This is a genomic window from Chloracidobacterium sp. (assembly GCA_025057975.1).
GTDB lineage: Bacteria > Acidobacteriota > Blastocatellia > Chloracidobacteriales > Chloracidobacteriaceae > Chloracidobacterium.
The window spans coordinates 114,881-172,551 of the sequence record JANWUV010000003.1 but is presented as its reverse complement, the minus strand read 5'-3'; the positions used below and the strand labels follow the sequence as shown (position 1 = coordinate 172,551).

Annotated in this window: 48 protein-coding genes, 1 tRNA gene and 1 other RNA gene (2 of these 50 running past the window's edge); 27 read left to right on the top strand and 23 right to left on the bottom strand. The window is 61.0% G+C overall.

Going from position 1 to position 57,671, the window contains the following annotated elements:
- Positions 1–449, top strand: partial view of a class I SAM-dependent rRNA methyltransferase gene (locus NZ585_03770; protein ID MCS7079153.1) — the final stretch only. Its footprint begins 808 nt before the window's first position; the window shows 449 of its 1,257 coding nt (coding positions 809–1,257); the start codon falls outside the window, past its left edge; it ends in the stop codon at positions 447–449.
- Between the two features lie 50 nt (positions 450–499).
- On the opposite strand, the gene dnaN is transcribed toward NZ585_03770, so the two are convergent.
- Positions 500–1,642, bottom strand: a complete 1,143-nt coding sequence (gene dnaN / locus NZ585_03765) for a DNA polymerase III subunit beta (GenBank protein MCS7079152.1) — start codon at positions 1,640–1,642, stop codon at positions 500–502.
- A gap of 109 nt (positions 1,643–1,751) precedes the next feature.
- Here dnaN and nadC point away from each other — a divergent pair, with 109 nt between their 5' ends.
- Positions 1,752–2,609, top strand: a complete 858-nt coding sequence (gene nadC, locus NZ585_03760) for a carboxylating nicotinate-nucleotide diphosphorylase (GenBank protein ID MCS7079151.1) — start codon at positions 1,752–1,754, stop codon at positions 2,607–2,609.
- Here the strand turns inward: nadC and purQ are convergent.
- From purQ to NZ585_03745, 3 genes are all read right to left on the bottom strand, one after another.
- On the bottom strand, positions 2,587–3,324 hold the full coding sequence (gene purQ, locus NZ585_03755) for a phosphoribosylformylglycinamidine synthase subunit PurQ (protein ID MCS7079150.1): 738 nt from the start codon (positions 3,322–3,324) through the stop codon (positions 2,587–2,589). The two genes, nadC and purQ, sit on opposite strands and share 23 nt — an antisense overlap.
- 92 nt (positions 3,325–3,416) lie before the next feature.
- Positions 3,417–4,958, bottom strand: coding sequence for an NAD(P)/FAD-dependent oxidoreductase (locus NZ585_03750; protein ID MCS7079149.1), 1,542 nt, complete (start codon positions 4,956–4,958; stop codon positions 3,417–3,419).
- Entirely contained in the window at positions 4,955–5,491 is a 537-nt protein-coding gene (locus tag NZ585_03745; GenBank protein MCS7079148.1) for a hypothetical protein, read from the bottom strand. Before NZ585_03745 ends, NZ585_03750 begins: the two co-directional genes overlap by 4 nt.
- A 134-nt stretch (positions 5,492–5,625) precedes the next feature.
- Here NZ585_03745 and hemF point away from each other — a divergent pair, with 134 nt between their 5' ends.
- Together hemF and NZ585_03735 are read left to right on the top strand one after the other, a co-directional pair.
- Positions 5,626–6,567, top strand: coding sequence for an oxygen-dependent coproporphyrinogen oxidase (hemF, locus tag NZ585_03740; GenBank protein ID MCS7079147.1), 942 nt, complete (start codon positions 5,626–5,628; stop codon positions 6,565–6,567).
- 25 nt (positions 6,568–6,592) lie between these two features.
- Positions 6,593–7,879, top strand: a complete 1,287-nt coding sequence (locus NZ585_03735; GenBank protein ID MCS7079146.1) for an MFS transporter — start codon at positions 6,593–6,595, stop codon at positions 7,877–7,879.
- Here the strand turns inward: NZ585_03735 and NZ585_03730 are convergent.
- Positions 7,871–8,788 carry an alpha/beta hydrolase-fold protein gene (locus NZ585_03730; protein MCS7079145.1) on the bottom strand — a complete coding sequence of 306 codons (918 nt, stop codon included), beginning with the start codon at positions 8,786–8,788 and terminating at the stop codon, positions 7,871–7,873. The genes NZ585_03735 and NZ585_03730 overlap by 9 nt on opposite strands.
- A gap of 231 nt (positions 8,789–9,019) precedes the next feature.
- On the opposite strand from NZ585_03730, the gene NZ585_03725 reads away from it, so the two are divergent.
- A complete protein-coding gene (locus tag NZ585_03725) occupies positions 9,020–10,162 on the top strand; it encodes a hypothetical protein (GenBank protein ID MCS7079144.1) in 1,143 nt (380 codons plus the stop codon).
- 25 nt (positions 10,163–10,187) lie between these two features.
- On the opposite strand, the gene NZ585_03720 is transcribed toward NZ585_03725, so the two are convergent.
- Positions 10,188–11,558 (bottom strand): MFS transporter, encoded by a 1,371-nt coding sequence (locus NZ585_03720; protein MCS7079143.1) that lies wholly within the window; start codon positions 11,556–11,558, stop codon positions 10,188–10,190.
- A 303-nt stretch (positions 11,559–11,861) separates the two neighbouring features.
- Here NZ585_03720 and NZ585_03715 point away from each other — a divergent pair, with 303 nt between their 5' ends.
- Both NZ585_03715 and NZ585_03710 read left to right on the top strand, forming a co-directional pair.
- Complete coding sequence (locus NZ585_03715) at positions 11,862–12,803, top strand: Uma2 family endonuclease (GenBank protein MCS7079142.1); 942 nt, start codon at positions 11,862–11,864, stop codon at positions 12,801–12,803.
- Positions 12,804–13,121: 318 nt separating this feature from the next.
- A complete protein-coding gene (locus NZ585_03710; GenBank protein MCS7079141.1) occupies positions 13,122–13,928 on the top strand; it encodes a hypothetical protein in 807 nt (268 codons plus the stop codon).
- Between the two features lie 110 nt (positions 13,929–14,038).
- On the opposite strand, the gene NZ585_03705 is transcribed toward NZ585_03710, so the two are convergent.
- From NZ585_03705 to ruvA, 3 genes are all read right to left on the bottom strand, one after another.
- Entirely contained in the window at positions 14,039–15,628 is a 1,590-nt protein-coding gene (locus tag NZ585_03705) for an NAD(P)/FAD-dependent oxidoreductase (protein ID MCS7079140.1), read from the bottom strand.
- Positions 15,629–15,739: 111 nt separating this feature from the next.
- Entirely contained in the window at positions 15,740–16,240 is a 501-nt protein-coding gene (locus tag NZ585_03700; protein ID MCS7079139.1) for a hypothetical protein, read from the bottom strand.
- Between the two features lie 18 nt (positions 16,241–16,258).
- Positions 16,259–16,858 carry a Holliday junction branch migration protein RuvA gene (gene ruvA, locus NZ585_03695; GenBank protein ID MCS7079138.1) on the bottom strand — a complete coding sequence of 200 codons (600 nt, stop codon included), beginning with the start codon at positions 16,856–16,858 and terminating at the stop codon, positions 16,259–16,261.
- A gap of 213 nt (positions 16,859–17,071) precedes the next feature.
- Between ruvA and NZ585_03690 the strand changes: the two genes are divergently transcribed.
- From NZ585_03690 to NZ585_03680, 3 genes are all read left to right on the top strand, one after another.
- A complete protein-coding gene (locus NZ585_03690; protein ID MCS7079137.1) occupies positions 17,072–18,349 on the top strand; it encodes a ferredoxin:protochlorophyllide reductase (ATP-dependent) subunit N in 1,278 nt (425 codons plus the stop codon).
- A 74-nt stretch (positions 18,350–18,423) separates the two neighbouring features.
- Positions 18,424–20,049 carry a ferredoxin:protochlorophyllide reductase (ATP-dependent) subunit B gene (bchB, locus tag NZ585_03685; protein ID MCS7079136.1) on the top strand — a complete coding sequence of 542 codons (1,626 nt, stop codon included), beginning with the start codon at positions 18,424–18,426 and terminating at the stop codon, positions 20,047–20,049.
- A 58-nt stretch (positions 20,050–20,107) separates the two neighbouring features.
- The gene (locus NZ585_03680) at positions 20,108–21,163 is read left to right on the top strand and encodes a hypothetical protein (GenBank protein MCS7079135.1); all 1,056 of its coding nucleotides are present in this window, start codon (positions 20,108–20,110) and stop codon (positions 21,161–21,163) included.
- Between the two features lie 70 nt (positions 21,164–21,233).
- Here NZ585_03680 and NZ585_03675 read toward each other — a convergent pair whose 3' ends face one another.
- Positions 21,234–21,569, bottom strand: a complete 336-nt coding sequence (locus tag NZ585_03675) for a hypothetical protein (GenBank protein ID MCS7079134.1) — start codon at positions 21,567–21,569, stop codon at positions 21,234–21,236.
- A gap of 417 nt (positions 21,570–21,986) precedes the next feature.
- A complete protein-coding gene (locus tag NZ585_03670; GenBank protein ID MCS7079133.1) occupies positions 21,987–26,036 on the bottom strand; it encodes a carboxypeptidase regulatory-like domain-containing protein in 4,050 nt (1,349 codons plus the stop codon).
- Positions 26,037–26,198: 162 nt separating this feature from the next.
- Between NZ585_03670 and NZ585_03665 the strand changes: the two genes are divergently transcribed.
- Together NZ585_03665 and NZ585_03660 are read left to right on the top strand one after the other, a co-directional pair.
- Positions 26,199–26,864 (top strand): hypothetical protein, encoded by a 666-nt coding sequence (locus NZ585_03665; protein MCS7079132.1) that lies wholly within the window; start codon positions 26,199–26,201, stop codon positions 26,862–26,864.
- 110 nt (positions 26,865–26,974) lie between these two features.
- A complete protein-coding gene (locus NZ585_03660; protein MCS7079131.1) occupies positions 26,975–28,207 on the top strand; it encodes a patatin-like phospholipase family protein in 1,233 nt (410 codons plus the stop codon).
- A 10-nt stretch (positions 28,208–28,217) separates the two neighbouring features.
- Here the strand turns inward: NZ585_03660 and NZ585_03655 are convergent, their stop codons facing one another.
- Entirely contained in the window at positions 28,218–29,273 is a 1,056-nt protein-coding gene (locus tag NZ585_03655; protein ID MCS7079130.1) for a hypothetical protein, read from the bottom strand.
- 96 nt (positions 29,274–29,369) lie between these two features.
- On the opposite strand from NZ585_03655, the gene NZ585_03650 reads away from it, so the two are divergent.
- The gene (locus tag NZ585_03650; protein ID MCS7079129.1) at positions 29,370–29,567 is read left to right on the top strand and encodes a hypothetical protein; all 198 of its coding nucleotides are present in this window, start codon (positions 29,370–29,372) and stop codon (positions 29,565–29,567) included.
- A gap of 119 nt (positions 29,568–29,686) precedes the next feature.
- Here the strand turns inward: NZ585_03650 and NZ585_03645 are convergent, their stop codons facing one another.
- Positions 29,687–34,861 (bottom strand): S8 family serine peptidase, encoded by a 5,175-nt coding sequence (locus tag NZ585_03645; GenBank protein MCS7079128.1) that lies wholly within the window; start codon positions 34,859–34,861, stop codon positions 29,687–29,689.
- A complete protein-coding gene (locus NZ585_03640; GenBank protein MCS7079127.1) occupies positions 34,824–35,066 on the bottom strand; it encodes a hypothetical protein in 243 nt (80 codons plus the stop codon). Before NZ585_03640 ends, NZ585_03645 begins: the two co-directional genes overlap by 38 nt.
- Positions 35,067–35,148: 82 nt before the next feature.
- Between NZ585_03640 and fmt the strand changes: the two genes are divergently transcribed.
- Genes fmt through NZ585_03620 form a run of 4 tightly spaced genes read left to right on the top strand, consistent with a single transcriptional unit; the run spans position 35,149 to position 38,431 of the window.
- On the top strand, positions 35,149–36,132 hold the full coding sequence (fmt, locus tag NZ585_03635) for a methionyl-tRNA formyltransferase (protein ID MCS7079126.1): 984 nt from the start codon (positions 35,149–35,151) through the stop codon (positions 36,130–36,132).
- Positions 36,129–36,914, top strand: coding sequence for a DUF309 domain-containing protein (locus NZ585_03630; protein MCS7079125.1), 786 nt, complete (start codon positions 36,129–36,131; stop codon positions 36,912–36,914). Before fmt ends, NZ585_03630 begins: the two co-directional genes overlap by 4 nt.
- A gap of 6 nt (positions 36,915–36,920) precedes the next feature.
- Positions 36,921–37,271, top strand: coding sequence for a DMT family protein (locus tag NZ585_03625; protein MCS7079124.1), 351 nt, complete (start codon positions 36,921–36,923; stop codon positions 37,269–37,271).
- Complete coding sequence (locus NZ585_03620) at positions 37,268–38,431, top strand: hypothetical protein (GenBank protein MCS7079123.1); 1,164 nt, start codon at positions 37,268–37,270, stop codon at positions 38,429–38,431. Before NZ585_03625 ends, NZ585_03620 begins: the two co-directional genes overlap by 4 nt.
- 27 nt (positions 38,432–38,458) lie before the next feature.
- Here the strand turns inward: NZ585_03620 and NZ585_03615 are convergent, their stop codons facing one another.
- The gene (locus NZ585_03615; protein ID MCS7079122.1) at positions 38,459–39,493 is read right to left on the bottom strand and encodes an alcohol dehydrogenase catalytic domain-containing protein; all 1,035 of its coding nucleotides are present in this window, start codon (positions 39,491–39,493) and stop codon (positions 38,459–38,461) included.
- Between the two features lie 135 nt (positions 39,494–39,628).
- On the opposite strand from NZ585_03615, the gene NZ585_03610 reads away from it, so the two are divergent.
- From NZ585_03610 to NZ585_03595, 4 genes are all read left to right on the top strand, one after another.
- Positions 39,629–40,921: an NAD(P)/FAD-dependent oxidoreductase gene (locus tag NZ585_03610; GenBank protein ID MCS7079121.1), complete on the top strand. Its 1,293-nt coding sequence runs from the start codon at positions 39,629–39,631 to the stop codon at positions 40,919–40,921.
- Between the two features lie 33 nt (positions 40,922–40,954).
- Entirely contained in the window at positions 40,955–41,353 is a 399-nt protein-coding gene (gene mscL / locus NZ585_03605; protein MCS7079120.1) for a large-conductance mechanosensitive channel protein MscL, read from the top strand.
- Positions 41,354–41,843: 490 nt separating this feature from the next.
- Positions 41,844–43,247: a hypothetical protein gene (locus NZ585_03600; GenBank protein ID MCS7079119.1), complete on the top strand. Its 1,404-nt coding sequence runs from the start codon at positions 41,844–41,846 to the stop codon at positions 43,245–43,247.
- Between the two features lie 39 nt (positions 43,248–43,286).
- Positions 43,287–43,730 (top strand): hypothetical protein, encoded by a 444-nt coding sequence (locus NZ585_03595; GenBank protein MCS7079118.1) that lies wholly within the window; start codon positions 43,287–43,289, stop codon positions 43,728–43,730.
- A 284-nt stretch (positions 43,731–44,014) separates the two neighbouring features.
- On the opposite strand, the gene NZ585_03590 is transcribed toward NZ585_03595, so the two are convergent.
- A complete protein-coding gene (locus NZ585_03590; protein MCS7079117.1) occupies positions 44,015–44,503 on the bottom strand; it encodes a MerR family transcriptional regulator in 489 nt (162 codons plus the stop codon).
- Between the two features lie 142 nt (positions 44,504–44,645).
- Between NZ585_03590 and NZ585_03585 the strand changes: the two genes are divergently transcribed.
- The 5 genes from NZ585_03585 to groL all read left to right on the top strand — a co-directional run bounded on the left by NZ585_03585 (position 44,646) and on the right by groL (position 49,405).
- Positions 44,646–45,161, top strand: coding sequence for a hypothetical protein (locus NZ585_03585; protein MCS7079116.1), 516 nt, complete (start codon positions 44,646–44,648; stop codon positions 45,159–45,161).
- Positions 45,162–45,229: 68 nt separating this feature from the next.
- The gene (gene fabF, locus NZ585_03580; protein ID MCS7079115.1) at positions 45,230–46,483 is read left to right on the top strand and encodes a beta-ketoacyl-ACP synthase II; all 1,254 of its coding nucleotides are present in this window, start codon (positions 45,230–45,232) and stop codon (positions 46,481–46,483) included.
- A gap of 39 nt (positions 46,484–46,522) precedes the next feature.
- Entirely contained in the window at positions 46,523–47,203 is a 681-nt protein-coding gene (locus NZ585_03575) for a DUF1361 domain-containing protein (protein MCS7079114.1), read from the top strand.
- 128 nt (positions 47,204–47,331) lie between these two features.
- Positions 47,332–47,655: a co-chaperone GroES gene (gene groES, locus NZ585_03570; protein MCS7079113.1), complete on the top strand. Its 324-nt coding sequence runs from the start codon at positions 47,332–47,334 to the stop codon at positions 47,653–47,655.
- A gap of 121 nt (positions 47,656–47,776) precedes the next feature.
- Positions 47,777–49,405, top strand: coding sequence for a chaperonin GroEL (gene groL, locus NZ585_03565; protein ID MCS7079112.1), 1,629 nt, complete (start codon positions 47,777–47,779; stop codon positions 49,403–49,405).
- Between the two features lie 149 nt (positions 49,406–49,554).
- On the opposite strand, the gene ssrA is transcribed toward groL, so the two are convergent.
- The 7 genes from ssrA to NZ585_03530 form a co-directional block, all read right to left on the bottom strand.
- Positions 49,555–49,921: a transfer-messenger RNA gene (ssrA, locus tag NZ585_03560) on the bottom strand.
- Positions 49,922–50,034: 113 nt separating this feature from the next.
- Positions 50,035–51,456 carry a D-alanyl-D-alanine carboxypeptidase gene (locus NZ585_03555; GenBank protein MCS7079111.1) on the bottom strand — a complete coding sequence of 474 codons (1,422 nt, stop codon included), beginning with the start codon at positions 51,454–51,456 and terminating at the stop codon, positions 50,035–50,037.
- An 82-nt stretch (positions 51,457–51,538) separates the two neighbouring features.
- Complete coding sequence (gene tldD / locus NZ585_03550) at positions 51,539–52,981, bottom strand: metalloprotease TldD (GenBank protein ID MCS7079110.1); 1,443 nt, start codon at positions 52,979–52,981, stop codon at positions 51,539–51,541.
- Between the two features lie 27 nt (positions 52,982–53,008).
- Positions 53,009–55,639, bottom strand: a complete 2,631-nt coding sequence (alaS, locus tag NZ585_03545; protein MCS7079109.1) for an alanine--tRNA ligase — start codon at positions 55,637–55,639, stop codon at positions 53,009–53,011.
- Positions 55,640–55,804: 165 nt separating this feature from the next.
- Positions 55,805–56,131, bottom strand: coding sequence for a thioredoxin (trxA, locus tag NZ585_03540; GenBank protein ID MCS7079108.1), 327 nt, complete (start codon positions 56,129–56,131; stop codon positions 55,805–55,807).
- A gap of 176 nt (positions 56,132–56,307) precedes the next feature.
- Positions 56,308–57,264 carry an ABC transporter ATP-binding protein gene (locus NZ585_03535; GenBank protein ID MCS7079107.1) on the bottom strand — a complete coding sequence of 319 codons (957 nt, stop codon included), beginning with the start codon at positions 57,262–57,264 and terminating at the stop codon, positions 56,308–56,310.
- Between the two features lie 39 nt (positions 57,265–57,303).
- Positions 57,304–57,380: transfer RNA gene (locus NZ585_03530), tRNA-Glu, on the bottom strand.
- Positions 57,381–57,564: 184 nt separating this feature from the next.
- Here NZ585_03530 and smc point away from each other — a divergent pair.
- Positions 57,565–57,671, top strand: partial view of a chromosome segregation protein SMC gene (gene smc / locus NZ585_03525; protein MCS7079106.1) — the 5' end (the start) only. Its footprint extends 3,679 nt past the window's final position; 107 of the gene's 3,786 nt are visible here — the first part of the coding sequence; its start codon is at positions 57,565–57,567; its stop codon lies off the right edge, out of view.

Here is a 57,671-nt window from a genome sequence, read left to right as displayed (position 1 = left end):
TTGTCTCCGTGGACAGCTCCACCGGCGCGCTCCGGCTGGCGCAGGGCAACCACGCCCTCAACGGCTTCTCCACGGCGGCGGAGGATTTCCTTGAAGCCGACATGTTTGCGTACCTACGAACGCTGGAAGCCGGCGCGTTTGACGTGATTATCCTTGACCCGCCGGCGTTCGCACGCAAGAAGGACGATGTGTTGCGCGCCGGCCGCGCCTACAAGGACATCAACCGGCTGGCAATCACTAAGGTCGCGCCTGGCGGCTTGGTGTTGACCTGCTCCTGTTCGCACTTTGTGGACGAAGAACTGTTCGGGCGAATCGTCTTTCAAGCCGCCAGCGAGGCCGGGCGGAATGTGCGCATCCTGCATCGCCATCGTCAGGCGCTTGATCACCCGATTAGCATTTTTCACCCGGAAGGCGCCTACTTGAAAAGCCTGCTGCTAAGCGTGGACTGAGATGCCCGGCGCGCTTCCTCGGCCTTACAAAGGGCGACGCCCACTCAACCTTAAGCCCGCATCGGCATGACAATATAACGATAGTCGTAGCCGTCCCCGTCCACCGGACGTAGTTGGACCTGTGTGATTTCATCTTTGAACTCGAAGTATGTCTGTGAACTGTGCGCGACCGTGAGAAAATCCATCAGGTAGCCGATGTTGAAGGTGATCGTCATCGTCGGTCCGGGGTAGTCCACAGTGAGCGTCTCTGCGGCTTCGCCGGATTCGGGTGACTGCGCCGTAATCTCGACACGTCCCTCCGTCGTATGCAGCTTGACGGCATGCGTGGTTTCATCCGCTACGACGCCGACCCGCTTGAAGGCCGCCACCAACCGTTCCGTCTCAAACGTGATGACCTTGTCGTTGTTTTTAGGCATGACCATTTCGTAGTTGGGGAATTGCCCGGCCAGCAGCCGTGACGCAAAGGTACGCGCGCCGATGCGGAAAAACACGTGGTTGTCATCCTGCCCAAAGAAGACATCGGCTTCGGCGGCGTCCGTCGCCAGACGGGCGATTTCCCCCATGGTCTTTTTCGGCAAAAGGAAGGTAACAGGTTTGGCGCCTTTTCCTAACGCCACACTGTCCGGCTTCTCAATGAAGGACAACCGGTGGCCGTCAGTGGCGACAAGGCGCAGCCAACCGCGCTTGGCGTCGCTGGGCGTCGCACCGCCGACCACCATCTGAACACCGTTGAGCTGGTAGCGCGACTCTTCCTGCGAGGTGGCGAAGAGAACGCGCGGGATCATCGTGCGCAAAACACCAGCCGCGATGGAAAACGGCGTTTCAGGCGTTTCCGGCAGGGATGGGTAGTTCTCCGGCGCAGGGCTGAAGAGGCGAAACCGCGACCGGTCACAGGTCAGATTCATGTTACCGCTGCCGTCGCTCTTGAAATGGATGTCGGTGTCAGGCAGGTTGCGTACAATGTCGAATAACCGACGCGCCGGGAGGAGCGCCGTTCCACCGTGCTTGATGTTCGCCGCGCATGAGGTTTTGAGCGTCGCGTCGAGGTCAGTGCCGGCCAGCGTCAGTGTCCCCCCGGCTTCGCCGCTCAGTAGCACGTTCGACAGGATGGGGATCGTGGTCTTTTTCTCAACGACGTTGTTGAGAAACGTCAACTCCTTGAGTAAATCAGCCTTCGTAACGGAGAATTCCACAGCCCCTACCTCGCTTCCATTGATTTTTATGTGAGGTGCGCGATTATGCGCGTCTATACCGCAACAGCGCAACTGTTGGTTTATTCCGCCCGGACATGTCACCGACGCCATGCGACTAGACCCAATCGCGATTGAGAATCTCATTTCGCAATTCCTCGCCGAAGACATTGGGCGGGGCGATGTGACGACTGACGCCGTTTTGACCAGAGATATCCGCGCGCGTGGACGCTTCCTTGCTAAGCAGGAACTCGTCCTTGCTGGGATTGAAGTCGCGGAAATGGTTTTTCAGTGGTTCGACCCTGAACTTCAAATCCAGACCTTCTATCTGGACGGGGACGTTGTACCGGCCGGCAAGGAAATCGCCCGCGTGACTGGCCCGGCGCATATGCTGCTGGCTGGCGAGCGTGTGGCGCTTAATCTCCTGCAACGGATGTCGGGCATCGCCACGCTGACGCACGCTTTCGTTCAGGCAATTGAGGGCACCGGCGCCGTCATTGCCGACACCCGCAAAACTGCGCCGGGCCTGCGTCCGCTGGACAAGTACGCCGTTCACGTCGGCGGCGGTCACAACCATCGGTTTGGTCTCGACGACGGTGTACTTATCAAAGACAATCACATAGCGTTGGTCGGCGGTATCGGGCCGGCGCTGCGTCTAGCCAAGCAAAACGCTTCCCATCTGCATAAGATTGAGATTGAAGTCGGCGACCTAGCGCAGGCGAAGGAAGCCGTCGCCGGGGGAGCAGATGTCATTTTGCTCGACAATATGACGCCCGACCAGGTCCGCGAATGCGTGAAGCTCATCCGCGAACTTGAGCCGCCGGGTCGCCAAACGCTGGTAGAGGTTTCGGGCAACATCACGCTGGAGAATGTGCGCGCCTACGCCGAAGCCGGCGCCAATCTGATTTCCGTTGGCGCGTTGACTCACAGCGTCAAGGCTGCTGACATCAGCCTGAAACTGTCGCCGTAGTCGCCGCCCGCCGCCGCCGTTCGGCGTCGCGCAGCGTGAGCATCAAGGATTGAAAGAAGCGGAGACCGTCGTCGCCCCCAAGCGCTTCTTCACAAGCGCGCTCCGGGTGCGGCATCAAGCCCAGCACGTTGCCATCGGCGTTGAGGATGCCGGCGATGTTGTTGAGCGAGCCGTTGGGATTCGCCGCCGGCGTCGGCGCTCCATGAGCGTCCACGTAGCGAAACAGCACCCGGCCTTCGGCTTCAAGGCGGCGCAGATCTTCTGGTGTACAGAAGTAGTTTCCCTCGCCATGCGCAATAGGCAACGTAATGACTTCCTGGGGAGCGTAGGCGCGCGTAAATGGCGTGTCGGCGCGTTCCACCCGGACATGCACGAAGTCGCAGCAAAAACGCAGGCCGGCGTTGCGCAGCAGGACGCCTGGCAGTAAGCCCGCCTCGCATAAAATCTGGAAGCCGTTGCAAATCCCAACCACGTAGCCGCCGCGAGCGGCATGCTCGCGAACGGCTTGCATCACCGGCGAACAACTCGCAATCGCTCCGCAGCGCAGGTAGTCGCCGTAGGAAAATCCGCCGGGCAAAATCACCACATCGCAGTCGGCGACCGAGGTTTCGGCGTGCCAGACGAAGCGCACCGGCTGTCCGATGAGCTTGCTGATGACGTGGTAGGTGTCATGGTCACAATTGGAGCCGGGAAAGACGACGACGCCGAATTTCATAGGGCTTTCATAGGGCCGGACTTCCAGGAAAATGCTTAAAGCGTGTACGTTACCCGTTGCGCCGCGCCGATGCAAATCCGCCGGGCGAACCATTACCAGTCACGCAAGATGCGGGCGGCGCAGCTCAGTCCCGACGCCGCCACCGACGGGACCCCCTGCCCCGGAAAACAACTGTCGCCAGCACAGTACAGGCCGCGGATGAGCGAACCGCTCTGTGGCTTGAGCAGAATGTCGGACCCGCGCCGGAGCAGCGGGCCATATGTGCCGCGTACGCGCGCCAAGTACCGTTCATTCGTCAGCGGCGTCCCGACCGACACGACGTCAACCGTCTCAGCGGCGTCCGGAATGACCCGTTCCAGCATGCGGAGCATGTGCCGTGCAGCGGCTTCTTTGGCGGCGCGGTAGGCCGGCGTCCGGCGCACACCGCCGCCGTTCGCAGCGGGTTGCGTCAGCGCCGCCCAGTCGTCGTAGCGATCCACCATAAACGCATGGACATTGTGCCGGCCCGGCGGCGCAAGGCTAGGATCGTGCAACGACGGCAGCGAAACAAACAACATTCCGCGCGGTCGGTCATAGGCGTCCCAGTCGTTGACGACAATGTGGTGAACGACCGTGTCCGGCGGTAGACGCTCGGCCGCCACGCCCCCAAAGAGGCTCGTGAAGCTGTCTGCCTGGGCATAACGCAGCGATTGCTCCCGAAACACGACGCCCGCCAGCGGATGCTCACGAAACAGCCGTCCGTAGGTGTCCCAAAACGTTGCGTTGGAAACGATGGCGCGCGCCGTGATGACCTCGCCGGATTCAAGCTTGACGCCGCGCGCGCGCCCACGGTCAAGCAGCCCGGCTGTGACGCGGCTTCCGTAGCGCACCTGCCCACCGTGACGCTCAATGCCGGCCGCCAGCTTCTCTGCGATGACACTGCACCCACCCAGCGGATACCGGACGCCGTTGACGTGGCGGTCGCCAAAAACCAATGCGGCGTTGACAAGCGGTGTGGCGTCGGCCCCAGTCAGCGCCCAACAAAAAGCCTCAATGTCAATGAAGCGCCGCAGGCGGGCATCCCGAAGATAGCGCCGCGCCAGAGTACCGAGTGTGGTCAGAGCCGCCCGGCTCATTTGCAGCGCGTCCCACGGCGCTGTCGCCACACCGCGCACCAACCCGGCCACGTCGTCCAACGCAATGAGCGGCACGCGCGCCATTACGCGGTAGGCATCCTGCACCGCGTCGTAAAAGGCGCGAATCCCGGCTCGTTCCTGTGGAAAGTGGCGCGTCAACTCGTCGAGGAACTGCTCGCGGTCGTAGTGCGTCCGTATTTCGAGACCATCCGGCAGGTGGTAGTGAATCTGGACCTCATCGCGGCGCGTCTCGACCGTTTCGCCGACTTCAGCCAGCGCCTCGGCGACGAAGTTAACCGTGCCCTCCGTGCCCAAGCCGTACAGCAATGACGCGCCAACATCAAAGCGATAGCCAGCGCGGGTGAAGTACGACGCGCTGCCGCCCGGTACGGTGTGCTGTTCGAGAACTAGCACCCGAACGCCATGCCGCGCCAAGCGGGCCGCCGTCGCCAGACCGCCGATGCCAGAGCCGATGACGACCACCTCCGGCTCCCAGCCGTCCGACTGCACCGTGGTCATGGCTTGGCGAAGCGTAGACCGTTAACGACGCAAAAGAAGTCGCGGACCTCACTTTCCGGCGTCATAACGCGGGTCAGCGTCGGCCGGGCGGTGATGGACTGGCCCGGCGCTAGTTGTTTGAGGTTCTGCGCGGCCAGCGGGTAGGCGAGCTTTTCCACGATGATTTTTTCTTCCATATCAATCAGATAGACCCGCAACTCCACGCCGGTCAACGTGCGGTCGCCACGGTTTTCAAGCCGACAGATGTATTCGTACCGGTCACCTCGTTCGCCATTGACCACAAGACGATCAACGGGAATAAGCCGAACTCCCTCACGCTTGATGTAATCGTCAAATTCTGGATCGCCGGCGCGTAGCATGCCTTCGGTCATCTGCGCGGCGGCGCGTTCACGGCTGTACTTTTCCCACCAGACGACCAGACCGACGGCGGCGGTGACAACAACAAAAGTCACCGCCAAGATGATCAGTAACGTCCGGCGCGCGTTGGTCGGCGACTCGGAAGCGATAGTTGGTTGGATTTCCAGCTCAAGCATGGCGGTGGAGCAGAGCAACGTTGGGGGCGGTCAGGTGAATTTCGTCTGCCGTTGGTGTAGCGCGTAGTGTAGCTTGGCGAAAGAAGGCGGTGTACCTCACAGGAAAGGATTGAATCGGCATGATAGCCACGGAAATGAAAGCAAGTGAAGCCCAAAACCCAACTAATGCCACGATTCGGGAACGCGCCGAAGCGTTTTTCAGGACGCTTCAGGACGAAATCTGCGCCGCGCTTGAGCAGCTAGACGGTGCGGCGAAGTTTCGCGAGGACCTGTGGGAGCGCGAAGGAGGCGGCGGCGGGCGGACGCGCGTCATTGCAGACGGCCGCATCTTTGAAAAGGGCGGCGTGAATTTTTCGGCCGTCTATGGCCTGATGTCAGAAAAGCTGGCGGCGCGGATGATGCCTGGTGAAGACCGGACGTTTTACGCCACCGGCGTCTCGCTGGTCATTCACCCGCGTAATCCGATGGTTCCGACCGTCCATGCCAACTTTCGCTACCTTGAACAGGGAAGTAGCGCTTGGTTTGGCGGCGGCGCGGACTTGACACCCTACTACCCGTACCGCGAGGACGCCGTTCATTTTCACCAAACGCTCAAGGACGCTTGTGACCGGCATCATCCCGACTACTACCCGCGCTTCAAGCAGTGGTGCGACGAATATTTCTTCCTGCCGCACCGCAACGAGACGCGCGGCGTCAGCGGGATTTTCTTCGACTACCTCAAGGCGGATGAAAACACCGACATGGAGGCCATTTTCGCCTTTGTTCAGACCGCCGGGCGGGCGTTTCTACCGGCCTACGTGCCGATTGTCGAACGCCGTTGGAACGAGCCGTACGGTGAGGCGGAACGCGAGTTTCAACTGATTCGGCGCGGGCGATATGTGGAGTTCAACCTGGTTTACGACCGGGGGACGGTGTTCGGGCTGGAAACACGCGGGCGGACGGAATCCATCCTGATGTCGCTGCCGCCGTTGGCGAAGTGGGTTTACGACTACCGGCCGGCACCGGGCACCCGTGAAGCCGAGGCGATGACGTTTTTCACCCCGCAGGACTGGTTGGGGCTGACGCAGACGCCTTGAAATCGTGGAAACGGCGGAACGGCGGATGACGCTGCGGCTCTACCTCGACGAAGCCGCAGTACGCATGTTTTTGCTTGGCTTCGCCGCCGGTCTGCCGTTGCTGTTGGCGCTCGGCACGTTGAGTTTCCGGTTGCGTGAGGCGGGCGTGGAGTTGTCCGCCATTGGGTACGCCGGCTGGGTCGGACTGGTCTATGGCTTCAAGTGGTCTTGGTCGCCGCTGGTGGATCGGCTACCGCTGCCGGGCTTGACGACGACGCTCGGACAACGTCGCGGATGGCTTTTGGCGGCGCAACTGGCGGTTGCGGGCGGTCTTGTCGGTTTGGCATTGACCGATCCCCGGCAGGCGCTCGGACGAACGGTTGGGCTGGCGCTTTTCGTCGCCTTCGCCTCCGCCACGCAGGACATTGCTCTGGACGCCTACCGCATTGAATCGGCGGAGGCGACACGCCAAGGCGTATTGGCGGCGACCTATCAGACAGGCTACCGGTTGGCGATGATGTGGAGCAGCGCCGGGACGCTCTGGATTGCGGCGCGCGTCGGCGGCGAGGGCTATTGGCACGCGGGGTGGCGGGCGGCGTATCTGGTGATGGCGGCTTCTATGCTGATCGGCGTCGTCACCGTCTTTTTTGCGCCTGAGCCGGCGGTTGTCCGTCCGCCGGTCGAGCGGCGCGTCCTCGCGTGGCTGCGGACGGCGCTGCTTGAGCCGTTCGCCGACTTCGTACGCCGTTACCGGTGGCGGGCGGCGCTGACGCTGGCGCTCATTGCCACGTACCGCTTGAGCGATACGGTCCTAGCCGTGATGGTCAATCCGTTCTATGTGGACGCCGGATACCGAAAGGAGCAAATTGCAGCGATTAGCAACGTCTACGGCGTTGTGATGACACTGGTTGGGTCGTTTTTGGGCGGGGCGCTGGTCGTCAGGTGGGGGCTGCCGCCGACCCTGTGGCTTGGAGCGTTGTTGAGCGCGGCGACCAACCTGCTTTTCGCCGGCTTGAGTCTGACGGGACCACAGGCAGGAGCGCTGGTCGTAGTCGTTTCGGCGGAGTATCTCAGCACGGGCATCGCCTCGGCGGCTTTCATCGCCTACCTGTCGTCGCTGACGAACGTTGGTTATTCGGCGACGCAGTACGCCCTGCTGAGTTCAGTGATGTTGCTGTTGCCGAAGTGGGCGGCGGGTTTTGCGGGCGCTGTTGCGGCGGCGGTGGGCTACACGCAGTTTTTCATCGGGACGGCGCTGCTCGGACTGCCCGCCGTCGGTTTGGCGGCGTACGCCGCTCGGCTGGAAACTCGGCTGGAAAACCGTTCACCGTGATTTGGCGTCTGCTCTATCCGTTGGGGGCGGCGCTTTCCGGCGCTTGGACGACTTGCGCGCCGTCCCTCGGCCGCTGGGCGGGTAAAGCCGACGCAGAATTGTCCCAACGCGCTTGCCCCAATCGCCTTCCGTATGCTTGCCGCCGCGCACTTCGCGGTAAAACAAGTCCACGTCAAGCGTCCAGCCGTATTCCAGCAGGATGTCGCGCATCCGGCGCAGGTGCATCACGCCTGCGCCCATTTCGCGCGTCCCCATATCCAGCCAGATGCGCACGTCGGGCTTGCGTTTCAGGTGACGCACCAGCCGAAACGCCACGCCGTGATCCCACCACAGCGAGGGAGACAGCGCGGCGATGCACCCAAAATACTCCGAATAGTGCAGCCCCAGCAGCAGGGCGGCCAGTCCGCCTAGCGAGGAGCCGCCGATGCCGGTGCGTTCGCGGCCGGGCTCGGTCTGGTAAGTAGCGTCTATGAATGGTTTAAGCTCTTCGACAATAAAGCGTCCGTAAAGGGGCAGTAAGCCACCCTGCTTGACGCCCGAGTCGCGCGTCGGGGTGTATTCGTCTATCCGGTGAACGCCCGTATTCCAGACGCCGACAATGATCAGCGGCGCAATTTTCTTTTCGAGCATCAGCCGTTCCGCCGTCCGCGCCATTTTCCAGTCGTGGCCGCGAATGTAGGCCGTATCGCCGTCGAACAGGTTCTGTCCATCCTGCATGTAGAGGACGGGGTAGCGTACGGTCGGGTCATCGCCGTGGCCCGGGGGCAGGTAAACGATGACGTGCCGCTTGTGCGTCAAGTACCGCGAGGCGACGTTGGGATGGATTTGAAAGCGCCCGGCGTAGCTGTCGGCGTCCTTGGGGATGGAAGGTGCAAACGCCGCCTGACTCGGCGTGGGGCGCTGGGACATGACAAGCGGGCGTCGGCCGGCCGCCGCAGCGGGTCGAGGCCGTTCCAACGATTAGCAAGAGGTCGTACGCCGCAGACTATGCTGATTGTCCAAGGGCGACGCAAGCCGTCCCTGAAAGCCGCGCGTCGGCGATTGAAAAACTGAAAGGTATGGACGCCGACTTGCGGCGGTGTTGGTTTCGGCCATAATCACCGCCACACCTTGATTCATCAACGGGAGAACGACGACCCGATGAAGCGCAGTAATGGATTGTTCTTGGCGGCGGCGCTTGTGCTGCTAGCCGGGCTGTCGCCGCTCACCGGCTGTCAGGGTGGTTCGGCGGCGGGCGACCCCGATAAAACCGGCGCGGCGGCGATGCCGCCGGAGTTTGTCAAGCTGCTTGGGCAGGATGACGGCTTTGCGCTGGCGCTGTTGTTCGGCGCGGACGTCCAGGGCAACCTCAAAGACTGTGGTTGTCCAAAGCACCCGCAGGGTGGGCTGGCGTGGCGGATGGGATACGCCGAAGGTTTGAAGAAGTTGGTCCCGGACGTTGCAATTGTCCAGCTTGACGCCGGACGAATGTTCGCCAACTCGGTCGGCTACATCCAGCCCTACGACCGTGTGCGCAACGAATGGATGCTGCGCGCATACGGCGAGGCCGGTTTTGCAGCGGCGAACATTAGCTACTACGACGTACAGATGCTGGCCGAGTTGCTGCACAAGTCGGAGTTTGAGAACAAGCGCCAAAAGTTTCCGTTTCTGGCGCGGCTGGTTTCGGCCAACGTGCGGCCGACCAAGCCTGACTTGGTCGCTCCGCCGCGCTACCTTGTCGAAACCGTCACGGGCAAGCGGTTGCCCAAGCCGATTCGCTTAGGGATTACCGGCGTCACGATGGCGAATCCGAATCCCGGCGCGGAAACCCTCAACTTCACAATTGACGACCCGGCCGAAGCGCTCAAACTTGTTCTGCCGGAACTGCGCGCCAAGTCGGACTTTGTGATTGTGATGTCGTACGGGCCGGAAGCCCAGACCGACAAGGTGACAAAAGTGCCCGGCATTGACCTCGTGGTGGTGGCGAACAACCTCGGCGCGATGATTCTGCAAGTGCAGAAGGTCAACGACGTGTCGGTAGTGCAGGCTTTCTCGCAGACGAAGATGTTGGGCGACCTGCGGTTTTACTACGGAACGGATGGTAAGCTCAACCAGATGCGGCTTTCCATGCCCAGCCTCGATAAGGTCATCCCGACCGACCGGCGGTGGGAGCAAATGGTAGCGGACGCGCAGAAGGCAATTGACGAGGCGATGAAGGCGACGGTGGATGCGCCGCCGGCAGAGCCGGCCGGGCCGCCCAGCAGCGCCGCGCCGCCCAACAGCACCACGCCGTCTAGTAAGTAGGCCATGATGAAGCTCCAGCCGCCCGTTACCGGCGGCCGGCGTCCGCGTGCGATCCGGCTTCCGGCGCCGACAAACCCAGTCCGTAGAGCACCGCCGCCGCCGCCAACGCGACCGGCATCAGCAGCAACGCGACGGAAAGCGTCTGTGTCGTTGGCGAAAGGCCGCAGAGCGCGGCGATGGAGGACACCAGCGCCGGCGGCGGTTGTCCCGCTTCGGCCAGCTTGCGCAGGTACGTGGAAATCCATCCCACCAATGACAGCGAAATGCCGTCGCCGAGGACATGGATGGCGACGACTAGAAATCCGGTCGCCGTGGTGCGCAGGTTCGGCGCGACGAGATTGACGACCAGCGTATTTGCCGGCCCGTTGCCGAGATAGACGAGAAAAAGGGTGAGGAACGTACAGACCTGATACACGCGCGGCGACGCGGCGACCAACGCGATGAGCATGGGGATGGCCGCCACGCCGCCGCTGACGGCGCAAACGAAAAAATATCCCCGCACACCGCGCAGCCGCCGATTGAGCGCATCGCCCAGAAAGCCGCCGACGAGACTGCCCAGTGTGCCGCCGACGACGGCGCAGACGCCCAACACCAAGTTGGCTTCTTTCTCGCTAAGTCCTTTGTCGGTTTTCATCCATTCCGGCGCCCAGAACACCAGCGCGCCCAGCGCAAAGGTGATCGCCGCGTATCCGGCGCACGTCAGCAAGTAGCCGCGATTGACCAGTAAGCGTCGGTAGCCGTCCAGCCAATGCGTGGATTCATCAGCGGCAGCGGCTTCCGCCGGTTCGTCCATGACGCCACGCTGCGGCTCACGGATCAGCGCCATGGTCGCCGCCGCCAGCAGACCCGGCACGCCGACAATCAGCAGCGCGTTCCGCCAACCAAACGCCGCCGGGTCGCCAAGGTAGCCGCCCAACACAAAACCCGCCGCCGCCCCAATGGGGATGGTCGCCTGAAAGATGCTCATGACGAGACCGCGACGGTTTTTCGGGAAGTAGTCCGCCAGCAGGCTCGGCGCGATCGTGGCGTAGTTCGCTTCTCCGACGCCGACGGCGGCCCGGGCGACCAGCAGTTGGAAGAGGTTGCGCGCAAAGCCGGCCCCGGCCGTGGCGAGGCTCCAGACAAAGATGCCGGCCGCAATCAGGCGTCCGCGGTGGTACCGGTCGCCGAAGTAGCCGAACAAGGGTGAGCAAAGCGTATAAACCCACGTGAAGGCGCTCCCAATCAGACCAAGCTGCGCGTCGGTGTACCCCGTGTCGGCTTTGATGTAGGGCACCAGCGCCGAGAAAATGTAGCGGTCAATGTAGTTGAGCAAGTTGAGCAGCGTCAGCGTCGCCAATACAAAGTAGGCGTAGGTCATCGCCCGAGACGGCGACGCGGCGGCGGTAGCGGCCATGAGTGTAAAGGCTTGTCCGCGAGAAAGTAGGTTGCGAGCGGGGCGATCTTAGCGGCTGCGCCGACGGTTGGCTAGTGGGCGTCCGACGGTCAAAAGCGCCCGTTCCTTACGAAATTTTTGCGCTCTTTGAAGGTGTAGTGACGCCCCGGTTAAATCGCGTCATTTGAGAGGGTCAGGCGTCGGAACGACACACAGCGCCAGTCACAGCCTGCCTGTGTTATGGTTTTGTCCCGCAGGCGCGCGCCGCCGCCCGTGGACGCAGACCCAACACCGACCTTGGAAGACCCTGGAGGTACGCACGCGATGTCCACGCCGTTGACCGCCACCCCGCCCCGCTTGATGACCTTTGAAGAGTTCTTAGACTACGGCGAACCCGGCGTACGCTATGAACTCATCGAAGGTGTCCCCGTCGAGATGCCCCAACCGAAAAAAGCCCACCAACTCATCGTACTGGCGCTAGCCGCGTATCTCACCCGCGCCATCAGTGAGAAAGGGTTGCCGTACGTGGTGACGCTGCTGGGGGTGCAGATTAGTGAGCACATGGCGCTGATTCCCGACCTGGTGGTGTGTCGGCGGGAGGATGCGGCGCTGGGGGCGGATGAGGAGGAAGCCGGGGTGGTGCGGGTAGGCGTGCCGGTGGTGTTGGCGGTGGAGGTGGCGAGCGAGAACTGGCGGGACGACCATGGGAAGAAGCGGGAGGCGTATGCGCGGCGCGGGGTGGCGGTGTACGTGGTGGTGGATCGGCGGCGGCGGTGCATGGTGGTGTACGGGCGACCGGATGTAGTGACGGGGAGGTACTTGGAAGAGAAGACGTATCGAGAGGGTGAAGTGGTGGTGTTGGAGGCGTTGGGCGGGTGTCGGTTGCCGGTGCGGGAGGTGTTGGCGGGGGTGTTTGCGGAGGATTTGCAGCGGGCGGAGTTGGAGCGGTTGTTGGCGGAGCAGGCGGCGAAGGAGGCGGCGGAGGCGCGGTTGAAGGAAGCGGAGGCGCGTGCGGAAGCGGAGCGGCAAGCCAAACTCGAAGCCGAAGCCCGTGCCGAAGCCGAACGGCAGGCCAAGCTCAAAGCCGAAGCCCGCGCTAAAGAAGCCGAGTCTCGCGCTGAGGCAGAGCGGCAAGCCAAACTCGAAGCCGAAGCCCGCGCCGAGGCGGAACGCGCGGCACGGGAAGCGGAGCGGCAAGCGAAAGAAGCCCTGCTGGAAGAGTTGACCCGCTTGCGCGCGCAGATGGGGTTGCCGCTGGAAGCGTAACGCAGTGAGTAATCCCAGCTATCCGCCTGCACACCAGCCGCGTCGTCACTACCGATGCGTCTCGCACAACTGGTGAACCGGCGGCTTCCGCTCCGCGCGCGCCACTGCCTCACTTCCCCACCTATTCGTTCTTAGGTTGCGAGTGGCGCAATCTTAGCGGCTGCGCCGACGGTTGGCTAGTGGGCGTTCGACGGTCAAAAGCGCCCGTTCCTTGCGAAATTTTTGCGCCCTTTTGCGCCAGCGCGCGTTAAGCCGCCGTTGTCGTCTTACATCGTTCGCTTCAGCAGGTCATACCCTTACATGGCAGGAGAACCCACGATGCGCTTCACGTCGTTACGCTTCACGCTCGCCCTCTGCTTTCTCGCCGCCATGGCTTGCGCCGCCGCCGCGCAGTCCGAGCCGGCCGCCGCAACGGAAGCTTCTGGAGCCAGCGGTCGCCAAACGCTGGCGACGCCGGGAATCATCGTCAGAATGCTTGAGGTCAAGCACCGCAAGCCGTCCGTGCTGGCCGAGGTGTTACGTGATCTCATGACGCCGCAGGGCTACATGCGCGCCGGCGACGAGTTCAACGTTCTCGTCGTACGGGATACCCCGGAAGGTCTCGCCCGCGTTGAAGAGGCGCTCCAGAAGCTCGACCGCCCAGCGCTGCCGGACGAAAACTTTGAGGTTAGCTTTTACTTTCTGAAGAGCTCCGAGACGCCCACCGACCGGAAGCGATACCCGCCCATCATTGAGCCGGTTGTCAGGCAACTCGAAAGCTCATTGCCGTTTCGCGGCTATGAATATCTTGGAACGACATTATCCCGAACAACGAATGGAGGCTATATTTCTACGAGCACCGCCCTGAAGGAATATGAAGCTGCCAGCGGACTCATCACAGTCATCCCAAAGTTTACATCCACCATCAGGGCTAGGATTGATGTAGTTGGAAAAAGCAGCGATAGGTATATATTCAACCTATCAAACTGCTCAGTCGCTCTATCTGGGGAAGGATATGGAAACGAGCAAGATTCAATGACTTTCAGAGTGCTGGAAGGCGAGCCTGTTTGTATTGCAACACAAGCGGCAAGGTCGGAAAATTTTTTTGCAGTTATCGTGATCAAGCGTCTCAAGCTAGGCGACTAAGTTCGTTCACGATAAGGCGACAATCGCTTGAAAACGTCGGGAGCGTGGGCGTCTTTGCTTCCATTGGCCTTTCAAGCCCGCAAGCGAGACGCCGCCGCTCCAGAACCTACCTACCAGTCGGCCAGTACGACCCGCGCCGTATTGTAGCCGCTCGCTCCGAAGACGCCGCCGCCCGGATGCGTGCTCGCGCCGGTCAAATACAGCCCCGGAATCGGCGTCTTGTAGGACGCCAGTTCCGGCAGCGGACGAAAGAAAAACATCTGGTCAAGCGACATCTCAACGTGCATGACGTTGCCGCGCAGCAGCCCCAGCTTGCGCTCGATTTCAACCGGCGTCTGAATGTAGCGCCCAATAATTTTCCCCTTCATATTCGGCGCATAGCGGCACACGACATCATAAATTTTGTCGGCTTCGCGCTCGGCGATGTCGTCCCAGTTTTCGCCGTTGGAAAGCTCATAGGGGTGGTACTGCGCCCACGTAAACAGCGTATGCTTGCCCGGCGGAGCCAGCGTCGGATCAATCGCCGAAAACGTCATAGCAACCACGCTCGGCTGCGCCGGCGGGCGTCCGAGGTAAAAATCCCGCAGGCTGCTTTCCAAGTAGGCCGCCGACGGGCAGAGCAACTGCAGCGCGCTGTGGCATGGCGCCACACCGCGTTCGTCCGCCGTCACGCCCTCATACTGCGGCAGTTCCTCGACGGCATGCCGAACAATCATCCCAAAGCCGTTGCCAACGCGAATGTTGGCGACGCGCCGCCGCAACTCGCTGGGGCAATCTTCCAACAGCTTGAGAAACGTCGTTTGGACGTGGCAGGCGCTCACCACCCGGCGTGCGTGGAAGGCCTCGCCGCCCGTCAGCTTAATTTTGAACGTTCCGTCGGTCAGTCGCGCAATGGCTGAAACTTCGGCGTTGAGGTAAAGCGTCCCGCCGTGCGCCTGAAAGCACTTGGCCAGCGCCTGTGTCAGCGCCCCAGAGCCGCCTTTGGCGCGCTTTGCGCCGGTTTGGTGAATCATGGCGTTCCAGCCGAACATGTCCCCACTGGCGACCTCATTCGGCCCCGGCCCTGACTGCGCCGCCAACCACAGCATGGCAGTGCGCAGATGCTCGTTCTCGAACGTCTCTCGGATGACCTGTCCGTAGGGCGCCATCAACTGGCGAGCGGTTTCTAGCGACCCCCATGCCTTGCGCGCTCGAAGGCTGGTCACGCCGCGCTTGAGCGCCGTCCAGAGAATTTTCTGCGGGTTGGGCGTGTTGAGAAATACCTCAAAAATTGCTTCGTTGAGTTCACCCCAGTGCGCGACAAACCGGCGATACCGCTCCGCGTCGGCGGGCGATAACTGCGCAATGCTGGCGCAGGTTTTGTCAATGTCGCGGTGGAAGGTAATGGCGTGGGGCGTCCCCAGAACGGGATAAAACGCCCACGGGTCCATTTCAATGTATTCGAGACCGTATTTGGCGAGTTCAAGCTCCGCAATGACCGGCGTCCCGTGAATCATAATGTGGGCTGACGAGCCGATATCAAACTTGTAGCCCGGAATGATTTCCTCCGTGCATACCGCGCCGCCCACGACCGGACGTCGTTCCAAAACCAAAACAGAACGCCCTGCCTTCGCCAAGTAGGCGGCGCAAATCAGGCCGTTATGCCCGGCGCCCACCACGGCGACATCGTAAATTGCTGCATCCGACATATCCTGAACCACTGTTGAACCGCGCCGTGTTCAACTCTGGGACGGCGCGGCACGGGATACCTCCCCAAGGGTAAAACAGGCTGTGAGGTTGTCCGCACCGTGGCGTCGTCGCCAAGCCCCACCCTACGAAGCATCCGCCAACTCGGTATGGGAGGCTGTGCCATCTGGTGTGTGCGCCGCAATCGCCTCGGTAACGCGCCGGAAGGTCTCCGGCGTCGCTGCGCCGTTGACAGCCTGCACAATCGCGCCGTCCGGCGCAATGACGACGACACGGCAGCGGCCGAACGTCAGGCCATACGCCCGCGCCACTTCGCCATTCCAATCAATGAGCACTTCCTTGGGGGATAGTTTTTCAATACTGGTGCGAACCAGCTCCCGAAAGATACCCGGTACGCCCTGGAAGGCCGCAATCCCAACGATGTCAATCCGGTCGCGGAACTGCACGTACAATGGTTCGATCCAGCTCGCTAACTGGGAAGCGCTGACCATATCACCGAAGCACAGCACCGTCACCATTGGGCGCGGAAAGTGATACACGTGCGCTCGGCCGTGGTGATCGTCAAGTGAGAATGACGGCGCTTGTCCGAACATCGTGTGCACAGAGAAGTTTTTCCGCAGGTTCATCACCGAACAGACGCAAAGTTAGCGGTAAAGCCGCTTCATCGCCTGCTTGATGAGGTGACTCAAATCCCGACTGGTTTCCTCGGCAAAGGTCTGAGCCACAGCCTTCTCCACCAGAGCCGGCGACCACCCAAAGTTGATGAGCGCCGAAGCCACGTCCCGTTTGAGCGGTTCGTCGCCGTCGGCGGGCGTAGGCGTGGCTGACGGGGGGAGATCAAGCGCCGGGAGCTTGTCGCGTAGCTCAACAATGATACGCTCGGCGGTTTTCTTTCCGATACCCGGCACGCCGGACAGCCGCCGGCCGTCGCCAACCGCAATCGCCTGCGCCAAATCCGGTGGGGTAAAACCCGACAGGAGCGCCAGTGCCGTCCGCGCCCCGACGCCCGACACCGACAGCAGCCGGACGAAAAACGCCCGCTCCGTGCGGTCGTGAAACCCGTACAGGGCGAGCGCGTCCTCGCGCACTAGCAAGTAGGTGTGCAGCGTCACGTTGCGGCCGACTTCGGGCAGGCGCTCGTAGGTGTAGAGCGATACGCCAACTTCAAAGCCGATGCCGCCGACGCCAACCACAACCGCCGCCGACGCTTTCTCCAACAGGGTTCCGGTCAGTTGGGTGATCACGGGTTGCCATCCTCGTCTGGAAAAATCAGCGGGTGAACGCCTACCGTACCACACCGCGTCACCGCCGACTGCGCCGGACAGCCCCGCATACAGCGGCATGCGGATGTTACGGTTGCGAAGTGTGTTTTTATAAACGAACTTAGGGGCAAGGCAGTCTGCTGCGTCGTCCGGTGCGGCAGGCGTGTCTTGAGCACCTTTTCTGGAGATCCCCCTATGGCGTCCTTGAATGTCATCCGCGAGGCAAGCTGCGCCGAAGGCTTCTGTTCGCTCGGCTGCATCGCTTGGCTGTACCGCAAAATTCGTGGCTCGTTTTTTCTGATTGTCGGCAGCCACACCTGCCAGTATTTCATGCAGTCTGCGCTCAGCGTGATGATCTTTTCTGAGCCGCGTTTCGCCACTGCCATCATCGAAGAAAGCGACTTGGCGGCGAAAACCGCCGACTTCGCCCACCTTGAACTTGACCGTATCGTGGGCGACATCGTTCGAGAATACAACCCGACGATTATCTTCCTTGTTGGCACTTGCCCAGCCGAGATCATCAAGATTGATCTCCAAAACATCGGCGAGATGCTGACGCAGAAGTACGCCCGCCCGATTATGTTCGCGCCGGTTTCCGGTCTGGAGCACACGTTTACCCAGGGCGAAGACGGCGTGCTGCAGGCGTTGCTGGCCATCTCGCCGGAGGAAGCGCCCGGCACGCCGCGCGAACTCCTGTTGGTCGGCGCAGTGGGCGACCTCGTGGAAGATGAAATTCTCGAACAGCTAGCCGAACTGGAGATTCCCGTACGCGGCGTCCTCCCGGCGCGCGACCCACGCCGACTGCCCGCCATTGGGCCAAACACCGTCGCCGTGGCGCTCCAGCCGTATCTCTCCATGACGATGAACGCGCTCAAACGGCGCGGCGTCGAGGTCATTTCCTGCCGGACGCCTATTGGGCCGACGGCGACTCGCCAGTTTTACGAAGCCATTTGCCGCGCCTTCGGCAAGGAGCCGCCCGCCAAGCTCGCGGCGCTCGAAGCTGAAGCTTGGGAACGAATCGGGCCGGAGCGCGAACTGCTCATCGGCAAACGCATTGCCATCGTCGGCGACAACTTGCTCGAACTCCCTATTGCTAACCTGCTGCATGAAATGGGCGCGGAAATTGTTGAACTCTCCACGCCTTACTTCAACCGCAAGGCAATGGCGGCCGACGTGGCCTGCCTACCGGAAGGGCTGACGCTGTATGAGAAACCGGATGTTATCGCGCAGGCTGAGCGCATCATTGCCCTCAAACCTGACCTAACGATTTGCGGCCTTGGGCTGGCGAATCCGTTTGAATCACGCGGACTGCCGACCAAGTGGTCAATTGAGTTCACGTTTACGCCCATCCACGGGTTCAAGCACGCCAAGGAATTGGCGGAAATCATTGCACGTCCTGTCCGGCGTGGGAACCTGATGGCGCAGCGCGGGTGGTATGTTAACCAACCGGCCGCCGGGCCAGCCGCTGTCTGAGCGGCAGTGCTTTGGTTCGATGACGACTGGCTTCCAACGCTATCGCGCTTCCTTCTGCTCAGGAGTAAAAACCTATGCGACTTCACTACTGGACATATGAAGGCCCGGCTCATGTCGGCGCATGCCGGGTTGGGACTTCGATTCCCGGCATACATACGGTGCTCCACGCGCCCGGCGGTGATTCCTACACCAGTGTTTTGTTCACGATGATTGATCGGCAGTGCGGCTTCCCAGCCGTAACTAACGTCAGCTACGGGCGGAAAGAGGTCTCTACGACGGGCGTGGATCGAATGATCACTGTCGTGGAGCAGGTTGAGCGTACACACAAGCCGCGCATCATTCAGGTCATTCCCACCTGCACGTCCAATCTCCTCAAGGAGGATGTGGGCGGCGCGCTGAATCGCTTACAGTCACGGTGCAACGCCCGACTGGTTTTCCTTCAGCTCAACGCCTTCTGCGAAAAAGAGGATCAAGGGGCGGATATGACGTTCGCCGGTTTGGTTGAGCAGCTGGCGACGGGGACGAGTGAGCGGACGCCGGAACCCAGCGTCAACATTTTGGGGTTGACCAGCCTTGGTTTCCGTCACCGCGACGACCTACGGGAAATTACCGGCCTCCTCAACCAGTGCGGCGTGCGGGTCAATGCGGCGCTCCCCCTTGGTGGTACGGCGGCCGACTTCGCCCGGTTGGGTCAGGCGTGGTTCAATGTTGTACCTTACGCTGAAATTGGGCTGCGGGCGGCGAAAATCTTGGAGCACCGCTTTGGGCAGCCCTATCTCGTCCATGCGCCGATTGGGATTCAGGCGACGCAGGAATTCATCGAGCTGGTGCAGGCTAAGGTTGAAGAACTGGGCGGCCGCCCGGCCAACTTCCATCCACGCCCGGAAACGATGAGCCGCATGCCGTGGTATTCACGTTCCGCCGACAGCCACTACCTGACGCCCAAACGGTCCTTTGTGTTCGGTGTGGCGTCGCACGCCTTGGCGGTCGCCCGGATGATGGAGGAAGAAATCGGCATGCGTCCGCTGGCCGTCGGGACGTTTTCCTATGAACATTCAGGGGCGTTTCTCGATGAGTGCGCCCGGCGTGGCTGGCAGGGCTTTTACTCGGACGACTTCAAGGAAGTTGAGCGGCGGATCGCCGACCTGATGCCGGACATCGTTCTTGGGACGCAAATGGAACGTCACACGGCGCGGCGGTATGACTTGCCGGCGACGGTCATTAGCTGCCCAGCCCACGTCACGGATTTTCCGGCCCGCTATTCCCCATTTGCAGGTTGGGAAGGGGCTAATGTAATCTTTGACGCGGTAACGCACACACTCACGCTTGGTTTGGAATCGCACTTGATTGATATGTTCCGCGAGTTGCCGGGCGTTGAACATGATTCCGTTCTGGGTGCGGTTAGATTACCCGACCTGCCGGACACGCCCCGCCAGGTCACCAAGGCGGCCGCACCGGCTGTGGACGCCGCGCCAACCCCTGCTGCTGTTGCAACAGCGACGCCGGCGGGCGCGGCCTCCAGAGAAGCGGCCGGCGAGCCGCGATGGACGGATGAAGCCTTGGCGGAGTTGAAAAAAATCCCCTTCTTCATCCGTAAGAAGGCGATGCATAACACCGAGAAGTACGCGCGCGAGCATGGCATCCGCGAGATTCTCCCCCAGACGATTTACGCTACGCGCGATGAACTGTCACGCAAGTGAGTTTCCGCCGCTGGTGTGTGCCGCACCGACCGAGAGACACCCATAAGGAGCTTGTTCGGTGGACACTTACGTTGCAATTGGCTTGGCGATCGTCGTCATCGGTATCGTCGGCGCAGCCGCCTTCCTTTTCCTCAAAGGTAAGAAAACCGAAGACGCCGCAGGTTTGGGGCTGATGGGCGGCTCGCCGCCGGCGTTGGAAAAACCAAGCGCTGCGCAGGAAGCGGCGCGTGTCGCGGAAGCTCAGCAACGAGCGGCGGAAGAAGCGCGCCGCGCTGAAGAGCAACGGCGACTCGAAGAACAACGTCGTCTGGAAGAACAGCGGCGGCTGGAGGCACAACGGCGGGCTGAGGAAGAAGCGCGCCGCGCTGAGGAACAGCGCCGACTGGAAGAGCAGCGCCGCGCTGAGGAAGCCGCCCGCCTCGCAGCGGAAGAAGCCCGTCGCGCTGAAGAACAGCGGCGACTCGAAGAACAACGTCGCGCTCAGGAAGAAGCCGCTCGCCTCGCGGCCGAAGAAGCCCGTCGCGCTGAAGAACGGCGGCGTGCCGAGGAACAGCGCCGACTGGAAGAGCAGCGCCGCGCCGAGGAAGCCGCCCGCCTCGCAGCGGAAGAAGCCCGTCGCGCTGAAGAAGCTCGCCGGGCTATGGAAGCTCAACTCCAAGCGCAGCCGTTGCCGGAGTTTGATGTCAATAATGCGCCTGACCCGACACCGGCTACGCCAGCAACCAGTGAAACCGAAATTCCGGCTTACTTTATACCGCCGGGCGGCCAAACCGTGCCCCTGGGCTCGCCTCCCGCACCCACACCGCCGACCAAGTTCAAAGCTAGTGAAGAGCTGCACAAGATAGCGCAGCGCGTGGCGCGCACGATTGTTAGCGACATCAAAATCTACAATCCGCAGAAAATCGAGCAGGGTATCGCGCAGAAAAACCTGTACGACTTGCTCAAGAAGGAGTTCGACAACAGCATCAAGACCTATGAGGAGCGCGCCGACCCGCAGGTGCGGGCCGAGTCCAACTACCTATACGAGTACATTGTCAAGTCGCTGTGCAACGGCGATCCGTCCGTCCTTGGCGTGAACTTCCCGATGGACAAGTTCCGCCAGTCGTCATCCTGAATCAGCGATTTGTTTCCGACGTGATGCGCCCGGCCGCCAGTGATGCGGCCGGGCGTTTTTTTGGTGATGATCAAGTCTGGTGGGATGGCTCGTCTTCCTCGTCTCTCTCATCCGGGCTAACAAACGCCTTGAACTCCGGTATGTCATCGAGCAGGTTATGCACCTGCAGCCCGAACTCCCGCGCCGCGCCCTTCCCACGATCAATCTCGTCATACTTTTTGGCCGAGCGCTGTCGCTGTATCAGGAACAATCGCTTTGTCCTTGGGTTCACGCCGTAGAACTCAAGTTCATAGCGGTGCGGTTCATAATGTGCTTCGTTGTCGGCCCAGATGAAGTCCCACACCACAACTTTAATCCGTCCGTCACTGAGCGTGCCGACGTGAAAACCGCCAAGGTTGGAGGTCACAAGGCGTCTCTTGGAAAGCCGCGCAAACTTTCCCCCGACGACGCCGATGAGCTCCAGTTCAAAACTATGCCCGGAGCCGCCTAGCGCGACAGCGACCCAGGCAATAAGGGGCTGCGGAAAGCCGGCGACATTCAGTATCCAAAACCGCGCAAAAGTGAAGGTTGTTCCAAATGCATAGCCTGCTATGGGATCGCTATGTGGTCGCGCCTCATCACAAAACGCGCCGTTGGCCACCGCGCTTCGGGCGACGCAATTTCAAGCGTCGGCGCTTGGTCCTCTCCCTCCAGCACGCGGACGACGGTCTTGCCGAACTGCGGGAAAACCACCTCCGCCTGCTACGCCACGCTGGTATCCTGCGCGTAAGCCGCTGCCCCAAACACAACAAGCCAAAGACACAGCCGCATCGCGCCGTATAACCTACCGCGAGCGCACTTCGCCTACGACTTGCCAGACGCTGTGACTGCGCCGAATCCAGTGACGCAGCAAATCCACTCGGTAAGCGAAAGTGTCATCGCCATACTTTTCAAGCACCTCGTTGCGAAACAACTCTTCCAGCGTCAGCCGAATCGTCGTCTCGGACAGCGTGACAGGGTAGCCCGCTTCCGCAATGCGCGTGGCCAAACGTTCGGCCGTGACAACGTCGGCTTCGTCCAGCAGCACATCGGCCATCAGCGCCAGCACCAGTTTTTCATCGTCACTCAGACCGTCCCAAAAATACATCATCTGCGGGAGCGGGTTGTTGACGACCTCCTCAACAATGGCGACGACATCCGCCCGCAGCACGTAGTGCCGTTTCTGCTCATTGAGAAAATCAACTATGTTTTGGCAGAGCACCTGCGTGTAAAACGGCTGTCCGGCCGTCAACCGCACGATGGCATCCACCACGCCCCGACCGTACACGACGCAGTCTCTGACCGGTTCCGTAATGAGCCGCCGTGTGTCGTTAGGCGTCAGGTAGGACACCTTCCGAAACAGTGACCGCCGCAACAAGTCGCGCCAGAAGCGCCGATCTCGGTCTTCCAGCCGCCGCGAGCCGGTAAACACAAACGACAGACGTGCATAACGATCCAGCAAACTCGCCAGAAACGGCACGAGATCACGCGACAGTTTGCCGTCTTCCACCTTCGTCTCAAACAACTCATACTCGTCTACCAGCCACACCAGTTGCCGGTCGCCGATCCGGTCGAGCGTCGCTTCAATGAATGCTCGGAAACGGTCATACGGGTTCGGCTCGCCTGTGAAATCAGGTGGTTCCCACGGCGCAGACGTTTGTTTGGTCACGGCTTCGCCGATGAGACGGGCGACGCGGTTGAAAAATTCTCCATCGCTGCGAACCAGCATTTCCTGCATGTCTATGAAGACCGGCGTAAATGCTTCACCCAACCGGCCGTTCGCCATCTGGTAGAGGATAGAACTTTTTCCCGTACGTCGCTCGCCGCAAAAAACGATAACCAGTCCCTGCGGCGTCGCCTCGAGCTTCCGCACGACGTACTGGAAATCATCCTCGCGGCCGAAAAACATGGCTTGGGAGCGAATCGGGTTGCCGACGACGTAGGGATTGCGTCCGATGGGCGTGAATTTGCGCAGCGCCGGCGGCAGGACGTATTCCCGGCTGCGCGCACGCTGCATAAGCCAGACGCCTGTGCCGCCGCCCGTCATGACTAAAGCGCAGACGGCCCAGAACCAGCCCCGCAGGTAAAACGGGGCGTCAATCCGCACGACGTAGCGCCGAACGGCGGCCGTCCGCCCGTACAGGTCACGACTCAGTGCCCGCACTTCAAAGACGTGTTCGCCGGCGGGCAGGCCGCTGACAGCGTACTCGGTCGGCGTCGTCGCTGTGCGCTCCGGCGTAATGCGTCGCCAGTCAGCGTCGCGCCCGACGAGGCGGTAAAAGTACGTCACCGGGCCGGTCTGACTGACAGCTGTAAAGCGAAATTTCAACCGATGGAAGCCAGCGCGCAGTGACGCTTCCCTCGCCGACGGGATCTCTGCTCCGTCGGCTTCTAGGCGAATGTCCACGACGGGCGGACGCAGGTTGGGGCGATGCCGCACCAGCCCGGCGTCGGTGGCGAGCCAGAGGGCGCCGTCCGGCGTTTTCACAACGCCGCGCAGACGCAGACCACCGAGATCATACCGATCCCGCCGGTAGGTCTGCGCCACACCTTCCTCGTCCAGCAGAAATTTGCGCAGGCTGCCGTCACCCAACGCGACCCACAGAAAGGCTTCCATGGCGTTCTGCTCGACGTACAGGGCTTGTACGTCGCCGCCCTGCACCGCCGTCTGAAAACTGTCGGAGACAAAGTTCACGCCGTCGAAGGTTTCAATCCCCCGTCCCGTCGCTAGCCAAAAGCGGCCGCTCTGGGGCTGTTCAACAACGGCGCGCACATCGAGGTTCTCCAGTCCGCGCGTATCGCCGATGACCACGAGTTCAGCCGTTTCTGGCTCATAGCGGTACGCGCCGTCGTTAGTGGCCAGCCACACCGCGCCGGAGCGGGCAAGCGTCGCCGTCCGCACTTCGCCGTCCAGCGGAATGGCTTCGCCGTCCGGCTTTAGCGTCACGGCGTTGAGTTTGAACAGCATCTTAGCTGTGACGACCCAGAGCGTTTGGCGCGCAGCGTCCAGCAGCAACGACCGCACCCGCGTCAGGGAACGGTCGTCGGCTGTGACGGCGCGAACAGCTGCACCGTCCCACAACCAGAGGCCGTTTTCCGCCCCAACCCACAGGCGATCGTCCGCCGCCAGCAGCGCGCGAACCGTCAGTTTGGCTAGGTCGGGATGCGGACTCTGAAAGCGTACGCCGTCGAAGGCATAGACGCCGCGCGCCGTCCCAACCCAGAGACGGCCCGGTTCAGCGGCGGGCGCTACAGCGTACACATCGCTGTCCGGCAAGCCACGACTTGTGTCAAAGACGACGAAGCTATAGACATCGTGCCGGAAAGCACCCTTGTCCGTGGCGAACCAGAGGTTGTGGTCAAGGTCGCAGGTCACACCCACCACGGCGGCGTCAGTTAGCAATTCCGCCGCCTCGTTGCGGTGGGGGTCATAAACAATGACGCCCTGCCCGTCGGCGCGGGCGCACCAGACGCGCCCTTCCCCATCCACTCGACAGGCTCCCAGCGGACGTTGCGACAAAGCGCCCGGCACAGCGACAAGGTGGCCGTCTGGGGTCACCGTGCACAGCCCAGCGGAAGTCGTACACCAGAGCGTCGGCGACTGCGGATCGGCAGCGACGCCGTGTACGGCCGCCTCGCCGACGGCGGTCGGGGTCAGCCGTTCCCAGCCTTGCCCTGGCCGCCACCGGAACAGTCCGCGGGCAGTCGCCGCCGCCACGCCGCCGTCAGGCAACGTGTGGAGGTCGGCGATCCGCGTCGCGCCAATGTCAGCGACCGGTTGCCACTGAGTGGAGGCCGGCCAGTAGCGGTACAGCCCGCTCGCCGTCCCGACCCAAAGCTCGCCGCCTACACCCGCCAATAGGCAGGTCACATCACGCGCCGATTCGGAGAGAAACGACACCGTCGTCATTCCCGACGGCAGAAACGCCAGTCCGTCAGGCGTTCCGAACCACAGCACACCGTCGGTTGTCCGCGCCAGCGCCGTCACGGATTTCCCGACGAGGGGAGCAAGAAACGACTCCGGCGTTTCAGACGACTGGGACGCTTGTCCGTCAAAGCGGCAGACGCCGGCGGTCGTCCCAAACCACACGCTTCCATCGGCGTCGCAAAACACAGTCTGCACGTCATTGGAGGGTAAGCGCGGCGCAACGAATGAACGATCCAAGCTGCGCACGCCGATGGGAATGGTGGATACGCGGTTCAACAGAAGGGTGACTTCCAGCGTCGTCCGCTCGCCGGGAACGACGACCTCGACCGTTTTAGCTTCGTAGCCGGTGACGACGGCCGTGACCTCGTAAACGCCCGCCTCCATGCGTCCGAAGAAGTACTCACCCCGGCGGCCTTCGAGCGCGCGCAGAGCGGTGACTTCACGCCGCGCCGTGTCCTTCAGCCGCGCCGTCACGACTGCACCGCTGAGATTCACATTGGTGCGCTCACTGCGCGCGACGACCCGCAGCGAGCTAGGGGACAGTTGGAGCTTCAGATCGCTGACGATCTCGTCGGGACGACTCAAGCTGACGGCCTGTGTCTGCGGCCGATAGCCATTCGCGGTGGCGGTGATGGTGTATTTGCCGACACGCGGAACGGTGAAGGTGAATCTGCCGTCCGTCCCCGTCAGCAGGGAGGCCACAGGGGCGGTCGGGCTCGTACACATTACCTTGGCGTCCGCCAGCGGAGCGCCGGACTCGGCGACGACCACGCCGCTGATGGTCAAGCCCGTCGCCGGCGGCGCTTGGGCGGCGAATCCACCGTTTAGCAGGAGGAAAACCACGCCCAACCACAGACCGCAGCGGCGGCAACGTCGCCACGACGTACCGCCGCAACCGACCCACGTCGTTTGTTGTCTATGATTCATTCTGACAAGGCGCGTGGCGGTAAAACACGGGAAAGCCTCTGCCCCACCCGTTCCGCCTAAGCGTTCCACCCTGTTCCGGCTTAGTTTCGACGAAGTATAATGACGTAGGGCGCGGCTGCTTGCCACGCATCACCTTTGCTGTGTCGTCCCTAGACGCCATCCATGCCCAAGAAAGCTTCGGCGAAAACCGCCGTCAACCTTGCGCTCAAACGCGAACTCCAAGATTTTCAGGTCAAACAGCTCAAACGCAACTTTAGTGACCTCTATAACTCAAAAGAATACGGGCCGCTATGTGAGTTCTTCGTGCAGGACATTTACGCGCCGCGCGACTTTGAAGAGCGCAACCGCAGTTTTGAGCAAATTTCAAACTATTTCCGCAACGCGCTGGGCGAACGGTTCTTTCACGGTCTGATTCGCCTGCTTGACCTCTATGAGTTGTCCGATGCGCTGGACAACTTGATGGTGGTCACGCTCGAAAAGATGGGCGTCAGGCGGAACATTTCTCAAGAGCAGTACGATGAAGCGTACTACCGGTGCAACAACTACGATGCGCGAATCGAGCAGCTTGACCTCATCGTAGAGTGCTTCCATTTCACCCATTCATTGTGCCAGTACCGCTTTATCGGCATGATTCTCAAGACGGCGCGCTTGACAGCCCATATGTTCACAATGTCACGCGACAACATTGTGGACATGCTTGAGCGGGGCTACAACGCTTTGCGGCCGGTCAAAAACATTCAGTCGCTTACGGATACGATCTACGAGCGCGAACTTAAGCGCCTAAACCGCATTTACGACTTCTACAGTCAGCGGATTGCTTTGTCTTAGCTGAAGCCGGCGCCTGGTTGGCGCTGTCCAGCGCCGCCGCCTGCTTGTGCAAAAGCTGCACGCCGGCTGAGTTTTCCCTCGCTTTCTTGGCTTGCTCGCACAGACACGCCATGCCCAACTCCAAATCACCGTTGAATCGCAGTAAGACGGCGCTCATTTTGGCGGGCGGCGGCATCACTGGCGTCGTCTATGAGATTGGGGCGCTTCATGCGCTTGACCAGTACCTTAGCGAAGCGTTCACCATCGCCGACTTCGACATGATCATCGGCTTGTCGGCAGGGGCGTTTGTCGGGTCGTTTCTTGCCAACGGCGTCACCCCGGAAGCGATGTTCGCCGCGCTACGGCAGGACCCAGATGCGCCAATTCCGCCATTCCCCAAGTGGGATGTGTTTCGCCCAAACTTTGGAGAGTTCTTTGAACGAGCGCTGATGCTTCCGCGTACCCTGACCCTGAACGCTCTGAAAAAGCTGCGGAAGGCGACGCTGGGTGGCAACCCGTATGTGAGCGTCTTTGATGAAGTTCTGCCGTCGGGCCTGTTTGTTAACGATCGGGTAGAAAGCTACCTCCGCAACAGTTTCCATCAACTCGGTCGGACGAATGACTTCCGACAACTGCGCCGAACGCTCTACGTTGTCGCCACGGAACTGGATACTGGCGACCGTGTGGTGTTCGGCGACGAGGGCCATGACCACGTGCCGATTTCCAAAGCCGTGCAGGCGTCCACCGCCATCCCGTTGTTTTACCGTCCTGTCCGCATTGGGCGGCGCGACTATGTGGATGGCGCAATGCGCAAAACGTTGCACATTGACATTGCCATCGCCAAGGGCGCAAAACTGATTGTGTGCATCAACCCGGTCGTACCGCTGCGCAACGATATTGACCGCGAGGCTGTTCCACTGTTTGAAGGCAAGGGGCGCTACTTACGTGAGAAGGGTTTCGGGTACATTGCGTGGCAAATGCTGCGCGTGCTGCTGCATTCGCGAATCGAACTAGGGCTTGAGCGGTATAAGCGGCTGCACCCGGACGTGGACATCATCATCATTGAGCCACGCATGGATGACTACCGAATGTTTTTCTACAACATCATGGACTACGAGGCGCGCATCCCAATTGCCCGGCACGGCAACGATACAGTGATGGCGCATTTGGCGGAACATTTCGACGAGTACGCGCCAATTTTTGCCCGGCATGGCGTCATGTTGGTGCGCCCGGGACGGCGTATTCCGTTGTCGGCTCCGGCGCACCGTCCGGTGCCGCCGCGTGCGCCGGCGTTCAAGTCCGACCGGGACATTTCCCGTTTGCAGGCCTCGCTGGACGCCCTTGACGCCCGTCTGACCAGTTGAAAGTTCGCAGCTATGGTATCCAGTCCGCGATGAAGATGTTGGTTTCGCCCATCGCACGTCCGTTGCGATTCGAGGCAAAAACAAGTTTCTTGCCGTCCGGCGAAAACATCGGGAAGCCATCGAAGGTTTCATGATAGGTGACGCGCTCTAACCCTGTGCCGTCCAGATTGATGAGGTAGAGATCGAAGTTGCGCCCACGTGGGTCGTCCATATTGGAGGCGAAAATCACCTTTTGGTCGTCGGGCGTGAAAAACGGCGCGAAGTTGGCCTTGCCGTTATTAGTTAGGCGGCGGATGTTCGAGCCATCCGCATCCATCACATAAATATCCAGCCGCGACGGGCGAATGAGATGTTCTTTCAACAGCGCCCGGTATTCCTCAAGTTCCTGTCCTTCGGGACGACTGGCCCGCCAGACGATTTTCTTCCCGTCATGCGAGAAAAATGCTCCACCATCGTAACCGGGCGTGTTGGTCAACTGGCGGACGTTTTTCCCGTCGGTGTCCATGACGTACAGCTCCAAATCGCCGGAGCGGTCGGAGGTGAACACAATGCGGCGGCCGTCGGGCGAGACGGTGGCCTCGGCATCGTAGCCGGGTGAATCAGTTAGTCGAATCAGTCGTTTGCCGTCCAGACTCGCTTTGAAAATGTCGTAGGTCGGATAGAGCGCCCAGACGTAACCACGCGAGAAATCGGGTCGCGGCGGGCATTCTCGCTGCGCCAGATGGGTTGAAGCGTAGATAATGTGCTGGCCGTCCCGGAGAAAGTAGGCGCAGGTCGTTCGTCCAAAGCCCGTACTGACCATTCGCTGGCGCGCGCCGGTCACGTCCATGACGTAGATTTGGTCGCAAGCGCGGCCGTCACGGGTGGACTGGAAGACAAGGCGGCGGCCGTCAAATGAAAAGTAGGCTTCGGCATTTTCGCCGCCGAAGGTAAGTTGACGCAGGTTAGCCAGATGTTTTTCGCGGGGATCGAGCTTGGGCGGCGGGTAGGCTTTAGCCGCGCCTTGCGCGTTGGGTTTGGGCTGATGGGCGATGGTGGGTAAGCCGAGCAGGAGCAGAAGAATCACAACGAGAAAGCTTGCTTGGCGTTTCATCATTGTGCCGAGTCGCGACCGCGCCGCTGGTCAGCGTTAATCGAAGCGAGGCATAAGGCGGGGATGAGTATGGCGAAAGCCATCCTGTTAGGCAAACGCCTTGGCAGGCATGTTTTGGATGGCTACGTAACAACGGCGCGCTGCACCGAGCGGCACAAGCCACACAACTTGCCGGTGAGGCTCAAGGACTTTGAACAACTTGGAGCTTCACGGACGAACCTGTGCTTTGTACACTTGGGCGGAAAGCGGACGCATCGCGCCGGATGAAGCCGCCTAGAGGCAAAGCGGCAACTTACCTTGCTGCGTTAGCACAGGCAAAAAAGCGGTCACGCCCGCGTAGAGCGTGACCGCCAAGGCTGCGCCGGACTTCACCGGCTATTGGAGGTTTAGCGTCGCCGTCCCGGCGTCGCGGCGGGAAGCGTCCGAGTCGGCGCAACCGTCGGCTCGGCGGCCTTCGCCTGCGGCGTCGCCGGTTCATAGCTGACCACACGCGCCGTTAGCTTCCCGTTCGCATCGGGAATCACGTCTATTGCCATCGTGCCGATGACTTGCCGCTCCGCATCGGCGTTTTCAGCCGATGTCGGGCCGGGGCCGACAATCGCCAACACATCCACGAGGAACCGAATCGGTTGGGTGTTCGGCGTATGGATGCGGAAGAAGACCGATCCAATCTGCCCCGGATTCAGCGTCCCAATCGGCGTGTCGCTGCCGATGGGCGGCTTACCGTTCAGCGTCGTCTGAAGTGAGCCAGCTTGTCCGCCGCTGAAGGCACACGGCCCAACGTAGTCATCCGCCGACGCCAACCGATGCGGATTCGGCGACGCTAGAATGACGTTGTTTGGATTGCTCAGGTCAGGATAGCCAAGTCCCTTCACCTGAATGGCAATGTTCGACAGCGTGTTTGTGCCCGTGTTGGTCAACTGTCCGGTCAGGATGTACCGGAAGGGATAGCCCGGACAACCCAACAACGCAGCATAACCCGACGGATACATCAGCAACTGCACCTGCGGGTTGACATTCGTCAAGCACGCCGTCGTGAAGCAGTTGGGAGTGCCTGTCTCGATGGTGATGGACCACCCGCCGTTGATGCTGCCAGAGTCCCCGCTGACAAAGTCACGGACATAGAGTTCCCATGTCCCGTTGACGCTCGCCCCAGACAAACCATTGAAGATATTCAGGTTGCTGTTGTAGGGCGGCGGCGGCAACGGCGGCTGGAAGTTCCGCGCCCCACCGTAGTCACCCGGCCGGTATGTCCCGCTCGGCGGGAAGCCCGTCGCCGGCAATGGCGACGCAGCCGTTTGGTCAAACGTGTACGTCCGGCCTGTCACACCGCCTGCTCCGCCAATCGCGTTGTTGAACAGCACGCAAATCTGACCGCCGGGACCACGCAGCAGCACGCCCACGTCACTTGGCCACGTGTGGTTGAAGTTATTGATCGTCACCGTCACCTTTGTGATCTGGGCGGTGACGCCACTGACGGTGATAGTGGATGGATAGGGTATTGCTGGGCCTGACGACGGGATTGTAATCGGCGCCGTGTTGGAGAAGGTGAATGTACCGCCCGGTATCACTGGGCAACCCGTCGACACTGTGTAGCTCGACGTGCTGGGACTCGGCCCGCCCGGCCCGAACGCCACCGACACATTGATGTTCACCGGCGTACCCGGCACGAAGTTCGGCTCCAATCGGAATGTCACCGTCCCCGTCGCAGTACCGCCCGGCGCAATCGGTCCGAGGTTCGGCGTCGTCCCGGTCAGAATGGTCACGTTCGGCGTTGTCGTCGTGATCGTCACCGTCGCCGTCGTCGCCGTCGCGCCACCGACGTTTGTTACTGTAATCGACGACTGCAGTCGCTCGCACGGCTCAAAGAAACCGTCGCCGTCGCTGTTGAGCGTTCCCGGCACTTCACTCGTCGTCTGGCTGGAGAAGATGACGTTTGGCGTCAGCACCGCGCCACAGCAGTTGAAGCCGTCCTGCACCACCAGCGTGTCAATCCGCCAGCCGACGCCTGCGACGCTTGAGTCACTCCCCATGCGGAAGCGCAAGACCACCGTGCGGGTGCCACTGCCCGGTAGGTTCACCGTCGTCGTGATGTACCCGCCGGAGTTTCCAGTCCACGCCTGCCGCCCGCCAATCGGGTTTCCGCAACATGTACTGAGGGTACCATTGTAGCCGCCAGTCACAAAGCTCCCGCCGGCCGACAAAATGTCTTGGAACGGCGCGCCATTGATGCTGATTTCCAGCACCCCGCCGTCAAACCCGTTCTCAAGATTGTAGGAGTTGCGGAAGGTCAGCTGCGCCTGACTCGTCGTCAAGGTAATCGGCGGTGTATCCAGCCGCTTGTCGCTCACCACGTTCGGGTCATCTACAAACGCACAGTTTGGCGGCGTGTCCGGCGTCACGCTCGATGTCACCCACAACGGTGCCGGCCCCGACGCATTGGCCGCCGTCCAACCCGGTGGCAGCGCCGGCGGCGTCACCGTGTCGAAATTCTGCGTCAGAACATTGTTCGGCACACCGACTTGGAAGGAGAATGCCGCCGTTCCAAGGCTGCCGCTCCCGTCCGCCAAGTTCAGCGTCATCGTCAACGTGCTGCCGCAGGTTGCGCTCACCGTGTAGGTGTACGCCCGCGTCGCACTTGCGCCGATGGCCAGCGTCCCGTAGTTCTGCGGGTTTGTTCCGCCAATCGAACCGACGCCGCCCGTCGGCGTCAGCGTCGCAATCAGGTCCCCATTCGTCGCCGCCGTCCCGTCGTTGCGCAGCGTCACGTTCACCGTCACCGTCTCGCCCGGATCAGGGCGTCCGTTCGGCGGGGAGCAACTCTCTGATACAATCACCGCGCTCACACCAGTAATCACCGGTATCGTCGCCGGTTGTCCGTTGTGCACCACCAGCGCGAAGTCTTGGTTGTTGCCCGAAATGGTCGGATCGGCTTGCCCGGCGATGTTGGTCGCCCGCACTCGGACGATGAAGTTCCCACTCACCCCGGCCGGCAAAAACACGCTTTCTACATTGTTGCGGAAATCGGCTGTGCCGCCCGGTACCGAGTTCGCGCCGCTGAACACGTTCCCACGGTAGGTATTGCCGCCCACCGTCACTTCCAAGTCCAAGTCGTTGATATAAGCGTTACCTGTCGTCGGACCCGGCGGGTCCGTCCACGCCAGCGTCACCCGAAACGGTGCCGCCGGATTCACCACCGTCCCAGTAAAGACACGTTCCTGCCCGGTCGCCGTAAACCGATCCGCCGGCACTTGGTCACGAATGATTCGCTGCACGCCGTTGAACGCCGTGCTGAGGTTCATCATCCCCATCCCTTGGCTGTTCGACCAGAGCGTGCCGCCCGCGCCGACGCCCGTCATATATCGCGTTGTGTTCATCAGGTACGCCTTTAGCATCGCTGGACTCGGCGGCGCAGATCCGGGCGGTGTCCGGTGCGCGCCAATGTACGACGGGTTGTTGATGAACTGCTGGTACACCAGCGCCGCTCCGCCGGCCACCGCCGGACAGGAGTGGCTCGTCCCGGACGAGGTTGTCCACCACCGCTGCCCCGTCGTGAACGGGAAGTAGTTGTTCGGGCTGCCGGGTGACCCGCTTCCCGGCAGCGCGCACACACCGTCCGCTCGGAAACCGGGATCAGGTATCCCGGTATTGTTCGGCGGCGTCGTCGGGTCAGAACCAGGGGCCATGTACGCCATCCCCGTTACGTGCGTCCCCGGCGCTACAATGTCGGGTTTCTGCCGCCCGTCTTGGCATGGCCCACGGCTCGAAAATGAAATCATATCGTTGGCGCTATCCGCGCCGGTGTCCGGGATGCCGCACCCGTCATTGCCGGCGGCGTTATTCCCACCGTTCGCGCTCGAATGGGAATGCACATTCTCCGCCGCGCCGACCGCGATGACGTTCTTCGCCGTCGCTGGCGCACCCACTGTTTGTGCTCCGGGGCCGCTGTTGCCAGCTGCAAACACCATCGCCAACTGCTGGTTGCCAGCAACCGACGGCTGCGCATCGCGCGTCCGCGCGTCGTAGGTCTGCGAATTGACGTTATACGCTCCAGCAGTTGCCGCGCCCCAGCTGTTGCTTGTAATCCGCGCCCCGCTGCCGTAGCTCGCATCCAGCATGTTGCTGAAGTTCGGGAACGTGAAGTTCGGGTCGAAAATCACCGAGTTCGCCATCCGCACAAACGGGGCGACGCCTAAACCGTACCGGAAGCCGTCCGGGTCACGATGAATCCGCGTCCCACCCGGATCGAACGAATCCGGCACAAAGCCGCCCACAATACTCATATTGAGCTGACCGTGGCCGCTCCGACCCTCTCCACCGTCGCTACCAACGCTTGTCCCCCACAAGCCCTTGTAAATAAACCTCGACGCGCCGGTGAAGTTACCGCTCTCACGCAAACAGAAATGCCGTGTTGGGACAGGACCGGCGTTCGAATTCAACGGAATCGTTCCGGGGTCGCCGGGGGGCGGATTTCGGTCAGCCCCATCATCCGTCACATCCACAATGAATCCAGATGCATTGAACTGCGCCTGCGTGAAGCCCCAGTTCGCTAGCAACGTGAAGTAGTTGCCGGGGTTCGGGGTGTTGCCCGTGATGTTCCCCGCGACAATCATATTCTGCCGCTCGTCGAGCTTTTTGACTTCGACGTTCGGGTGAATTGAGACCACGTCGGGACGATTCGCCACGTCCATCAGGTTGTCCGGCGACATCTTGACGATGAGGTTGACATATGGCCCCCACGCCTCTGTCTCCCCAATCTGCCGCGCGCCGATGCTGCGCAGCAGGTCAAACGTCCCTCGGTTGCCTTGCTGGTCGTTGAAAAGCTGAATCTGGTACTCCCCGTTCGTGTCAATGAACTGCTTGCTACCTGGCAGCGCCGACGGGTGAATCTTGAACAACCCGTAGTAGGGACCATCCCACTGGAGCGCCTCCGTCCGTTGCGCCAGATTGTTGAGCGCCGCGAATGCCTTTGCGTTCCCATAGACTAAGTACGCATTACTCGGCACGTAGGTCACAATCTGCACGCCCGTCGCTTCCAGCATGCGCACCCAGGCGGGCTGGATGGGCCCGGCAAACTGCACCAAGCGCATTCCGACGCCGTCCACCAAGGCTTGCTCCTGCCGTAAAGACTGCGCCGCGGCTGAAGTTGTGTTGATTTCTACAGCGTTGAGGTAAATCGAGTTGAAGTCATTGCGTTGCGTCACGCCCGGCTCATTCGCCAGTCGCGCCGCTTCCGATGCAGAAACTTCAAAGACGCGGAAACTCTCATATTCGCTAATGAGCTTAGACCCGCGCAGGCTCTCGGTTACCGGTGCATCGGATGCTACCAGCAGCTTGACGCGATTACCGGGAATGGACAGTTCGCGCAGCGTTTCCACGGTGAACTTCCCGGCCTTCCATTGCGCCCGACCGGCCGCGCGCGTCGTCGGAACGCGGAAGGTCAGCGCTACGCAGGCGACAAACACCGTCGCCGCCACCGTCAGCGGCAACAAGCGTCGCCAACCCGACCGCCGTCGCGGACGCTCATTCGGCGTTGATGATGAAGAGGAAATGTCGTTCATCAGATACACCCTCGTATGAGTTGACTCGGTCATGCCGGTGTACGGCATAACAGGTTACTGGTGTGCGACTCACCGCCCCGCTCACTGACTCCAGCGTGACGGCGGCCGCGTCATCAAAAGCTTCAGTTCCGTACAAATAGCTTGACGTACTGAAATCGGCTACGACAAACCGCTTTCCAACTGTGTGTCTTTGTTTACGCTTCATGCCCACGCTTGTCAAATACAAATCCGGCGAGAGCGCTGTTTTTGCAGCATACGGAGGCTGAACAGCCGTGCGGGTCATCTTCATGGGCACGCCTGACGTAGCCGTGCCAACGCTTCGGGCGCTGCATCGGGAAGGTCATGACATCGTCGCCGTTGTCACACAACCCGACCGCCCTGCCGGGCGCGGCCACCGCCTACAACCACCGCCGGTGAAGGTAGCCGCGCTGGAACTCGGTCTCCCGGTTTGGCAGCCGACCAAAATCAAGACGCCGGAATTTCACGCTGAGCTGGCGGCGCTTGCCGCCGATGTCGGCGTTGTCGTCGCCTACGGACGTATCCTTCCGCCGCACATCCTCGAGACTCCGCGCCATGGGTGCCTAAACGTCCACTTTTCACTGCTGCCGAAGTATCGCGGCGCAGCGCCGGTCAACTGGGCGATTGCGCATGATGAAGCCGTCACCGGCGTCACGGTGATGTACATGGACGCCGGTCTCGACACCGGCGACATTGCGCTCCAAACCGAATGCTGGATTGGACGCGACGAAACGGCTCCCGAGCTGAGCGAACGCCTGTCCTGCCTCGGAGCCGACCTCTTGTGCGAGGCGCTGCGGCGACTGGAAGCAGGGACGCTGCCCCGACGGCCGCAAGACGCCTCTCAAGCCACCTACGCCCCGCTGCTCAAACGCGAGGACGGCTGGATTGATTGGTCACGCCCAGCAGCGGTTATTGCGGCGCGGATTCGGGCTTTCCAGCCGTTTCCGGGCAGCTACACGCTGCTGGGTGACCGGCGCGTGACGCTCTGGCGGGCGTGGGTTGAAGCGGGAGCAGAGACTAATGACCGTCCGCCGGGAACGGTACTGCGCGTAGAGGCGGATCGCCTGGTGGTCGCCTGCGGAGAGGCAACCTGTCTGGCGGTTGGCGAACTGCAACTTGCAGGACGGGCGCGCGTTTCGGCGCGCGACTTCGCCAACGGGTTGCGGTTGCAGCCGGGGGCGTGTTTCATTTCGCCCGCGCCGACTGCCATGTGCGCCGACTCTGAGTTAGGTGTTGGTGACGCCCCCGGATGAGTTCAGCATTGAGTTGGGACGCTTTTTGCGCACGTTTGCGCCCAACTTTCGTTCCCCAATTTGGTTGTTCAGAGTCATTAGCATTCGCTCTGCCTACACTCGACGCCTTACACTGGCTTGACCGGCAGGCCATAAAGCTGGCGGCGCGGCTTGACCGCACCACTCGCTTGATCTTTGAGGAAACGCCCCCGGCGCATCTGCAAGCGCGACTGGAAGCGCAGTGCCTGACCCACACCGAAGCTGATCCCAAGCTGGGGCAGATTGTTCCGTACTCGCCGGGCTTTATCCTGCACTGGCTGCGCTGCAGCCTGCCAACCGTCAAACTTGTCGCTCTCTGGTGCGACTATCAGACAAGCCTTGACCGCGAATACCGAATTCCAGCCGGCGCCAGCTACGCTGAACGGTTTCCGCATCTGCGCCTTGGCTTGGTCACCGGCGCCGACTTGTTCAATTGCGGCGAGTTCTACACCGCACACGAAGACTGGGAATCCCTGTGGATGCGGCTGCCCGACGACGGCGAGAAACTGGTTGTACAAGGGTTGATTCAGCTTTGCGGCGTGCATATTCATCGGCTCAAAGGACGCGAAGAGCCAATGAAGACCATGCTTGACAAAGCGCGCGCCAATCTCTTGGCTGGCGCGGCGGCGACGCCGTGGCTGGATGTTGAGCGCCTTCTGCGTCAAACGGAAGCCATCGTTTGTGCGCCGTTGGAAGCCCACATTCAACCGCCGGAAATTCCGCTCGTCAATGAACATCCCGACGTACCGCGCAAGCATCGGTGACGACTTATGCGGACAATCCTGCTTCTTGTCGCCAGCAACCTCTTCATGACCATTGCTTGGTATGGTCACCTGCGCCATCGCGGCGTCGCCCTCTGGAAGGTCATCCTGATGAGTTGGGGGATTGCGCTGTTTGAGTACTGCCTGCAAGTACCGGCGAACCGCTGGGGCTATGGGCAGTTCACCGCGTTTCAGCTCAAGATTTTACAGGAGATCATCACGCTGTTGGTCTTCGTCGTGTTTGCGGTGGTGTACCTGCACGAGCCGGTGCGCTGGAACTACGCTGTGGCGTTCTTGTTGATTCTGGCGGCGGTGTATTTCGCTTTTCTACCGACGGCGGCGACGCCAGCGAAGCCATGACGCGCGCCGCCATGACGCGCGCCGTCCGCCGCCGTGACGGCCTCCGGCTGTTTAGCCTTGTCGTGGCGCTCGGTTTGGGGTTGTTCAGCCTGCGGGCGGAGCCGGTCATTCCGCGGAACGGCGTTCGGTGGCACTATGAACGGGCGTTGGTGTTTGACGCGCAAGATCAAATTGGCCGCGCCTTGGCGGCGCTCCACCGCGCGTTGGACGCCGCCGAGGAGCGCCGCCGTGAGTTGCAGCGCATCGTTAAGGCAACACTCCCGGCTGACAAGCGGGCGGCGCTCGAAGCGCTTGAACGCACGGCGTACGACCGTCGTCTGGTTGGTTCAGCCGACCAACGGCAAGCGCAGCAGGTGTTGGCCGCCGAGTGGGAGCGACTGGCGGCGGAACGGTTGGCGTCGTCCGACCTCGCCGAGTGGCATGCCCTGCTGCTGCGGACAGCTGAATGCCGGTATTTGATGGCGCAACTGTACTGGCGCAACGACCGCGCGGCGGACGCCATTCTTGTTCTAACGCAGGTTGTGGACGCTCCCGGCCTGCCTGATTATGTTCCGGCGCGGCTGCTTTTGGCGCGGGCGTATAACCGTCTCGGCGCGTGGGAGCGCGCTTTGCCGCATCTGGAGCGTCTGGCTGAAGCCATCGGCCTAAGCGACCCAGAGGCCCGGCAGGCGCTGAAGTTGCTCAAGACTGCCCGTACCCAGCGGACGCCTCCGCCCAACCACGCCAAGGCGCGGGAGGCGTTGCAAACGCTGACGACGGCGGTTGAGAATGCTTGCCTTGCCAAGCCGACGACGTACCGCGACCTTACGCTGGGACGTGGACTCAAGGACCCGGTCGCCTACCTTGAGTTGGCGCACTTGTTTGCGGAAGACGAGGAACAACGCGACGAAGTCCGTGCCGTCCTACTGGAAGGCATTCGCGTCCGCAATGATTTCTTTCCGGTAGCGTGGCTGGCGTTGGGAGACGAAGCCGAGACCCGCGCCGCCGAACTGGAAGCGGCGGGCAAACGGTCGGAGGCGGTGCAGGCTTATCGGTTCGCCGCCGAAGCATTTGAGACAGCCTTCCGGCAGCTCGAACAACTTGATTTTCAGCCGGAACGCGACTTCGACCCGGCGCGGCTGACGGCGCTCCGGCGCAAGATTGCAGCCCTCTGCGAGTGATGGTTTCACCAATGACCGGCCCGCAGGCTACGGGAATACGATCTGCGCTTTGAGAACATCCTGCGCCTCGGCCATTTTCCGAAAACCGACGCCGGTTTCCTCCAGCGTGTAGCGGTGCGTGACCAGCTTTTCGGCCGTGATGACGCCGTCTTCAATGGCTTTGAGCGCGGCGCGAGTGTCGTCGGGGCCGCACGAGTAACTCATCACCAAGTCAATTTCGTTGAAATACAAGTGGAACGGCTCGATGGTCAGCATCTCGCCCGGCGACGACCCCATAAAGAACACTACCGTCGCGCCTTTACCGGCGCAGCGGATGCCGAGTTCCATCGCACGGACACTGCTTGGTCCGACAATCACCACATCGGCGAGCGCGCCGCCGGTCAGTTCGCTGAGTCGCTCGACCGGGTCCTCACGGGAGGGATTGATCACGGCGTCCGCGCCAAACGCCAGCGCCTTGGCGCAGCGCCACTCGACCAAATCCGCCCCGATGACGCGCTCAACGCCGGCCGCCTTCGCCAGCAGCACGTTCATCTGCCCCATCACGCCCAAGCCGATGATGAGCACCGTATCACGCGGGTGCAGCCGCGCTTTGCGAATGGCTTTGACCGAACAGGCCGCCGGTTCGACCAGCGCCCCATCCTCGAACGACATTCCATCCGGCAGGCGGAGCGTATCACGCAGGTTGACTTCTGGGACGAGAAAGTATTCCGCCACAGCGCCCGGCACAAGACGCGACGCCTTCCACGTCGCGCACTGAACGTACTCACCTTTGGCGCACATTTTGCAGGTAAAGCAGGGGGCGTGATGGTGGGCAAAAACCGGGTCGCCGACGCGGAACTCTGTCACCTCGGCGCCGACTTCAGCGACGACGCCGGCTGGTTCGTGGCCTAACACCTGACCGGCTTTGCGTTTGATGTACCACGGCGTCACGTCGCCAGAGCAGATGCCGCTGGCTTTGACCTGCACCAGCAGTTCGCGCGGACCCACCTTTGGGCGTGGCATCTGCTCAATCCGAATGTCGTCGAAATCATAGACGCGCGCGACCTTCATCAGGGTGTCCATGGCGACAATCCGCCCTATGCTCTTGAAATCACTCATTCGAATGTGGCGAAGTAGGCGGTTGGGCGTCAAGCGGCGTCGCCACAGCCGCTAAAGGACGCGCAACCTGACGGCCCCCGGAGATGATCGCCATTTGAGATGACGACCTCCACCAGCCGACGGAAACGCATCGTTGTCATCGGGGCCGGATTTGGCGGCGTTTCTTTTTGCCAAAACTTTCCTGAAGGTCTCGCCGACATCACCCTTGTTGACCGCAACAACTACCACTTGTTTCAGCCGCTACTTTACCAAGTCGCCACGGCCGACCTGTCGCCGTCCGACATTGCCGAGCCGATTCGAACAATTTTCGACCGGCGACGCGACGTGACGGTGCTAATGGATGAAGTCACCGACATTGACTTACACACCCGGCGAGTGATGATGCGGCGGCGCACGTTGGACTACGACTACCTTATTCTGGCGGTCGGCGCGCGTACCAGTTATTTCGGTCACGACGAGTGGGCGCGCTATGCAGGTGGGCTGAAAGGGATTGACGACGCCCTCAACATTCGTAACCGCGTTCTGACAGCCTTTGAGGAGGCGGAAAACTGTACCGACCCGGAGCAGGTCCGGCGGTTGACGACCTTTGTCGTAGTCGGCGGCGGCCCAACTGGTGTGGAGTTGGCTGGGGCGTTGGGCGAACTGACCCGGCGCGTGCTCAAGCGTGACTTCAAGCGGATCGATACGTCACGGGCGCGCGTTTATCTCATTCAGGGCGCGCCGCGCTTGTTGCCGCTCTACCATGCGACGCTTTCGGAATACGCGCGCCAGAAACTCGTCCAACTTGGCGTGGACGTACGGGTCTCAGCGCGCGTCACACGGGTTGGGCCGCAGCAGGTTGAATTAGCGGATGGGAAAATCATCGAGGCGGCCAACATCATCTGGTGCGCCGGCGTGGAAGGCCATCCGCTGGTACGAAAGCTTGGCGTACCGCTTGACCGCGCCGGACGGCTCAGGGTGCAGCCCGATCTTCGTCTCCCGGAGCACCCAGAAGTGTTTGCAATTGGGGACATCGCCGCCTTGACGGACGCTGCAGGACGCGAGGTGCCGGGTGTGGCACCGGCAGCGCTTCAGATGGGGAAGTATGCCGCGCGGGCGCTGGCGGCGGAACTTTGCGGACGCCCGTCGCCGCCGCCGTTTGTTTATTTTGACAAGGGCAGCATGGCGACCATTGGACGCGCGGCGGCGGTGCTGGAAATTGGCAAGCTCCGAATGACCGGCTTTCTCGCTTGGCTTGGCTGGCTTGTCGTCCACTTGGCCATGCTGGTCGGCTTCAACAACAAGGTAAGCGTGCTCACCGAGTGGATTTTCCGGTACATTACGTACCGGCAGGGCGCACGCATCATTACAACACCGCGGACGGACGAACTCCTCCACGATGTTGCATCCTGACCGGCGTGCGGCCGAAGGGGGCGTTTTCTGAACATGGGCGTCTTTCAAGAGTTCAAGGAGTTTATTTCGCGCGGCAACGTCATAGATTTGGCTGTCGGCGTCGTCATCGGCGGTGCGTTCAACAAAATTGTGTCGTCGTTTGTTGAGGACATCATAATGCCGCCGGTCGGCCTCTTGACCAGCGGCGTCAACTTCGCTGAGGCGCAGTTGGTGCTCCGAGCAGCGGAAAAGGCTGGTGAGCCGGTCGTCGCCATTAGGTACGGGAACTTCATTCAGGTGGTCATTCAGTTTTTCATTGTGGCTACGGCAATTTTCTCGGTTGTGAAAACTGTCAACCGCCTGCGCCGTCCCGTCCCAGCCGCCCCGCTGCCAGAACCAACCACCGAAGAAAAACTTCTGACGGAAATCCGTGACCTGCTCAAGTCGCGCTAAGATGGCTTGTCAGCTAGGCTAGCTTGCCGTGCGCTTTGGTTGGGATGTTCCTGTGAAGCAGGCGATGCGCCAAGCTAGGTGTCATGGCCGTGTTGTCCTCAGCGGCAACTGCACCTTACCCCAAAGCGCCGTGTTCACAGACTCTGGCCGCTGAAGCGTTTCCGCTTGCTTGAGTGCGGCGACGCCCCAGTGTGAAGTGCGTCAACGGTTTGGCGGGCTAACCCCTCACTACAGGGTCCCGGAAGACGCACTAGCCTAGCAACAGCCTATTAAAACAGGTGACCGGCGGTTGTCTCATTGGGGATTGGGAAGAGTCGGGTTGGAAGACAGAACGCGCCAAAGCGCCATGCGTATCGCAAACCACTTGTGACGGAACGCCTTGCGCCGTTTGGGCGGGCGGTATATGTCTCGCTGGTGTCTGCAAAAAACCGGAGCGTGGGTATATTTGGGAAGAATGGTTTTGTTTGACGGGCGTCGAAGTTCCAACCGCATGGCCGGCAGGATGCGCCGGCACTCGCTGACGTTGACGCTGATGCTGTGCGCCGCCAGTTGCCTTATCGGCGGCTGCGCCACGCCGCCGCCACGCTGGACGGAACTGATTGAAAAAAAGGAAATCGCCGACTTCGACCGATCAGCCTGCTCACCGCCCACTGCCGCTCCTGCCAGCGATGACCTGATTGTTTATCTTGACGGCAGCGCCAGTATGCGCGGCTACGTCAACCCTAAGGGCGCCAGCGCCTACCGCGAGACCCTGCGGCTGCTGACCGAGGTTGGACCGCTGTGCGAGCCAAAGATGCGCATCCAGTTTCGGAAAGTCGGCGGAACAGTCGACCCGCCGAAGCCTTGGGAAGCGCTTGCGCCGTCTCCCGACAGGGAGGACTTTTACACGTTACCGGAGACCGACTTGGCTGCGGCTGTCCGTACCTTTAGCGTCAACCTTGAAGGCAAGCGCACTGGGCCGCCGCCGCGCATGCACATTCTTGTGACGGACGGCGTACAGTCGCTTGGCTCGACGCTCGCCACAAACTTCCGGGACGAATGCCTCAAGCTGCTCGACGGCGCAGACGGTCGTCCGCCGTGGCAGGCAACCGTTTTCGGCGTCCGCAGTCAGTTCAACGGCAAGGTGTACTCCGAAGTTGACCGCTCAACCGTTGTTACCTACCAATCGGAAGAGGATAAAGCTACTTGGCGGCCGTTTTACCTGATTGTCTTTTCCAGCGACGGTGTTCGGCACAACGACAACGTCGCCCGTTTACGCCGTGAGCTGACCAAACTGGAAAGCAAGCCGGAAGTTCATGAACTGCCGTTGTCGGCGTGTTTCACCTCAGGCCCACCGGAAGTCGAGGTGAAGGGCGATGAAGCCGGAGAAGGACTCGGGCCGCGCGTGGCGCGCGTCAAGCATAAGCGGGCGGATGCGCCGCCAACCTTCAACATTCAGATTGGCCCCGACAAGAACCGCCGGTTGCTCATCGCCATCCGCCCGGCTTGGTCAGAAGCGGCGCTTAGCGCGGCTGACGCTGTTCAGTTGGCGGAGATGCTTGATTGGGACGTTACGCCGGTTTACCCGGCGCAGGAAGCGCCGGGCATAGGCTATCCTCTACTGACTGACCTTCAGGTCACAATGAAAAATGGCCTTGTGATCGCCTCACTCCAGCCACAGTGGGAAAGCAAAACCAAAAAACCAGCGTGGCGCATTTTTCGCCTAACAGGGCGCTTAAATCCTAAGAAACGGCTGCCGGCCTGGCTTGAAGCTTGGAACACCCGCGACGACCGCACCATCGCGCAGGCGAATCGAACATACAACCTGCTGGCGACATGGCAAGGGTCTTGGGAACGGTCGCCGATTGGGAAGCAATTCGTCGCCGACGTTTATCTTGCCGTTGGGCCAAAGTAGCATGGAGGCTTTCATTGGTCGTGGCGAGGACGTTTGGGTATGGCAGGGTTGGAAGCCGATTGGTTGATGGAACAGCTGCGGCGCGGGCTGCCGGAGGTACTCATTCAGTACTTTGTCAGCGATACTAGCGACAGTGAGTGGCAAGTCGTCGGCGACAAGTGGTTTCTCTACCTTGTCGCCGTTGCGCTGGTGTGTACGCTGGGCATGCTGGGGGTGAAGTTTCTCCGTAAACAAAGCGCGCCCAACCCGCAGGCACGCAACTGGTCGCTGGGGGAAACGACCGGGTTTATTTGTCTTGGCTTCATTCCGCTTGTGGCGCTGTGCCTGATTGGTTGGAAGTTTATCCTACGCAACGCCGCCGTCATTGGCGGATACGGGCTGATGGTGGGCGTCGCGTTTGGGATTGTCCTCTACGCAGCGCTGATGCTGCTAGCGCACGCTATCAGCCCCTGGCGACGCGACCTTTACCCCAGACGGTGGTAAACAGGCAGGGCGTCCTTTGCGCCTGACGGCGAAGGGGGAATTGCTTCGGAAACAACCAAAAACGAAGCGGCGCTCAAAAGGGCTTCACAGCCCTGCCGGGCGAGGCGAACTGTGCGCCCGGCCGGCGTCAAGCCCTGTCGTCAGGCTCTCGACAAGAGGGGCGCGCTCTACCACAACCCTTACTTTGTTCCGAGATGGGAAGCTGATGTTTTTTGTAAAGGCGAAACATCCGACTCCAGCGGTGGTAAGGCACGGGGTCAACCAATGTGCCTCTGAGGGTGGGTCTAACTAGCCTCAGTACGCAGCAGCGCCAGAATCTCTTCCAAACCGGCGCGAACCCGCCGCAGCGTCGCAAGGACTTCAGCCGGGGGCAACGCTGGCGGCGTTTCCGTTGCGGCTTCGCCGGACGGGACAGCGCCTCCTGCCTCGGCTGGACGCTCCATCGGAACAACTTTCAGTCGGTTGGCGGCGGCGCGTTCCGCCGACAGCCGTTTCTTAGCGCCAGCGATGGTAAAGCCTTCGTCTTCTCGTAGGGACTTGATGCGCAGGGCGATTTCAACATCTTTACGCCGATATAAACGCTGTCCAGCGGGGCTCTTCTGCGGCGCGAGTTGCGGAAATTCCTGCTCCCAGTAGCGGAGAACATGCGGCTCAACGCCAACAATTTCGCACACTTCGCCGATTTTGAAGTACAACTTGTCGGGAATGAAAACCTTTCCGCGTGGCGTCTCGACGGTATATACAGTTTTTCGACCTTCGGAAGAGTACGCCATACTCGAACCTCGCGGCGCGCAAAAGGAATGAAACGCTGAGCGTGCTCTGCGATGTTAGGCTTCGTCCTTGTTGTGCGTCAACGATTTCAAATCACGAGACCACCGTTCGTGGTGCAAGCAACCAAAAGGTGAACAAACCGGCATGCTTGATGAACCAGCTTACATATACGACGACGGGACACACACAGCTGAAGTCGGTCAACTCCAGGCGTTCTTTCTTGGACTTCAGGTTGAGTGCCAGGTTATTAATGTCGCCGAGGATGAAGCGGCGCGCCGCGCAACGGCCGACTGGACGGAACAAGCCTCAGAGGCGTTTCCCATCGTACGCATCGGCGAAAAAATCCGTGCGCTGTTTTTCCGAGCGAAGCCTGACACGTTAGCGCCGGCCTATGCGCCGGGTGTCGGTACGCCGTTGACTAGTCAGCCTGTTACGGTTTACAGCGCGACTTGGTGTCCCGATTGCCGTCGCCTTGAAGGCTATCTCGACGCCATCGGGGCGGCTTACGAAAAGATTGATATTGAAAACACTGCCGGCGCACCGGAGCAGATCATACGGTGGAGCGGCGGCCGGCGCGTCGTCCCAACGGTCAGGATCGGCGACGCTGCTCTACTTTTCAACCCCGGTCCGCAAACGCTGGGACGGCTGTTGGGCTTTTAGTCGTTTCCCGCGCGCCTTGCCAAAGCAAGGTGTAAGGCGTGCGGCTGTTTTCGACCTTTTAGGCAGGTATGAACACACCCCCCCTGAAAAAAAGACGTGTCGTTGTGACCGGCATTGGTCTTGTCACGCCGATTGGCAACACACGTGAGGAAAACTGGCAGGCGTTGATGGCTGGTCGTTCCGGGGCCGGGCCGATCACCCGCTTCGACGCGAGCGGTTATGACGTTCGTTTCGCGGCGGAAGTCAAGAACTTTGATCCGCGCCAGTACTTCGATGCGCGTGAGGTCAAACGAACCGCTCCGTACATCCACTACGCTGTCGCCGCCGCCGAAGAGGCGTTGGCGGACAGTCGGCTGGATTTATCCCGAATTGACCGCCGACGGTGCGGCGTTTATGTCAGCAGCGGCATCGGCGGCTTCAACGTCATCGAGCGTGAACACGCTCGCCTGCTGGACAATGGCCCGCGGCATATCTCGCCGTACTTCATGATTGCTTTTCTGGTCAACATGGCTGCGGGTTACATTTCGATCCGGCATGGCCTGCAGGGGCCAAACGGCGCCACAGCGACGGCTTGTGCGGCCGGTGTCCACGCCATCGGCGAGGCGTTCCGCATCATTCAGCGCGGCGAAGCCGATGTCATGGTGTGCGGTGGGACGGAAGGCGCCATTACGCCGATGGGCGTCAGCGGCTTTTCGGCTGCAAAGGCGATGTCCACCCGCAACGATGATCCACAACGCGCCTCGCGCCCCTTTGATGCGCATCGAGATGGTTTTTTGCTGGGCGAAGGCGCAGGCATCTTGGTGCTTGAGGCCTATGAGCATGCCATCGCGCGTGGGGCGACGATGTACGCCGAGTTAGTCGGTTATGGCACAAGCGGCGACGCTTACCACATTACCGCGCCGGCGCCGGAGGGCGACGGTCTGTACCGGATGATGCTTGCTACTCTCCGGGACGCTGGCGTCGCCCCGGAACAAGTGGATTACATCAATGCGCACGGCACTTCAACGCCGTACAACGACAAATTTGAAACCATCGCCATCAAGCGGGCGTTCGGGGAACATGCCTACCGGCTGGCCGTCAGCTCCACGAAGTCTATGACCGGTCACACGCTTGGCGCGGCGGGCGGGATTGAGGCCTGCTACAGTGCGCTAGCAGTAGCGCGGCAGGTGATTCCGCCGACCATTAACTATGAGACGCCCGATCCTGAATGCGACCTGGATTACACGCCAAATGAGCCGCGTCCGGCGACGCTCAACTATGTGCTGTCTAATGCAGCCGGGTTCGGCGGCACCAACGGCGGCTTGCTGTTCAAGCGCCTGTAGCAGCGCGCGAACAAACCGGTGAGGGGGAAGCGTCCGTTGATGCGACCGCTCTCTCTGTGCTGGGGACGCCTGTCGCTCACCTTGGGCGCACTAGGCTTAGCTGCGGCTTGGTGCATCGGGCTGGTATACCTGCGGTGGCGGCTGACTGACAGCCCACAGTATCTGTTTCTAGCATGGAACCTCCTGCTTGCGGCGATTCCGCTGGGGTTCGCCCTGTGGTTGTCGCGCATTCGCCGAAGAAGTGTTGGGCTGGCGGTGCTGGCCGGATGGCTGCTGTTTTTCCCCAACGCCCCGTACGTCATAACGGACTTCATCCACTTGTCGCCGTCCAGACACACGCTGCTCTGGTTCGACGTGCTACTGCTCGCCTCGTTTGCCGTTGTCGCGCTGTGGCTGGGACTCGTTTCACTGCATCTTGTTCACGAGTGGGTCGCGGCGCGCTTCTCGGTTGCGGCCGGTTGGTTCGCAGCGATTGCGGCTTGTCCGCTTGCCGGGTTCGGCGTCTATCTGGGCCGCTATGGGCGGTGGAACAGTTGGGATGCGCTTTGGCGCCCAGCGGCGTTGTTGGCCGACGTGGCGACGCTGGTGACGACGCCGGCGGCGGCGCGCGCCGGAGGCATAACGCTCGGTTTCGCCGGTTTCCTACTCGTAACGTATGTTGTTTGGCGGGCGCATGGCGGGTCGTGCTCGGTGCCATCCGACGCGGCGGCGCGCCGGTGACGCGCGGGCCTTGCGCCCGCCCTCTTGACAGCCCGACAACGAGCGTGTTATTAGCACTCACCGAGCGCGGGTGCTAATCCGCGTTGCTATCATACGTCGAATCAACATTTAGGCAAGGAGAGCAGAATATGGCTGTGACGATTCGTCCGCTTTATGACCGCGTAATCGTCAAACGTGTCGCCGAAACAGAGCAGGTGCGCGGAGGTATCATCATTCCTGATACAGCCAAGGAGAAGCCACAGGAGGGTGAAGTCATTGCCGTCGGCAACGGGAAGTTGCGCGACGATGGCAGCCGGACACCGCTAGACGTGCAGGTTGGTGACCGCGTTCTGTTCGGTAAGTACTCTGGTTCGGAAGTCAAGATTGACGGTGAAGAGTTCCTCATCATGCGGGAGGATGAGATTCTGGGCATTATTGAGAGCGCGGGTAAAGGGAAAGCTGCAGCCAAGTGATTGGTTCGACGCAACGGGCAAGTTCACACGTTGAACTTGCCCGTTTGAGTGTTTGGATGCAGTTGCCCTAACCCAAAGGGATTTTGATCTTCTAGGAATACGTATCGAGGAGTAAGTACGTATGGCGAAGCAAATCATTCACGGTGAAGACTCGCGGCAGGCCATTTTGCGTGGCGTCAATCAACTGGCGGAAGCTGTCAAGGTTACACTTGGCCCAAAGGGCCGCAACGTTGTGATTGAGAAGAAGTTTGGCAGCCCGACTATCACAAAGGACGGCGTAACAGTTGCCAAGGAAATTGAACTCAAGGACGCGCTGGAGAACGCTGGCGCGCAAATGGTGCGTGAAGTCGCTTCGAAGACCTCGGATGTCGCGGGCGATGGTACGACGACGGCGACGGTGTTGGCGCATGCCATCTTCCGCGAGGGGGCGCGGTTGGTCGCCGCCGGTCACAACCCAATGGCGCTCAAACGCGGGATTGACCGGGCGGTAGACGCGGCTGTGGCGCGCATCAAAGAAATGTCAAAGCCGGTGAAGGGCGAGGCGATCGCTCAGGTCGGTACGATTTCAGCCAACGGCGACAAGCAGATTGGCGAAATCATTGCCGAAGCGATGAAAAAAGTCGGCAAGGATGGCGTCATCACGGTTGAAGAATCGAAGTCGCTTGAAACGACGCTCGAAGTCGTCGAGGGGATGCAGTTTGACCGTGGCTACCTGTCGCCCTACTTTGTGACCGACGCCGAGCGGATGGAAGCGACGCTGGAGAACGCCTTCATCCTCATTCATGAGAAGAAGATCAGCGCGATGAAAGACCTGCTTCCGCTGCTTGAGCAGGTCGCGCGGCAGGGCAAGCCGCTGTTGATCATTGCGGAGGATGTGGACGGCGAAGCGCTGGCGACGCTAGTGGTCAACAAGCTGCGTGGGACGTTGCAGGTCTGTGCGGTCAAAGCGCCGGGCTTTGGCGACCGACGCAAGGCGATGCTCGAAGACATTGCCGTACTCACGGGCGGTCAGGTCATTAGCGAAGACCTCGGCATCAAGCTTGAAAACGTCAAGATTGAAGACCTTGGCCGTGCGAAGCGCGTGACGGTTGACAAGGACAACACGACGATTGTCGAAGGTGCCGGCAAGCCTGAAAAGATCAAGGCCCGTGTCGAACAGATTCGCGTCCAAATTGAGAACACAACGTCCGACTATGACCGTGAGAAGCTCCAAGAACGGCTGGCGAAGCTGGTTGGCGGTGTAGCGGTCATCAAGGTCGGCGCAGCGACGGAAACGGCACTGAAGGAGAAAAAGGCTCGTGTCGAAGACGCGCTGCATGCGACGCGCGCGGCGGTTGAAGAAGGCATCGTGCCGGGTGGCGGCGTCGCGCTCCTGCGGGCGCAGAAGGCGCTTGAAAACATCGAGCTGGGTGAAGAGGAAGAGCGCTTTGGTGTTCAGATTGTCCGCCGGGCGCTTGAAGAGCCGCTCCGCCAGATTGCCATCAACGCCGGCATGGAAGGCGCGGTTGTCGTCAACCGTGTGGCAAGCGAGAAGTCGGAAAACTTCGGCTTCAACGCAGCGACCGGTGAGTTTGAAGACCTTGTCAAGGCCGGCGTCATCGATCCGGCGAAGGTGACGCGCACGGCGCTTCAGAACGCTGCTTCCATTGCGGGCTTGATGCTGACGACGGAGGCGCTCATCACTGAACTGCCTGAAGAGAAGAAGGCTGGTGGCGCTTCAGCGGGCATGTCAGGTATGGGTGACTACTAATCTGCAGCGTCTCTGGTTTCCGAGGCGACGCCAACCGGCGTCGCCTCATTTTTTTGCTGGCGGCGGCAAAACCCAACGGAAAGCCACCTTCGTTTTGGGGTGCCGGTAAAAAAATAAAACCCCGACGCGGAGCGCGTCGGGGCGGCGTGTGATGGAGATGGAGGGAGTCGAACCCTCGTCCGCGAACCTTCGGCGGTGGAGCCTACGTGCGTAGTCGCTTCCGTTAGTCTCGTACTTGGCCGCCGGAACAGCGACCTGAAGCGGCGCAAGCACCAGCCCGGTGCGCTCTCACGGTTATCCCCCGGACACAGGACAACCGCCAGCCTGTGAACGTCACGCCCGCGTCATTTGGCACAGGCGACCAAATGGGCGGACGGCTCAGCCGTGATTAAGCGGCGAGAGCAAGTTCCTGCGTTTCGGCAGGTATTGTTTTCCACGCTTTTTGACGAGCGGCATGGTCGCCCGGCACGCCTCACACGCGCCTCATACTGTCCACGTCGAAACCATAACATCCCCAAAGACTCAAAGAGCTGCGCCCCTAGCGGGCGAATGCGTTTAACTATACCACAATCTTGTCAACTGTGTATCGGCAAGTTTGCGCGGAGCGCACTGCGCCAGCGTTCTTGCTATTAGCGAACCAACGCAGCCGTTCGTACGGCAGCGCTTTCTGCGACAACAGCGTCCTCACACAACGACGGCGACATTTCCGAACCTAACGCCAACGGCAACGCTCCGCCGCTATCGGCTGCTACCATCGAGATGATCTCCTCCTGCAATGGACGCAAGTTGTGCGGCGAGCCGCGCTCCAAAATGGCGAAAAACAACAGCCCACGCTTTTGCGTGTACACAATGCCCGCCAACGCGCTTGTCGAAGACAACGTGCCCGTCTTACCAATGACCGTCCCCACCAAGTCAGGACTGGTGAAGCGGCGCTGTAATGTTCCACTGTCAATCCCGGCAATCGGCAACAGCTCGCCTAGCGAGATTTTGCGTTTTCCGAGCCAGTTGACGGCGTACCGCATCAGCTTGACCGTCGCGCGCGGCGTAATGGCGTTGTGGCCAAGCCCGGAAGTCGTCTGTAAGTACACTTCCTGCGGCGGAATGCCAACCTTCTCAATCAAGTATCGCCGGACGCCCGCCGCGCCGCCCACCCGTGCGCCGACCACATGCGTCATCTCATTGTGGCTGTAGGCGTTGATGGTCTTGAGAATCTTCAGCAGCGGCGAGGAACGATACTCCAGCAATGGTCGGCGGGGCGTTGTGTAGTCGTCGGCGAGCGCATTGCCAGGTTTAATCGAAATGCCCTGATAGTCCGTTATCTGGCTGAACGCTTTGAGACTTCGCACGGCGTTCCAGAGGGCCTCTGTTCTTGGCGTCCAGCGGCTCCGATCCAAGGCGACAAGAATTTCATGACCAATCACGGCCGGCTGCGACCGCATGTTGAGTAACACGCCCGACCCAATCCGAATGTTGCCCTGAACGTGACGCACGCCAATTTCACGCAGCTTTTCGCCGATCAGAAAGAGACTTTCCGTCGCAAACGACGGGTCATTTTCCCCGCTGATGACCAAATCGCCCATCAACGTCCCCGTCGCCCAGTCTATCGCACCGGTGTAGCCAATCCGCGTCACGTAGCGGTAGTCCACACCCAACGCCTCCAGCGCCGCCATCGAGGTCATTACCTTGGTCACCGACGCTGGGTTGTACAGCACGTTCTCATTGATGTTAAGCACCGGCGTGCCGTCCAACGCCTCAAAGTAAATGCCGTGCGTCTGCACCGACCGCGAAAAGCTCAACAGCCGCGCCGTGACCAACTCCGGCAGGGTCAGCGGGGTTGGCGGCGGCTGAACCTCCTCCGCCGGTGCCGCCGGGCCGCCGGCATTGCCACGGGCTTCGCTGCGCACTGCCCACACCCTCGGCGATTGTCGCAGGTCGTCATTGGTCAGGACGCGAGGACGCTGCTGCGCCCACAGCGGGGCAGTTAGGAAGCCGCAAACACCCCACAGGACAAGCATTACTCGGAATGGGTACTTCAAGACCGGACTCTTCATGGTCGAAGCCTTTCTCACGATGCGTTTGGATTGTGCCCGACTGGAACCCGGCGCGTAGCCGCCGGACAGAAGAAACCAAGTATTACCGCTGGGTACCGCCGACTGTCATCTCCGAAATTTTGATGGTCGGCAGACCAACGCCGACCGGCACACTCTGTCCGTCCTTCCCGCACGTACCGACGCCCAAATCGAGCGCCAAGTCGCACCCGACGGCGGTGACTTTCGTCAGGACATCCGGGCCGTGTCCGATGAGCGTCGCATCCTTGACCGGCGCGGTGATACGCCCGTCTTCAATCAGGTACGCTTCACTGGCCGAGAACACAAACTTGCCGCTGGTGATGTCCACCTGCCCGCCGCCGAACTGGACGGCGTAGAGGCCCCGTTTCACGCTGCGAATGATGTCCTCCGGCGTTTCCGTTCCGGCCAGCATGTAGGTGTTCGTCATGCGCGGCATCGGTATGTGGCGGTAGCTTTCACGCCGGCCATTGCCCGTCCGCGGGACGCCCAGCAGCTTGGCGTTCAAATAGTCGTTGATGTAGCCGCGCAGAATGCCCTTCTCAATCAGCACGGTACACGAAGTCGGGTGGCCTTCGTCGTCCATATTGAGCGACCCACGACGGCCGGGCAGCGTGCCGTCATCCACAATCGTACAGGCTTCGCTCGCCACCCGCCGGCCAATGAGGTCGGAAAAGGCCGAAGTCTTCTTGCGGTTAAAATCGGCTTCAAGGCCATGCCCAACGGCTTCGTGCAGCAGAATACCAGGCCAGCCCGGCCCCAGCACCACTTCCATTGGGCCGGCCGGAGCCTCAACGGCGTCAAACTGCAACACCGCTAACCGAACGGCTTCGCGTGCCAGCGCCTCCGGCGCAAGGTCGCCTTCCGCAAACATGTCAAACCCACGCCGCCCGCCGCCGCCAGCGCGGCCGGCGCGCAGTTCGCCGTCCTGATCGGCAATGCATGTCACACTGAGGCGGGCGAGAGGTTGAATGTCGCCGGCCAGCGTCCCATCGCTTGCCGCGACCATGACCACCTTCCACTCGTCAGCCAAACTGACTTGCACTTTCTGAATCCGGCGGTCGGCGGCGTAACATCGTTCGTCAATGTCCCGCAGCAGTTCAATTTTGCGTTCAATCGGCGTTTCGCTCACCGGCGCGTCCAGCGGATACAGGTCGTGCGCGGCGGCGCGCGCAGCAACAGCGACCGGGGCTACCGTGCGGTTGGCGTCGCGGGCGATACAGGCAGCCGTCTGGGCCGCCTGCCGAATGCTTGCCGGCGTGATGTCGTCGGTGTAGGCGTAGCCGGTTTTTTCGCCGACGATGACGCGCACCCCGACGCCCTGCGTCACTGCCCGATTGGCTGTTTTGATGAGCCGTTCCTCTAGATTCAGCGAGTTGGTGCGGCTGTATTCAAAGTACAGATCGGCGTAATCGCCGCCGGCCTCCAGCGCTGCGTCCAGCAGGGCGTTCAGGTCGTTTGTGGTCAGTCCATAGCGGGTCAGAAAGAAGGTGATCGCGTCGTGGCTCATGCGGTGCACTGCTCCGGTGGTAAGGAATCAGCCAAGGAGACGCTCAACGATCCCCGGCGTCGCTTCCAAGGCAGCGGGCAATTTCGCCGGGTCCTTGCCGCCCGCTTCCGCAAAGTCGGCGCGGCCGCCGCCGCCGCCGCCGACCAGCGCCGCTAGTTCGCGGACAAGGCGGCCGGCTTGGAGTCGGTCGGTGAGCGCATCAGCGACCCGTACGGCAAGGGAAACCTTACCAGCGTTCCGCACGCCGATCACCACCACGCCGCGCCCCAGCTTGCCTAACAGATGCTCCGCCAACTGTCGGACACCCGTCTTGTCGAGGTCAGTCGTCTCAAGCGCCAGCACCCGTACGTCACCCACGGTTCGCGCCTTTGCCAAGGCCTCTTCGGCGCGCTGCTGCGCCAGCTTGAGTTTGAGATTTTCGATTTCACGTTCCGCCTGCCGTAGCGTCGTCTGGAGTTTTTCCACTTGAGCCGGCAGGTCGCCGACATCGCCCAGTCTAAACGCCACCGCCAACTCGCCCAGAAGGCGTTCGTCGGTTTGAAATCGCTCAAACGCAGCCTCGCCGGTGACGGCGACAATGCGCCGGACGCCGGCGGCGATAGAGCTTTCGCTGATGATTTTGAACAGCCCAATGTCGCCTGTCGCGGTGACATGCGTCCCACCGCAGAGTTCCATGGAAAAACCAGGTACTTCAACAACGCGCACCACATCGCCGTACTTTTCACCGAATAGGGCTATTGCGCCGGCCGCTACGGCCGCGTCGAGCGGCATTTCGCGTTTGGTGAGCACAGCATTGCGCCGAATCTGGGCGTTGACAAGGCGTTCAATCTCGGCGATTTCATCGGCCGACAGCGCCGCGTAGTGGGTAAAGTCAAAACGCAACTTGTCCGGCGCGACTTCGCTGCCGGCCTGTTTGACATGTGCGCCGAGAACCTCGCGTAGCGCGGCGTGCAACAGGTGGGTCGCCGAGTGATTGAGCATCGTCCGCCGCCGGCGGTCGGCGTCCACCGTTGCCGTGACGCGGTCGTTGGGACGGACTTCGCCGCGTAGCACTTCAACGCGGTGGACGATCAGGCCGGTCACGGGCGCGACCGTATCTGTCACGCGCAACGTCGCCCCCTCGTTTTCCAGCAGACCCGTATCACCAACTTGACCGCCGGACTCTGCATAAAACGGGGTCTCATCCAGTACGACTTCGCCGGTTTCACCTTCGCGCAGGGCGTCCACCTGCTCACCCTGACGGATAAGGGCGCGGATGCGGACATCGGGGAGCGTTAGGTGGTCGTAGCCGCGAAAGACCGTTGGGTTGCCGTCCAGTGCGGCTTGATAGGCCGGTGCGACAGCCTTGGCGGCGCCGCCTTTCCAACTTTCACGCGCACGGGCGCGCTCTTCCGCCAGCGCCGCCTCAAAACCGGCTTCATCTACGCGCAAGCCACGCTGTTCGGCAATGTAAGCGACCAAATCCAGCGGCAATCCATAGGTTTGGTAGAGGTCAAAGGCGTCCGCCCCGGACACCACACCCTGTACGGCGCGCTGAAAGGCTTCATCCAGTCGCTTGCGTCCAGCCGCCAGCGTGGAGGAAAACAACTTTTCCTCGGTGGCGACGACGCGGGCGATAACCGACGACTGAGTTTCAAGCTCAGGAAACGCAACAGCCATGTGTTTGACGACAAAGGCTGTGATGTCGTGCAGAAAAGCACCTTCAATGCCAAGGCGGCGGCCATGCCAGATGGCGCGGCGCATGATTTTGCGCAGGACGTAGTTGCGTCCGGTGTTGCCCGGATAGATGCCGTCGGCGACGGCGAAGGCCGTTGCTCGGGCATGGTCAGCGATAATGCGCATGGAAACGCCGTCGGCGCTGTCGTAGCGGTAGTCTTTTCCGGCGCGGGCGGCAATGTGCTCAATGATGGGCAGGATGAGGTCAGTATCGTAGTTGCTCTTCTTACCCTGCAAGACCGAGGCAAGGCGTTCCAGTCCGGCGCCGGTGTCCACAGACGGCTTCGGCAGCGGCTTGAGCGTCCCGTCAGCGCTACGCTCAAACTGCATGAAGACCAAGTTCCAGATTTCAATCGTGGTGTCGCCGGGGCCGTTGACGTATTCAGGGCGGTTGTCGGCCAGATCATCGCCTAAAAAGTAGTGGATTTCCGAACAGGGGCCGCAGGGGCCAGTGTCGCCCATTTGCCAGAAGTTTTCCTTCTTACCAAAGCGCAGGATGCGGTCGGCGGGCGCTCCGATTTTCCGCCACAGCGCGAAAGCCTCATCGTCGTCCTCATAGACGGTGAACCACAACCGTTCCAACGGCAGCTCGAACTCGTGCAGCAGTAATTCCCACGCGAAGGCGATGGCTTCTTCTTTGAAGTAGTCGCCAAAGGAAAAATTGCCCAGCATTTCAAAAAATGTGTGATGCCGGGCTGTTTTACCAACTTCGTCCAAATCATTGTGTTTGCCGCCGGCGCGGATGCACTTTTGGGAGGAAGCAGCGCGGGTGTAATCACGGGTTTCCAGCCCCGTGAACACATCCTTGAACTGGTTCATGCCGGCGTTGGCAAACAGCAATGTGTCATCCGGCGGCAGCACCGGCGAACTTTTCACGATGCGGTGGCCACGCCGGGCGAAGTAATCAAGAAACCGATGGCGGATGTCGTGTCCAGTCAGCATACAAGCGGCTTCAGGCAGGCAAGCCGGGGGTTGAATCCTCCTCGAAAAACATTGAGAGGCGGAGGCGACAACGTCGCCTGGCAGGAACCTCAAAGATCACGCATTTGGCATGCTCAAAGCCAGACGACGTTTCGCCAGCAGCGACCAGCCAACCAAAGGGGGGATTTATATGTGCTCATCAATCATTCGAGCAATCCTGTCCTTTGGGTATGCGCCCGTCAAACGGCTTGTCTCCCTACCATTTTTGAACAGAATCAAGGTCGGAATGCCGCGAATACCGAAGCGAACCGATGTCTGGTTGTTTTCGTCTACATTAAGCTTTCCTACTCGAACACGCCCGGCGTAGTCCTTCGCCAAAGCCTCAATGGTTGGGGCCAGCATCCGGCAGGGGGCGCACCACGCCGCCCAAAAATCCACCAGCACTGGATGTTCGGACTGCAAAACTTCACGCTCGAAGTTGCTGTCCGTGATTTCAATGACGTTGCCGCCCATGAGAGTTCCTCCAAAAGAATGAGTTCATTGTTCCGTGACGTCTGTGCATGCCTATCGAGAAAACCTGGCTGGCCGATTACTACCACACGCCTTTTGTCTTGCGCCAACCACGAACGTCATATTGTTGGGGCGCAATTCCGATGCCTGCAACCCTCATCGCCATCCCTAGAAAGCCCTTAGCGCCGGCGACAACGCACAGCATGGCCTTGTACGGCGTCGAGCGTCCTCAAAGCGATGTCTCCTTGGCGGCAGTCCGGCTCAACTTCCGGGCAACGCGGCGCAAAGGCGCAGCCCGGCGGGAGTTCGGTCAGTTTCGGGACGCTGCCCTCAATGGTCGGCAGACGGCTCTCCCGCCGACCAAGCCGTGGGACGCTGGCTAACAGCCCCTGAGTATAGGGGTGCTGCGGTCGTGTGAACAGCGTCTCCACCGAAGCCGCTTCAACAATCCGCCCGGCGTACATTACCGCCGCGCGGTCGGCGACCTGCGCTACAACGCCCAAGTCGTGCGTGATGAGCAGGACGCCAAGATTGCGTTCGCGTTGCTGGACGGCAATTAGCTCCAGAATCTGCGCCTGAATGGTGACATCCAGCGCCGTCGTTGGTTCATCAGCGATGAGCAACTGAGGGTTGCAGCTGAGCGCCATCGCAATCATGACGCGCTGCCGCATGCCGCCGGATAGCTCATGCGGATATTGTTTCGCCCGCCGCGCCGGATCGGGAATAGCGACCGACGCCAGCGCGTCCACGGCCTGCCGCCACGCCTGCCGCGCCGACAACCCCTTGTGTCGCCGCAGGGCTTCGGCAATCTGCTCGCCGACGGTGAAGACTGGGTTGAGCGAGGTCATCGGGTCCTGAAAAATCATCGCCATTTGCGAGCCGCGCAGCGCCATCCAGTCCGCCGCTGTTCGCAGGTCACGACCGTTGAACTGCATGCACCCAGCGACAATGCGCCCCGGCGGCGACACCAACCCCATGATCGACAGCGCCGTTACGGACTTGCCCGAACCGGATTCGCCGACCAGCGCCAGCGTTTCGCCGCGCTCAATGACGAACGACACATCATCCACAGCACGAACGACGCCCGCCGGCGTTGGGAAGTAAGTCCGCAACCCTTCAACGACCAGCAATGGCATGCCAACTTTTGTGGGAAGGCGAGCGGCGGCGAGGATGGATGGTACCGCTAACGGGGCTCGAACCCGTACTCTCCGCCGTGAGAGGGCGGCGTGTTAACCAGTTACACCATAGCGGCCCACAGGTAGCAACTATACGCCGAGCGCTGGTTTTCGCCAAGCCGGTCGCGAAGGCGGCCCGGTGGGCGAGTGGGCTGTGATTGACAGCCCGCCGCCGCAACCTTTAGTGTCCGTCGTCGCTTAAGAGCGCATATCTTGCGTTTGGTGGCGCAAGTTCCCCGCTTACATGCATACCGTTTCGCCATGCTTCGCCTCAATAAGCTCGAACTACGTGGCTTCAAAAGTTTCTGCGACGCTACGCAGATTGTCTTCCACGAAGGCGTCACGGCTATTGTTGGCCCAAACGGCTG

Excerpts from the sequence above, each read along its gene's own strand:
- NZ585_03720 (MCS7079143.1), bottom strand. The coding sequence starts at position 11,558 with ATGGCCGCTACCGCCGCCGCGTCGCCGTCTCGGGCGATGACCTACGCC.
- NZ585_03600 (MCS7079119.1), top strand. The coding sequence starts at position 41,844 with ATGGCCGGCAGGATGCGCCGGCACTCGCTGACGTTGACGCTGATGCTG.
- fabF (MCS7079115.1), top strand. The coding sequence starts at position 45,230 with ATGAACACACCCCCCCTGAAAAAAAGACGTGTCGTTGTGACCGGCATT.
- tldD (MCS7079110.1), bottom strand. The coding sequence starts at position 52,981 with ATGAGCCACGACGCGATCACCTTCTTTCTGACCCGCTATGGACTGACC.
- NZ585_03575 (MCS7079114.1), top strand. The coding sequence starts at position 46,523 with ATGCGACCGCTCTCTCTGTGCTGGGGACGCCTGTCGCTCACCTTGGGC.
- NZ585_03730 (MCS7079145.1), bottom strand. The coding sequence starts at position 8,788 with ATGTCCCAGCGCCCCACGCCGAGTCAGGCGGCGTTTGCACCTTCCATC.
- NZ585_03665 (MCS7079132.1), top strand. The coding sequence starts at position 26,199 with ATGCCCAAGAAAGCTTCGGCGAAAACCGCCGTCAACCTTGCGCTCAAA.
- NZ585_03625 (MCS7079124.1), top strand. The coding sequence starts at position 36,921 with ATGCGGACAATCCTGCTTCTTGTCGCCAGCAACCTCTTCATGACCATT.
- NZ585_03660 (MCS7079131.1), top strand. The coding sequence starts at position 26,975 with ATGCCCAACTCCAAATCACCGTTGAATCGCAGTAAGACGGCGCTCATT.
- groES (MCS7079113.1), top strand. The coding sequence starts at position 47,332 with ATGGCTGTGACGATTCGTCCGCTTTATGACCGCGTAATCGTCAAACGT.
- alaS (MCS7079109.1), bottom strand. The coding sequence starts at position 55,639 with ATGCTGACTGGACACGACATCCGCCATCGGTTTCTTGATTACTTCGCC.
- trxA (MCS7079108.1), bottom strand. The coding sequence starts at position 56,131 with ATGGGCGGCAACGTCATTGAAATCACGGACAGCAACTTCGAGCGTGAA.
- NZ585_03690 (MCS7079137.1), top strand. The coding sequence starts at position 17,072 with ATGGCGTCCTTGAATGTCATCCGCGAGGCAAGCTGCGCCGAAGGCTTC.
- NZ585_03745 (MCS7079148.1), bottom strand. The coding sequence starts at position 5,491 with ATGCTTGAGCTGGAAATCCAACCAACTATCGCTTCCGAGTCGCCGACC.
- nadC (MCS7079151.1), top strand. The coding sequence starts at position 1,752 with ATGCGACTAGACCCAATCGCGATTGAGAATCTCATTTCGCAATTCCTC.
- mscL (MCS7079120.1), top strand. The coding sequence starts at position 40,955 with ATGGGCGTCTTTCAAGAGTTCAAGGAGTTTATTTCGCGCGGCAACGTC.
- NZ585_03645 (MCS7079128.1), bottom strand. The coding sequence starts at position 34,861 with ATGAACGACATTTCCTCTTCATCATCAACGCCGAATGAGCGTCCGCGA.
- NZ585_03710 (MCS7079141.1), top strand. The coding sequence starts at position 13,122 with ATGCGCTTCACGTCGTTACGCTTCACGCTCGCCCTCTGCTTTCTCGCC.
- NZ585_03670 (MCS7079133.1), bottom strand. The coding sequence starts at position 26,036 with ATGAATCATAGACAACAAACGACGTGGGTCGGTTGCGGCGGTACGTCG.
- fmt (MCS7079126.1), top strand. The coding sequence starts at position 35,149 with ATGGGCACGCCTGACGTAGCCGTGCCAACGCTTCGGGCGCTGCATCGG.
- NZ585_03595 (MCS7079118.1), top strand. The coding sequence starts at position 43,287 with ATGGCAGGGTTGGAAGCCGATTGGTTGATGGAACAGCTGCGGCGCGGG.
- hemF (MCS7079147.1), top strand. The coding sequence starts at position 5,626 with ATGAAAGCAAGTGAAGCCCAAAACCCAACTAATGCCACGATTCGGGAA.
- NZ585_03750 (MCS7079149.1), bottom strand. The coding sequence starts at position 4,958 with ATGACCACGGTGCAGTCGGACGGCTGGGAGCCGGAGGTGGTCGTCATC.
- NZ585_03640 (MCS7079127.1), bottom strand. The coding sequence starts at position 35,066 with ATGAAGCGTAAACAAAGACACACAGTTGGAAAGCGGTTTGTCGTAGCC.
- NZ585_03620 (MCS7079123.1), top strand. The coding sequence starts at position 37,268 with ATGACGCGCGCCGCCATGACGCGCGCCGTCCGCCGCCGTGACGGCCTC.
- NZ585_03630 (MCS7079125.1), top strand. The coding sequence starts at position 36,129 with ATGAGTTCAGCATTGAGTTGGGACGCTTTTTGCGCACGTTTGCGCCCA.
- NZ585_03615 (MCS7079122.1), bottom strand. The coding sequence starts at position 39,493 with ATGGACACCCTGATGAAGGTCGCGCGCGTCTATGATTTCGACGACATT.
- groL (MCS7079112.1), top strand. The coding sequence starts at position 47,777 with ATGGCGAAGCAAATCATTCACGGTGAAGACTCGCGGCAGGCCATTTTG.
- NZ585_03715 (MCS7079142.1), top strand. The coding sequence starts at position 11,862 with ATGTCCACGCCGTTGACCGCCACCCCGCCCCGCTTGATGACCTTTGAA.
- NZ585_03535 (MCS7079107.1), bottom strand. The coding sequence starts at position 57,264 with ATGCCATTGCTGGTCGTTGAAGGGTTGCGGACTTACTTCCCAACGCCG.
- bchB (MCS7079136.1), top strand. The coding sequence starts at position 18,424 with ATGCGACTTCACTACTGGACATATGAAGGCCCGGCTCATGTCGGCGCA.
- NZ585_03700 (MCS7079139.1), bottom strand. The coding sequence starts at position 16,240 with ATGAACCTGCGGAAAAACTTCTCTGTGCACACGATGTTCGGACAAGCG.
- purQ (MCS7079150.1), bottom strand. The coding sequence starts at position 3,324 with ATGAAATTCGGCGTCGTCGTCTTTCCCGGCTCCAATTGTGACCATGAC.
- NZ585_03585 (MCS7079116.1), top strand. The coding sequence starts at position 44,646 with ATGCTTGATGAACCAGCTTACATATACGACGACGGGACACACACAGCT.
- NZ585_03650 (MCS7079129.1), top strand. The coding sequence starts at position 29,370 with ATGGCGAAAGCCATCCTGTTAGGCAAACGCCTTGGCAGGCATGTTTTG.
- NZ585_03555 (MCS7079111.1), bottom strand. The coding sequence starts at position 51,456 with ATGAAGAGTCCGGTCTTGAAGTACCCATTCCGAGTAATGCTTGTCCTG.
- NZ585_03735 (MCS7079146.1), top strand. The coding sequence starts at position 6,593 with ATGACGCTGCGGCTCTACCTCGACGAAGCCGCAGTACGCATGTTTTTG.
- NZ585_03590 (MCS7079117.1), bottom strand. The coding sequence starts at position 44,503 with ATGGCGTACTCTTCCGAAGGTCGAAAAACTGTATATACCGTCGAGACG.
- NZ585_03725 (MCS7079144.1), top strand. The coding sequence starts at position 9,020 with ATGAAGCGCAGTAATGGATTGTTCTTGGCGGCGGCGCTTGTGCTGCTA.
- NZ585_03610 (MCS7079121.1), top strand. The coding sequence starts at position 39,629 with ATGACGACCTCCACCAGCCGACGGAAACGCATCGTTGTCATCGGGGCC.